At 33.2% G+C, this 53754-nt stretch carries 62 protein-coding genes and 1 tRNA gene (1 of these 63 running past the window's edge); 27 read left to right on the top strand and 36 right to left on the bottom strand.

Annotated elements, in window-relative coordinates; genetic code table 11:
* Positions 1–88: 88 nt before the first annotated feature.
* Complete coding sequence (locus ABD745_RS10010) at positions 89–325, bottom strand: hypothetical protein (RefSeq protein WP_344828818.1); 237 nt, start codon at positions 323–325, stop codon at positions 89–91.
* A 10-nt stretch (positions 326–335) separates the two neighbouring features.
* Positions 336–1880 (bottom strand): hypothetical protein, encoded by a 1545-nt coding sequence (locus ABD745_RS10005; RefSeq protein WP_344828816.1) that lies wholly within the window; start codon positions 1878–1880, stop codon positions 336–338.
* A 196-nt stretch (positions 1881–2076) separates the two neighbouring features.
* On the opposite strand from ABD745_RS10005, the gene ABD745_RS10000 reads away from it, so the two are divergent.
* A complete protein-coding gene (locus tag ABD745_RS10000; RefSeq protein ID WP_344828814.1) occupies positions 2077–2442 on the top strand; it encodes a helix-turn-helix domain-containing protein in 366 nt (121 codons plus the stop codon).
* A gap of 196 nt (positions 2443–2638) precedes the next feature.
* Here ABD745_RS10000 and ABD745_RS09995 read toward each other — a convergent pair whose 3' ends face one another.
* Complete coding sequence (locus ABD745_RS09995) at positions 2639–2902, bottom strand: hypothetical protein (RefSeq protein WP_344828812.1); 264 nt, start codon at positions 2900–2902, stop codon at positions 2639–2641.
* Between the two features lie 231 nt (positions 2903–3133).
* Here ABD745_RS09995 and ABD745_RS09990 point away from each other — a divergent pair, with 231 nt between their 5' ends.
* From ABD745_RS09990 to ABD745_RS09975, 4 genes are all read left to right on the top strand, one after another.
* Complete coding sequence (locus ABD745_RS09990) at positions 3134–3592, top strand: GtrA family protein (protein ID WP_344828810.1); 459 nt, start codon at positions 3134–3136, stop codon at positions 3590–3592.
* A 3-nt stretch (positions 3593–3595) separates the two neighbouring features.
* Complete coding sequence (locus tag ABD745_RS09985; protein WP_344828808.1) at positions 3596–4324, top strand: lysophospholipid acyltransferase family protein; 729 nt, start codon at positions 3596–3598, stop codon at positions 4322–4324.
* Positions 4325–4365: 41 nt separating this feature from the next.
* Positions 4366–5811: a sugar MFS transporter gene (locus tag ABD745_RS09980; protein WP_344828806.1), complete on the top strand. Its 1446-nt coding sequence runs from the start codon at positions 4366–4368 to the stop codon at positions 5809–5811.
* 88 nt (positions 5812–5899) lie between these two features.
* Entirely contained in the window at positions 5900–6862 is a 963-nt protein-coding gene (locus ABD745_RS09975; RefSeq protein WP_344828804.1) for a DUF3810 domain-containing protein, read from the top strand.
* A gap of 396 nt (positions 6863–7258) precedes the next feature.
* Here the strand turns inward: ABD745_RS09975 and ABD745_RS09970 are convergent, their stop codons facing one another.
* The 3 genes from ABD745_RS09970 to ABD745_RS09960 all read right to left on the bottom strand — a co-directional run bounded on the left by ABD745_RS09970 (position 7259) and on the right by ABD745_RS09960 (position 11534).
* Positions 7259–8977: a CocE/NonD family hydrolase gene (locus ABD745_RS09970; protein WP_344828802.1), complete on the bottom strand. Its 1719-nt coding sequence runs from the start codon at positions 8975–8977 to the stop codon at positions 7259–7261.
* A 98-nt stretch (positions 8978–9075) separates the two neighbouring features.
* The gene (locus tag ABD745_RS09965; protein WP_344828800.1) at positions 9076–9687 is read right to left on the bottom strand and encodes a response regulator transcription factor; all 612 of its coding nucleotides are present in this window, start codon (positions 9685–9687) and stop codon (positions 9076–9078) included.
* Positions 9684–11534: a tetratricopeptide repeat-containing sensor histidine kinase gene (locus ABD745_RS09960; RefSeq protein ID WP_344828796.1), complete on the bottom strand. Its 1851-nt coding sequence runs from the start codon at positions 11532–11534 to the stop codon at positions 9684–9686. Before ABD745_RS09960 ends, ABD745_RS09965 begins: the two co-directional genes overlap by 4 nt.
* 123 nt (positions 11535–11657) lie before the next feature.
* On the opposite strand from ABD745_RS09960, the gene ABD745_RS09955 reads away from it, so the two are divergent.
* The 4 genes from ABD745_RS09955 (at position 11658) to ABD745_RS09940 (ending at position 13112) form a co-directional block, all read left to right on the top strand.
* Positions 11658–12095: a T9SS type A sorting domain-containing protein gene (locus tag ABD745_RS09955; protein WP_344828794.1), complete on the top strand. Its 438-nt coding sequence runs from the start codon at positions 11658–11660 to the stop codon at positions 12093–12095.
* Positions 12096–12208: 113 nt separating this feature from the next.
* The gene (locus ABD745_RS09950) at positions 12209–12454 is read left to right on the top strand and encodes a bacteriocin-like protein (protein ID WP_344828792.1); all 246 of its coding nucleotides are present in this window, start codon (positions 12209–12211) and stop codon (positions 12452–12454) included.
* A gap of 176 nt (positions 12455–12630) precedes the next feature.
* Positions 12631–12939, top strand: coding sequence for a bacteriocin-like protein (locus ABD745_RS09945; RefSeq protein WP_344828790.1), 309 nt, complete (start codon positions 12631–12633; stop codon positions 12937–12939).
* A complete protein-coding gene (locus ABD745_RS09940; RefSeq protein WP_344828788.1) occupies positions 12927–13112 on the top strand; it encodes a bacteriocin-like protein in 186 nt (61 codons plus the stop codon). Before ABD745_RS09945 ends, ABD745_RS09940 begins: the two co-directional genes overlap by 13 nt.
* Positions 13113–13264: 152 nt before the next feature.
* Here the strand turns inward: ABD745_RS09940 and ABD745_RS09935 are convergent, their stop codons facing one another.
* Positions 13265–13654: a helix-turn-helix domain-containing protein gene (locus ABD745_RS09935; protein WP_344828786.1), complete on the bottom strand. Its 390-nt coding sequence runs from the start codon at positions 13652–13654 to the stop codon at positions 13265–13267.
* A 243-nt stretch (positions 13655–13897) separates the two neighbouring features.
* On the opposite strand from ABD745_RS09935, the gene ABD745_RS09930 reads away from it, so the two are divergent.
* The 8 genes from ABD745_RS09930 to ABD745_RS09900 all read left to right on the top strand — a co-directional run bounded on the left by ABD745_RS09930 (position 13898) and on the right by ABD745_RS09900 (position 22096).
* Positions 13898–14110, top strand: coding sequence for a bacteriocin-like protein (locus tag ABD745_RS09930; protein WP_344828784.1), 213 nt, complete (start codon positions 13898–13900; stop codon positions 14108–14110).
* Positions 14111–14180: 70 nt separating this feature from the next.
* Positions 14181–15260: a TlpA family protein disulfide reductase gene (locus tag ABD745_RS09925; protein WP_344828782.1), complete on the top strand. Its 1080-nt coding sequence runs from the start codon at positions 14181–14183 to the stop codon at positions 15258–15260.
* 2 nt (positions 15261–15262) lie between these two features.
* Positions 15263–16354, top strand: coding sequence for a thioredoxin-like domain-containing protein (locus ABD745_RS09920; protein WP_344828780.1), 1092 nt, complete (start codon positions 15263–15265; stop codon positions 16352–16354).
* A 125-nt stretch (positions 16355–16479) separates the two neighbouring features.
* Positions 16480–17985: a vitamin K epoxide reductase family protein gene (locus ABD745_RS09915; RefSeq protein WP_344828778.1), complete on the top strand. Its 1506-nt coding sequence runs from the start codon at positions 16480–16482 to the stop codon at positions 17983–17985.
* A gap of 105 nt (positions 17986–18090) precedes the next feature.
* Complete coding sequence (locus tag ABD745_RS09910; RefSeq protein ID WP_344828776.1) at positions 18091–18288, top strand: bacteriocin-like protein; 198 nt, start codon at positions 18091–18093, stop codon at positions 18286–18288.
* 28 nt (positions 18289–18316) lie between these two features.
* Positions 18317–18505, top strand: a complete 189-nt coding sequence (locus tag ABD745_RS21545; RefSeq protein WP_425549789.1) for a bacteriocin-like protein — start codon at positions 18317–18319, stop codon at positions 18503–18505.
* Between the two features lie 85 nt (positions 18506–18590).
* Positions 18591–20783 (top strand): peptidase domain-containing ABC transporter, encoded by a 2193-nt coding sequence (locus ABD745_RS09905; protein WP_344828774.1) that lies wholly within the window; start codon positions 18591–18593, stop codon positions 20781–20783.
* Between the two features lie 11 nt (positions 20784–20794).
* Positions 20795–22096 (top strand): HlyD family secretion protein, encoded by a 1302-nt coding sequence (locus ABD745_RS09900; protein ID WP_344828772.1) that lies wholly within the window; start codon positions 20795–20797, stop codon positions 22094–22096.
* Between the two features lie 335 nt (positions 22097–22431).
* Here ABD745_RS09900 and ABD745_RS09895 read toward each other — a convergent pair.
* The 7 genes from ABD745_RS09895 to greA all read right to left on the bottom strand — a co-directional run bounded on the left by ABD745_RS09895 (position 22432) and on the right by greA (position 28360).
* Positions 22432–22505: transfer RNA gene (locus ABD745_RS09895), tRNA-Met, on the bottom strand.
* Positions 22506–22549: 44 nt separating this feature from the next.
* Complete coding sequence (locus ABD745_RS09890; RefSeq protein WP_344828771.1) at positions 22550–23836, bottom strand: TlpA family protein disulfide reductase; 1287 nt, start codon at positions 23834–23836, stop codon at positions 22550–22552.
* A gap of 61 nt (positions 23837–23897) precedes the next feature.
* Positions 23898–24116: a signal peptidase gene (locus tag ABD745_RS09885; RefSeq protein ID WP_344828769.1), complete on the bottom strand. Its 219-nt coding sequence runs from the start codon at positions 24114–24116 to the stop codon at positions 23898–23900.
* A 6-nt stretch (positions 24117–24122) separates the two neighbouring features.
* A complete protein-coding gene (locus ABD745_RS09880) occupies positions 24123–26096 on the bottom strand; it encodes a T9SS type A sorting domain-containing protein (RefSeq protein WP_344828767.1) in 1974 nt (657 codons plus the stop codon).
* A gap of 77 nt (positions 26097–26173) precedes the next feature.
* Entirely contained in the window at positions 26174–27361 is a 1188-nt protein-coding gene (clpX, locus tag ABD745_RS09875) for an ATP-dependent Clp protease ATP-binding subunit ClpX (RefSeq protein WP_344828764.1), read from the bottom strand.
* Between the two features lie 74 nt (positions 27362–27435).
* Positions 27436–27825: an HIT family protein gene (locus tag ABD745_RS09870; protein WP_344828761.1), complete on the bottom strand. Its 390-nt coding sequence runs from the start codon at positions 27823–27825 to the stop codon at positions 27436–27438.
* 64 nt (positions 27826–27889) lie between these two features.
* Positions 27890–28360, bottom strand: coding sequence for a transcription elongation factor GreA (gene greA / locus ABD745_RS09865; RefSeq protein ID WP_047401418.1), 471 nt, complete (start codon positions 28358–28360; stop codon positions 27890–27892).
* Positions 28361–28470: 110 nt separating this feature from the next.
* Between greA and ABD745_RS09860 the strand changes: the two genes are divergently transcribed.
* Positions 28471–28923, top strand: coding sequence for a hypothetical protein (locus ABD745_RS09860; RefSeq protein WP_344828755.1), 453 nt, complete (start codon positions 28471–28473; stop codon positions 28921–28923).
* A gap of 29 nt (positions 28924–28952) precedes the next feature.
* Here ABD745_RS09860 and ABD745_RS09855 read toward each other — a convergent pair whose 3' ends face one another.
* Both ABD745_RS09855 and ABD745_RS09850 read right to left on the bottom strand, forming a co-directional pair.
* Positions 28953–29540 carry a hypothetical protein gene (locus ABD745_RS09855; RefSeq protein WP_344828752.1) on the bottom strand — a complete coding sequence of 196 codons (588 nt, stop codon included), beginning with the start codon at positions 29538–29540 and terminating at the stop codon, positions 28953–28955.
* Positions 29541–29703: 163 nt separating this feature from the next.
* Positions 29704–31014, bottom strand: coding sequence for a hypothetical protein (locus ABD745_RS09850; RefSeq protein WP_344828749.1), 1311 nt, complete (start codon positions 31012–31014; stop codon positions 29704–29706).
* Positions 31015–31170: 156 nt separating this feature from the next.
* Here ABD745_RS09850 and ABD745_RS09845 point away from each other — a divergent pair, with 156 nt between their 5' ends.
* From ABD745_RS09845 to bamJ, 3 genes are read left to right on the top strand one after another with little or no spacing between them, the layout of a single operon-like run.
* Positions 31171–31542 (top strand): helix-turn-helix domain-containing protein, encoded by a 372-nt coding sequence (locus ABD745_RS09845; protein WP_344828746.1) that lies wholly within the window; start codon positions 31171–31173, stop codon positions 31540–31542.
* Between the two features lie 10 nt (positions 31543–31552).
* Entirely contained in the window at positions 31553–32002 is a 450-nt protein-coding gene (gene dtd / locus ABD745_RS09840) for a D-aminoacyl-tRNA deacylase (RefSeq protein ID WP_344828743.1), read from the top strand.
* Positions 32003–32032: 30 nt separating this feature from the next.
* A complete protein-coding gene (bamJ, locus tag ABD745_RS09835) occupies positions 32033–32716 on the top strand; it encodes a BamJ family beta-barrel-assembly machinery protein (RefSeq protein WP_344828740.1) in 684 nt (227 codons plus the stop codon).
* 76 nt (positions 32717–32792) lie between these two features.
* On the opposite strand, the gene ABD745_RS09830 is transcribed toward bamJ, so the two are convergent.
* From ABD745_RS09830 to ABD745_RS09785, 10 genes are all read right to left on the bottom strand, one after another.
* Entirely contained in the window at positions 32793–33305 is a 513-nt protein-coding gene (locus ABD745_RS09830; RefSeq protein WP_344828737.1) for a hypothetical protein, read from the bottom strand.
* A 52-nt stretch (positions 33306–33357) separates the two neighbouring features.
* Positions 33358–33897, bottom strand: coding sequence for a hypothetical protein (locus tag ABD745_RS09825; protein ID WP_344828735.1), 540 nt, complete (start codon positions 33895–33897; stop codon positions 33358–33360).
* Between the two features lie 107 nt (positions 33898–34004).
* The gene (locus tag ABD745_RS09820; protein ID WP_344828732.1) at positions 34005–35381 is read right to left on the bottom strand and encodes a DUF4153 domain-containing protein; all 1377 of its coding nucleotides are present in this window, start codon (positions 35379–35381) and stop codon (positions 34005–34007) included.
* Between the two features lie 19 nt (positions 35382–35400).
* Entirely contained in the window at positions 35401–35706 is a 306-nt protein-coding gene (locus ABD745_RS09815) for a hypothetical protein (protein ID WP_344828730.1), read from the bottom strand.
* Positions 35707–35713: 7 nt separating this feature from the next.
* On the bottom strand, positions 35714–36199 hold the full coding sequence (locus tag ABD745_RS09810; protein WP_344828727.1) for a Coq4 family protein: 486 nt from the start codon (positions 36197–36199) through the stop codon (positions 35714–35716).
* Between the two features lie 10 nt (positions 36200–36209).
* Positions 36210–36509 (bottom strand): hypothetical protein, encoded by a 300-nt coding sequence (locus tag ABD745_RS09805; RefSeq protein ID WP_344828724.1) that lies wholly within the window; start codon positions 36507–36509, stop codon positions 36210–36212.
* A gap of 3 nt (positions 36510–36512) precedes the next feature.
* Positions 36513–37352: a metallophosphoesterase gene (locus ABD745_RS09800; protein WP_344828721.1), complete on the bottom strand. Its 840-nt coding sequence runs from the start codon at positions 37350–37352 to the stop codon at positions 36513–36515.
* A 28-nt stretch (positions 37353–37380) separates the two neighbouring features.
* The gene (locus ABD745_RS09795; RefSeq protein ID WP_344828719.1) at positions 37381–37671 is read right to left on the bottom strand and encodes a hypothetical protein; all 291 of its coding nucleotides are present in this window, start codon (positions 37669–37671) and stop codon (positions 37381–37383) included.
* Between the two features lie 65 nt (positions 37672–37736).
* The gene (locus ABD745_RS09790) at positions 37737–38027 is read right to left on the bottom strand and encodes a winged helix-turn-helix domain-containing protein (protein ID WP_344828716.1); all 291 of its coding nucleotides are present in this window, start codon (positions 38025–38027) and stop codon (positions 37737–37739) included.
* A gap of 62 nt (positions 38028–38089) precedes the next feature.
* A complete protein-coding gene (locus ABD745_RS09785) occupies positions 38090–38707 on the bottom strand; it encodes a hypothetical protein (RefSeq protein ID WP_344828713.1) in 618 nt (205 codons plus the stop codon).
* 126 nt (positions 38708–38833) lie between these two features.
* Between ABD745_RS09785 and ABD745_RS09780 the strand changes: the two genes are divergently transcribed.
* A complete protein-coding gene (locus tag ABD745_RS09780) occupies positions 38834–40435 on the top strand; it encodes a class I SAM-dependent methyltransferase (protein WP_344828710.1) in 1602 nt (533 codons plus the stop codon).
* 39 nt (positions 40436–40474) lie between these two features.
* On the opposite strand, the gene ABD745_RS09775 is transcribed toward ABD745_RS09780, so the two are convergent.
* Positions 40475–41239: an enoyl-CoA hydratase/isomerase family protein gene (locus ABD745_RS09775; protein WP_344828707.1), complete on the bottom strand. Its 765-nt coding sequence runs from the start codon at positions 41237–41239 to the stop codon at positions 40475–40477.
* A 184-nt stretch (positions 41240–41423) separates the two neighbouring features.
* Here ABD745_RS09775 and ABD745_RS09770 point away from each other — a divergent pair, with 184 nt between their 5' ends.
* From ABD745_RS09770 to ABD745_RS09750, 5 genes are all read left to right on the top strand, one after another.
* On the top strand, positions 41424–41849 hold the full coding sequence (locus ABD745_RS09770) for a hypothetical protein (RefSeq protein ID WP_344828704.1): 426 nt from the start codon (positions 41424–41426) through the stop codon (positions 41847–41849).
* A 277-nt stretch (positions 41850–42126) separates the two neighbouring features.
* Entirely contained in the window at positions 42127–42669 is a 543-nt protein-coding gene (locus ABD745_RS09765) for a phage tail protein (RefSeq protein ID WP_344828701.1), read from the top strand.
* Between the two features lie 55 nt (positions 42670–42724).
* Positions 42725–43264, top strand: coding sequence for a phage tail protein (locus ABD745_RS09760; protein WP_344828698.1), 540 nt, complete (start codon positions 42725–42727; stop codon positions 43262–43264).
* Positions 43265–43292: 28 nt separating this feature from the next.
* Positions 43293–44123 carry a T9SS type A sorting domain-containing protein gene (locus ABD745_RS09755; protein ID WP_344828695.1) on the top strand — a complete coding sequence of 277 codons (831 nt, stop codon included), beginning with the start codon at positions 43293–43295 and terminating at the stop codon, positions 44121–44123.
* 169 nt (positions 44124–44292) lie between these two features.
* Positions 44293–45222 carry a phosphatidylinositol-specific phospholipase C gene (locus tag ABD745_RS09750; RefSeq protein ID WP_344828692.1) on the top strand — a complete coding sequence of 310 codons (930 nt, stop codon included), beginning with the start codon at positions 44293–44295 and terminating at the stop codon, positions 45220–45222.
* Between the two features lie 50 nt (positions 45223–45272).
* Here the strand turns inward: ABD745_RS09750 and ABD745_RS09745 are convergent, their stop codons facing one another.
* The 9 genes from ABD745_RS09745 to ABD745_RS09705 all read right to left on the bottom strand — a co-directional run.
* Complete coding sequence (locus tag ABD745_RS09745; RefSeq protein ID WP_344828689.1) at positions 45273–45959, bottom strand: SMUG2 DNA glycosylase family protein; 687 nt, start codon at positions 45957–45959, stop codon at positions 45273–45275.
* A 2-nt stretch (positions 45960–45961) separates the two neighbouring features.
* Positions 45962–46738: a DUF4241 domain-containing protein gene (locus ABD745_RS09740; protein WP_344828686.1), complete on the bottom strand. Its 777-nt coding sequence runs from the start codon at positions 46736–46738 to the stop codon at positions 45962–45964.
* Positions 46739–46932: 194 nt separating this feature from the next.
* Positions 46933–47094 carry a bacteriocin-like protein gene (locus ABD745_RS09735; RefSeq protein ID WP_344828683.1) on the bottom strand — a complete coding sequence of 54 codons (162 nt, stop codon included), beginning with the start codon at positions 47092–47094 and terminating at the stop codon, positions 46933–46935.
* 219 nt (positions 47095–47313) lie between these two features.
* A complete protein-coding gene (gene paaZ, locus ABD745_RS09730) occupies positions 47314–49809 on the bottom strand; it encodes a phenylacetic acid degradation bifunctional protein PaaZ (protein WP_344828680.1) in 2496 nt (831 codons plus the stop codon).
* Between the two features lie 295 nt (positions 49810–50104).
* Positions 50105–50932, bottom strand: a complete 828-nt coding sequence (locus ABD745_RS09725) for an alpha/beta hydrolase (protein ID WP_344828677.1) — start codon at positions 50930–50932, stop codon at positions 50105–50107.
* Positions 50933–51008: 76 nt separating this feature from the next.
* Positions 51009–51587: a transposase gene (locus tag ABD745_RS09720; protein WP_344828674.1), complete on the bottom strand. Its 579-nt coding sequence runs from the start codon at positions 51585–51587 to the stop codon at positions 51009–51011.
* Positions 51588–51668: 81 nt separating this feature from the next.
* Positions 51669–52262: an acyltransferase gene (locus tag ABD745_RS09715; protein ID WP_344828671.1), complete on the bottom strand. Its 594-nt coding sequence runs from the start codon at positions 52260–52262 to the stop codon at positions 51669–51671.
* A 119-nt stretch (positions 52263–52381) separates the two neighbouring features.
* Entirely contained in the window at positions 52382–53590 is a 1209-nt protein-coding gene (gene pcaF, locus ABD745_RS09710; protein ID WP_344828668.1) for a 3-oxoadipyl-CoA thiolase, read from the bottom strand.
* A gap of 44 nt (positions 53591–53634) precedes the next feature.
* Positions 53635–53754, bottom strand: the 3' end of a protein-coding gene (locus tag ABD745_RS09705) for a four helix bundle protein (RefSeq protein ID WP_344828665.1). Its footprint extends 243 nt past the window's final position; only the last 120 of its 363 coding nucleotides appear in the window; the start codon falls outside the window, past its right edge; it ends in the stop codon at positions 53635–53637.

Below are 53754 nucleotides of genomic sequence, written 5' to 3'. Positions count from 1 at the left end.
AAACATTACCTCAAAAAAAGGCAATTTTTATCGTATTTTAGGGCTTTTTAGGGCTTTTTTGGTATCCTTTTCTTTTAGACAATTAGTTTTAAGCCCCATAATTTGCAACTAAATCTTTTTTCCATATATTAATAAAACTATTAACAGTTTTCGGCTGTATTTCGCTCATTTGGCTCAATAGATATGAAAAGGACTTATTTACATAATTTGCTTTATTTATTTCAAACTGCTTTATGTAATTTAAAGTGTCAATTGGTTGTTGTGCTTTCATTTGACTATTGAAAATCATAGTAATGAGCAAGATAAATAACTTTATGTTTTTCATGATAATATTTTTAAAGATTACAAGGATGAACAACCTCAAATTCATCTATTTCGGGATTAAGCTGATTTTTTTTCGATTTTATTCCTAATGGTCTAAAGTTTCCGCTGCTGTCTTTTTGGCTGATGACCATTCCCATATTATATTTCTGTGTAATATACGCCATACCATAAGCATATGCGTTAGATTGGGTTTCATCTTTATTAACAAAATATTGGGCAACTTTCATGAAATCTTCATGGATATCTGAATTATCTTTCCAAAAGTTATTTCCATTCGGATTATTGGTAGGGTGATATAGATCTACACTTGTATCTTTAGGATGATCCTGTATAAATTGGTCCATATTACTCTCACTGTTAATGGTTAACGCATACATAGATCCGTCGCTTCCGTTTACAAATCTAATAAAATAGGAGGGAAGTGCAACATGTGCAGTAAACATATCATACATATCAGGAGGAGACGGGCAGGGCGGCGCCGTTGGTCCGTTATGGTTATGAAAATCTCCTTCTGCTACGAAACCAAGCCCTGTTAATGGAATACTTCCTCCATTAACTCCCAATTCTATAACGGAACTGACCTGATATACGCCGTTGCTGTCCTTGCCAAAAGAAAAACCTTTTTCATTATCATCATTAACGATAGTTGCCGTCATTGCATTATTTTGGGCTTTAATATTTGTCTTGTTAATAATTTGTTTAGCAAGCAGCAGATCATTTTTAAGAATATTACACGGATCTGTAACATCTATAAACGTACCATTCCATCCTCCACCTCCGCCATGCGTTGGTGTGGTTCCTATCGTTCCGGAGCCTGAAGAAGGTTCAAACCCTCCTACGCCACAGCCTCCGCCACTTTCCTGCATCGTTATACTATATATTACCTGATAACCTCCAGGCGTCGCTGCCAATGCAGTTCCCGCATGGGGACAGGGCTGCCCGTAAGCATGATGCTCAATACCTCCGCAAGGCTGTCCCGGAACATATACATAAGATCCTACAGGATAAAAAACCATGGGGCAGGAATCCAGCTTTCCAAAGATTTCCGAAGAAGTCTTTTTTCCTACTGCATATAAGGAAATATGATGGGTAAGCTCTTCCGTAGACAATGGTTTTTCGCGGCTGTTGCTAAGCGCGACAGCGTCATATTTAATAAAATAGGCGAAGAAATTACCATCTCCAAGGTCTTTCAGGATAAGGTTTTCCAAAGACCCTTCATCCTTTTCAGATTTTCTTTCGATTTTGAAGGTATAGGTTATGGTACCCTTTGTATCCTTTACAATATAGGTCTCATCGGTATTTATAGAAAATTCATTTTCTGTATCTGTATAGATTCTATTGTTTGAAGAAAGGCTTTTAGGACTTAATTTTTTGAGCCTATCGATCACTTTAGGATATTTTTGCTCCAACTCTTCACGACGCACACGCTCCACGGTCGCTTTTTGTAATTGCGAACCGTATTCCTGTTCGGTTTGCAGAAGTTCCTGTTGGCAGGACACAAGTAAGGTCAGAAAAACTGTCAGTATTGACAGCCACGAAATTAATTTTTTCGTCATAATCATTTGTTTGTTTTTATGGGTTAAATATAATTCTTTTAATACTATAGATGCATTATTTTGTCTTTGGGTTGGAAAAGATTAAAAAAATTTTCTTTTTGTGGTTTTTATTTTTTCAAAACTAAAATTAATACCTTGGTGCACAGCTTACTTTTACGGAAAAATTATTACTTTTACGAAAAATATTTTTACTATTATGGAAAAGATTATCAAAAAGATAGCGGAGATCCGCAGTAAAAAAGGTTTCTCTTATGAGAATATGGCTCATGATCTGGATCTGAGTACTTCGGCATACCGAAAAATAGAAACGGGAGAGACAAAACTGACGGTTGAAAGACTGGTTGATATTTCTAAAATCTTGGAAACTCCATTAAATGAATTATTGGAAACTGATTCTCCAAAAAATTTTAGTCAAGAAATAAAAGAACAATCTACAGGATATCAAGGAGTAGATAATAGAGTTTATCATGAAAATTCAGAATTGTCGCAAAAACTCATTGTAATTTACGAACAACAGATCAAAGATCTGAAAGCGGAGATTGAGGAATTGAAAAGTAAGTAGTTTTAATGCTTCGAGAGCCTCAGCATGACATTGCGAATACTAAATGTTTTTTTATTAGCGTGACATTGCGGTACTAAGTTTTTTTGGAAGTTTTTTAAGATGCTTCGACAGGCTCAGCATGACACTTAAAATAAAAAGAGAGTTAACCATAAAAACTGTTAACTCTCTTTTTAATTATCCGGTGCAAAATGTATAATCATTGTTTTATTTCTGCCTTTTTATCGTTGAACTGTACGAGCCAATCTTCGATCTCATCTTCCAGATAGGAAGTCTGAAGGATCATGGCATTGATAAAATCATCAGGCACGGGTTCACCATTGGAGTTTTCCAGATTCCAAAGTTCATTAGACATATTTTCGTACTCGGAATACACCCGTTTGAAGCGTGTATTTTCTCTTTCAAGAGCTTCAATATTTTGCTGTTGAAGCTGGAATTTTCTGTATTTGTTTTGACGTTTCATACAAATATTATTAAGTGTGGTCGTAAAATGTTTTGATAATATGCTTTCAATCACGCACTACAAGATAGAAAAAACCATCAACACAAACAGTTGAAAATGAATTTATTATCAGGTCAGGTTTACATCATTCTGAAAATTAAATTTAGAAATTATTTTGATTCAAAAAAAATATTTAACATCTTTTTTCACTGTTTAACATATAGTTATAAATTTGCATATCATAAAAATCGAATGAGAGATTTAATACTACGCCAGAAACAGGTTCTGTTCTTCATTATTGCAGGTGGACTGAGTGCTATTGTGGAAATCGGGAGCTTTAAGTTCTTCAGTACTTCCCTTCCCCACTTTTTCCCGCGCGAAACCAATTTCCACGGAATCCATTATCCGCTGAGTAATATTTTCTCTACAAGCTGCGGAATCATCAGCAATTACTTTCTGAGCATCTGGTTTGTTTTCGAAAGAGGAAAACATTCCAAGAGGAAAGAATTTGCTTATTTTATGGTAGTCTCTTTTATCTCAACTTTATTAAGTCTCGGTTTCTTCCAGATTTTTTACAGTTATATATTTAAGGATAATATTGATCTCATCATTTATACTTTAAGTCCGGAAATAACCAGTAAGATCGCAGCAATTCTATTAGTTTCCATTCTTAATTATTCTATCAAGAAAAAAGTAATCTTTAACGGATAAATTGTGACAAAAGTTTTAAATTACCTTTGGAGATTCTGGCTGTTGCTGTTAGCATTTGTCTTTACCATCCTTTTTGGAATCCCTGTTTATATTTTATCATTCAATAAAAAACATTACAAATATGCCTACAAATTCATAAGATGCTGGAGCTACTGTATATTTTTCGGAATGGGATTACGATATGAACTCACAAAACTTTCTACCCAGAAACTTGATAAGAATCAACAGTATGTTTTCATTTCCAATCACACGTCGATTATGGATATTATGCTGATGTGTATTTTGTGCGCAGATCATCCTATTTGTTTTGTCGGAAAAAAAGAACTGGTAAAAATTCCGATTTTCGGTACTATATATAAAAGGATATGTGTCATGGTGGATCGTAAAAGCGCAAGAAGCCGTGCCGATGTTTACAGGAGATGTGCCGAAAAAATGGAAGAAGGGAACAGCATTGTAATTTTTCCGGAAGGCGGAGTTCCTGATGATACTTCTATTATTTTGGACGAATTTAAAGACGGTGCATTTACACTTTCTTCGAAACATAATTCGCCCATCGTCATCTTTACTTTTATCGGATTAAAGGAAATTTTTCCGTTTGACAGCTCAAAAGGTTATCCCGGTAAAGCAAAAGTGTATTTTAACGGAATTTTAGCCCCTTCAGACTCACCGAAAGAGCTTAAATTGTCTGCTTTTGAGACAATAAAAAAAGCATTGTTAAAACACTATAATTAATAGAAATAATATATATTTGTTTTCAGAAATTTTCAACAAATATGTCAAATTATTCTAAACAAACTAATTGGGGGCAATTCATTCCGTTAGTTACTGTATTTTTTTTCTGGGGCTTTGTGGCGGCAAGCAACGACATCCTGATCCCTGTTTTCAAAAAGGCTTTTGATCTATCCCAAACCGAAAGTATGCTTGTTCAGATATGTTTCTATGTAGCATATACTGTGGGCTCTTTGATTTACATGGCGGTTTCAAAAGGTCTGAAACAGGATTTAATCAATAAAATCGGTTATAAAAACGGTTTAATTGTAGGACTTCTTATTTCGGCAGCAGGAACATTATTGTTTTATCCGGCAGCCAATATGGCTTCATTCCCATTAATGATTTCCGGTCTTTTTATTGTAGGATTAGGGTTTTCATTACAGCAGATTGTTGCCAATCCTTTAGCTATTGAAGTAGGACCTTCTGAAACAGGTTCTCAGAGATTAACAATGGCAGGAGGTATCAATAATCTCGGGACAACTATCGGTCCTCTTATTGTTTCTTTTGCAATCTTTGGCTCTGCAGCTGTAGCCAATAATGATGTAAGTGTTGAAAGTGTAAAAGTTCCTTATCTTATTTTAGGAGTAGCTTTTGTTTTAGTAGCCATTATGCTTAAGTTTTCATCACTTCCGGCTATCACTCCGACAGTTTTGGAAGATACGGACGATACAACTCCGGGAGAACACAGAAAAACAGCTTTCCAATATCCTCAGCTGATTTTAGGAATGATTGCTATTTTCGTTTATGTAGGTGTAGAAGTTTCTACGGCAAGTAATCTTCCCGCTTACATGGAAAAAAGTTTAGGTTTTGAAACTAAAGATGTAGCTCCTTACATCTCTTTATATTGGGCTTCTTTAATGATCGGTCGTTGGACTGGTGCTGTTGAAGCTTTTGACATAAGTGCGGGCTTCAAAAAAATCTTAAGATTTTTGGCTCCTTACTTAGCTTTTGGAGTATTCTTACTGGTAAATGCCATTGCAAAACATGACCTTTCCCACTTCTATATTTATGGATTTATTATTATTGCAATGATCATCTGTGATATTTTGAGTAAAGGTAACCCTGCAAGAATGTTATTAATCTTCTCTGTTGCAGGTATCGCGGCTTTATTAATCGGAATGGCAAGTTCAGGAATGGTCTCTGTTTATGCTTTTACAAGTGTCGGTCTATTCTGTTCTACACTTTGGCCATGTATTTTTGCTTTAGCGATCAACGGACTTGGAAAACATACTAACCAAGGTTCAGGATTGTTAATTATGATGATTATGGGAGGTGGAATCGTAAGTCTTCTTCAGGGATATGTGGCAGATCTTACCAATATTCACTTCAGCTATATTGTAGGAGTAATCTGTTTTGCTTATCTTGCTTTCTATGCAATAAGAGTAACCGGAATCTTAAAATCTCAGGGAATTGACCTTGATAAAATCACGAAAGGAAGTGGTCATTAATACTACGAAAATAATATATAAAAAAAGATTTTGGGCGGGTTTATTACTTGCCCAATTTCTTTTGTTTTATGTTTTCTCAAAATCAGGAATGATGATCTCATTTTTTGAGCACTTTTTTGAAATTCAGAAAACGGTTCACCAGATTATTTTCTTCTGGATTCCTTTTTCCATTGGAGATCTTCTTTATATTTTATTGGGGATTTTTCTTCCTTATTCTGTGATTAAATGTTTTAAAAAGAAAAGCAGAAGCACTTCTTTATTAAGAGTTTTTATCATCATTAATATTTTTTATTTTACTTACCAGATATTTTGGGGAATGCTGTATTTTCAGACTCCGATTATTAAGAAATTGCCGGGTCAGGAAGAACCTACTGTAGAAAAAGCAAAAATATTAGCCTTAAAATATCTGGAAAAATGCAAAGAAACGAGAGCGCTCGTAAAAGAAGATAAGAATGGAATTTTCATTATTACAGATCTGGAAAAGGTTCAAAAAGAGATTCTTTCTCAGCAGGCGCAGCTGCCGAAAAACATTTCCAATAAAAAAGCTCCGGAAATTAATTCCTTCAAGCCCAGTATTTTTAAAAATGTAATGAACTTTACAGGAATTCTTGGTTATTATAATCCATTTACGGCAGAAGCTCAATTTAACTCCCAATTACCCAATACCTACATTCCTTTCACTTCTGCTCATGAGAGCTCTCATCAGCTCGGATTCGCAAGAGAACAGGAAGCCAATTTCGTTGGTTATTTAATCGGGATTGATTCTAAAAATGCAGAATTGCGATACAGTACAGAATATTTTACATTAAAAAGTCTGTTGAATTTCATCATTGATGAAGATCAGGAATTTGTAAAATCTGTTTTGAAAAATTACTCACCTGGAATGAAAAAAGACAGAGCTTATGAAAAAGCTTTTATACTAAAGCATCAGGGATTGCTGGACGAGTTTTTCGGATTTACCAATAATCTTTTCCTGAAAAGCAATCAACAGGAAGGCGCTATAACATATTCTTATTTCATCTATCTTCTCCTTAATTACGAAAAGGTCTAAAAAACAAAAGAATCGTATCAGGCGATACGATTCTAAAAACACAAATGATGAAAAAAAATTTATTACCTTGACTTGTTCCCTCATTCAAGGCGTTGTAAAAGTACGACATATTTTAGAAATACAAAAACATTTCATCTTTTTTTTACAACTTTATGAAAACTTTAAGACTTTTTAAGTTGTCTTGAGTTTACTTAAAATTCTTTTATTTGTCAACAATCCCTTCAACAACTGATGAAAAGGCAAAATTAGCTCTAATTATATCGAGACATCACAATAAATCAAATGATTGTTTAAAAAAAATAAAAATAACTAAATAAATTATGTTTACAAAAATACAAGTTGAATTCTTGGATAAGTGCTTTTTTAAATTAAATTTCCGTTACTAATAATTAAATATTACTTCGATTTTTCAAAAAGAGGAAATTCCACATAACTCCTATTATAAAACTTGATTTCCAACGGTTCTTTTGCATCAGTTATTTTTTCAGTGCTCACTTCTTTTCCTGTTCCGTAATTCAATTGCCAATAAGGACTTTTTATCAATCCAACCATTAAAATCAATCTGCTTCCCTTTTCTATTTTTTTGCTGATAAAATCATTATTGGCAACAGGAATATTTTCAACTTTTCCAACTTCAAGAAGCATTCTTTTTTTGTTGTCTTTTGCATAACTGGCTCTTGTCACATAACTGGATAACAGAAAATACTGTCCGTTCGTTGTTTCTTCATATAAACTCAGATAAAGATCAACATCTTTTTTATTAACAGAAAAAACCAGGTTTCCTGAAAAATTACCTTTAAACTCAAAGGATTTTGTGAAAGGTTCTGTTTTAAAAAGCAAATTATTTTTTGTGTAAATAGTATTGTCTACGATATTATATTTTAAGCCTAATAATTCATCGGCGTCCGTTCTGTCTTTTAAGTCAATTTTTAAAGTCGAAAAATTATTACTTTTAGCTTTTGGATTTGACAGAGATAAATTGCCCTGTTCATTATTAAGATAGAATTTTACCTTATTGTTTTCAAAAACATCCATGGATTTTGCACTTCTCCATTCGTTCGTACCCATGACCTGATAATTGATTTTATTTTTCAAGAAAGATGGTTTCGGTTTATTTTTAAAAATATAATCAAACCATTCCAGCCAGATTTTATTTAAATCGATTGATGCAACCGGATCAATTTTGTATCCGTTCAATTCATTTTTTATAAAACCCTGTGCTCCCCAATGATCGTAAGGTCCGATAATCAGATAATGTTCATTCTCTTTTTTATACTTATTATGCTGTCGAAAATAATATAAAGCACCGGATTTATCTGCATCAAAATATCCTGTTGTCGAAAGAATAGGAATATTGATTTTTGCAAAATCATCTTTATAAGGAATCATTTTTTTCCAGTACTCATCATAATTCGGATGATCCAGCCAACGCTGAAAAATATCATTCGGCTTTCCACAGATGGAATCCAGCTTACGAAAAGGCAGTCCGCTTTGATACCAAGTCTTGAAAATTGTGTTCCATTTTTTTTGGTCGTAAAAACTTTTGGAATTTGTTGTTTTATTATCGGTTACATAATCCAGCCATTGCATAGAATAGCACGAAAAAATATTATTAATCATCGGAAAATTCATCGTCCCGACACCTGTTGCAGCTTCAGGAACAATAGTTTTCAAAGCCGGATGAAGATTTTTAGCGGCTGCCCATTGACTGAATCCCAAATAACTGCCGCCAATCATTCCCACTTTCCCGTTGCTCCAAGGTTGTTTTACAATCCAATCTATAACTTCATTGATATCATCTGCTTCATGTTCGAAAGGTTCGATCGGGTTTTCACTTACATATTTTCCTCTTGAATGTAAAATTACTGCGGCATAATCGTTATTCACAAAGTTTTTTACCAGATCGATATTTTTCGGATCGGGATAAATTGTATTAACTAAAACCGTATTTTGTGGAAGTTTATTCTTATTTAAAATCAAAATCAGGGAAAGCACTCCATGATCTTTTGTCTTAATGATAACACTGTCCTGAATGACGAAATTTTTCTGATCTCCTTTTTGAGAAGAGACAAAACCAAACGTGAAAAGAAAAAATAAGAGAAAGCTTTTATTCATCTTTAAATATAGCAACAAAAAAAGCACCTAAAATTCAGATGCTTAATTTTTTATGATGTAAAGATATTATTTTCACTTCTTTCACAACTGGATTTCTGTTAAACATCAATCAGTCCCAAAGTAATTGATTTCTTTATAAGAGCAGCAATATTATTTACCTGAAGTTTATTAAAAATATTTTTACGGTGTGTTTCTACCGTATGTTTGCTAATACAAAGTTTTTCTGCAATTTCGTCAGTTGTGTAGCCTTTACCAATAAAATCAATAATTTCTTTTTCTCTTTTGCTTACAATACTTTTATTAAAATCATATTTTTCTGTGGTTTGAAAGTCTTTGTAAAATACTTTCTCATTCTTCCCTACTATTCTTTTTATGCTTTCAATTAATATTTCAGAGTCTGTATCCTTGAGCAAATAACCATCAACATCGGCAGCAGAAACCATATTAGAATAAGAGCTCATTACCATAATTTTTATATCCGGATAGTATTTGCGCACCATTTTAGAAAGCTCGATTCCATTGATCTGCGGCATTGATATATCGGTGATTAATATATCGGGTTCTTGAAGTTTTATATTTTTCAGCAGATCAGAATAATTATTGTAAGCATGTATTATCTCGAAATTTTCATCTTGTTCCAAAAGCATGATGAGACCCTTCAAAAAAATGAGGTGATCATCTATGATGGCAATTTTTATTGTGTTTTTCATAATTTTAGTTCAATAAGTACAGATGTTCCTTTATTTGTGTTTGACTGTATGTTAATTTCCCCGGATATTATTTCTAACCTTTCCTGAATATTTTTCAGTCCCATTCCTTTTTTATCCATAGAAAATCCTACTCCATTATCCGTGATAATAATATTAAGATCATCAAGATGTCTGTTAATCGATAATTCTACTTCTGTCGCTTTCGCATGCTTTGAAATATTATTCAGTAATTCCTGCAAAACCCTGTAAATATTTATTTTTTGGGGTTCACTTATATCATCGACAGCATTTTCAGGATAAATATGAACATCAAAATTGAATTCATTTCTTTTCCGGTAGCTGGTTTCCAAATCCAATAAGAGATTCCTGAGATTCTTTTCTTTGAGGTTATTAATGCTCAGATTGTGAGAGATCTCTCTTATTTCCCGAAACACATCAGAAAGATTTTCCTGGATTTTTTCTAAATTTTTATTATTAAGATCTACATTTTCTTTCGCCAATAACAGTTTTATCCCTGCCAAATCTCCTGCAACTCCATCGTGCAGATCTTTGGCAATCCTGTTTCGCTCAAATTCCTGCCCTTTTATAAGTGCACTCATCTCTTTAAGTTCCTGCTCCTGTAATAATTTATCTTTTTCCTGCTGATGATTAATATTTTCCTGATTTCTCAGTCTTTTCTGAAACTGTGATCTTTTGTATCCAAAATATAAAAATCCGATGAGTATAAAAATAAATAATAGAGAAGTAACTATTACCAATTTACTTTTTTTCTCCTGCAGCTCTTTTTGTTGATTTAATAACTGAATCTGATTATTCTTTTTATCAACTTCATACTTAGTAATAATTTCATTGATATTTTTAGCTTTTTCTACACTAAAGATACTGTCATTTAGCTTATTGTAGATTTTCTGATACCGATAAGCTTTTTCATAGTCCCCATTTTTTTCAAGCACAGTATTGAGATCACCCATTAAGGAAATTTTATCATCAAGAGAAATAATAGGATTCTGGGCAATTTTCTCAGCTTTGAGGTAATAATCTATCGCTTCAGGATATTGACCTTTTTTGTAATAATATCCACCGAAATTATAATAGTATAAAAAATATAAGCTGGAATCGCCAATATCTTCAATCAGTTTTTTAGCGGCATTGAGGTGTGATATAGTTTTATCAAAGTCTTTATATTTATTATTACTCATAAAAAGAATTGATAAATTAATATGACTGTCATACTGCCATTTTTTGTGATCCAGCTGTTTGGCTATTGAAAGAGCGGTATTGAAATATTGTAACGCCAAATCAGGGTTTTTCTTTCGGAGAATTATACCTAAATTACTACAGCTTCCAAATTGCTCTGCGATTAATTCCTTCTCCTTTGTAAATTGATAATCTTCATTATAATATTTAAGCGCCTGAACAGAATCGTTTTGAGATAAAAACAGGTTTCCCAAATTTTTTAAAACAATACTTTTTTCATTAAGTCCGTTTTTCTCTGATATTTTTAATGATTTCAGAAACAGTTGTATGGCAACTTCATAATTACTCTCGTTATTCTTAATGAATCCCAATTGATTATAAGCTAATGCCAGAGTTTGAAAATTATTTGATTTAACGGCAATTGGTATAGATGTATTGATATAACGCTGAGCTTTTTTTATCTCTCCTTTTAGATAAAAGCAATATCCCAATCCATAATATCCTTTTGACAGGTAAAAGTTATCGCCTTTTTTTTCACTGATAATTTTTACCTTATTAATATAATAGATAGAAGAATCCAAATCTTTAATCAGGTTACTCCTGTATTTTGTAAGCATTCCTTCAATCTCGGGATCTTTCTTCTGGCCCATAAAAAATGTGCCGGTAAATAAGCAGAATAATATAAAATGTTTCATCATACAAGTAAATATACCATATTTATGGTATAGCATATAAAATGTAATAAGAATATTTTTGTTACATAAAATCATTGAATGATGGTAAAAACTACACTATTTTTTTTATTTGGATGCTCATTATATTTTGGGCAAAGCATAGCAACTACAGGATTACCTAATCAAGCTGACCAAGCATGTACCAACTGCCCTATGAATATGAATACTGCGGAAGGTGACGGAACCAGAGCCTCCAATAATGGCGGCGGCGGAAGCGGAACTCTTTCTGATGCTGTAAGCTTGGCTACGGAACAGACAGGAAATAATTTAAATATCTATTTGATGCCATTACAGAGAAAATTTACTACATATATCATATATGATTTATCGGGTAATGTGAAAAAAGAGCAACAAATTCATCCGACAAATTCTTATTCTATTGATGTATCTAATCTTAGCCCGGGAAATTACTTGATTGAAGTGGAGGTAGTATCACCAAGTACAACTATAACTGAATCATTACTTATTAGACAATAACAAAAAATACAGTAATTAACAAAAGGCAAGTATCACAAAATCCCGAATATTAGTTATCGATCAGCAAATACAAAAATATCTATACATACTATTTCATTGATTTAGTCAAGGAAATGCTTATCCGGAATTATCAAAAAAGCGGAATCCGAAAAGTTTTTAAGAGAGTAGGAAAACTTAAAATAATACTTATGAAAAATTTAAAGAAACTTACAAGAGACGAGAAGAAAAAAATTGGTGGAGGATTTACGGAGTTTCAGGTAGAGACTTGTGGCAGTGCAACCAATGTTTGTTATCAAAAAGATAGACAATGGGGCTGCAGAAATGGACTTGGAGGTACTTGTTATCCACCTATGATTTAAATGATAAACTGATAAAAGTACTTGTAAGAAAGTACCTTTTGTTCATTATTGATTATAGAGAATTTTATAAACATCAAAAAGCAGAATCCGAAAAGCTTAAATAGAGTAGGAAAAATTAAAACAACTATTTATGAAAAATCTAAAGAAATTATCCAGACCAGAATTAAAGTCAGTAAATGGAGGTTGGGTTGACTGCAGTGGTCCTTTTCCTCCAGCACTTTGTAAATGCAAAAGAGGAGAGCAATTATGTAATGGTATTTGCAAACCGAACAACGAAATTTGCATATAAATTAAATAACAGAATTACTATGAAAAATCTAAAGAAATTTTCAAGACAGGAACTGAAATCTGTGAATGGTGGTGCTGCAACTTGTACAGATAATGTTGTAGGTGCGCCAATACCACAAAACTGCCCTTGCCCAAAAGGATATTCTAAATGTCCTAATAATGTCTGTGTTCCAATTGGCCAAGCATGCCCACCTTAAGAATTAGTATGAAAAATTTAAAAAAAATTCCCAGAAAAGATTTAAAAACTGTTCAAGGAGGTCGTGCTCCGGCAGGTTGCATTGGTTGGGATCCCAGACTTATGTGCTGCAAAGCGTGGCAAGCAGGTTACGAAGATGATTCAACTCATGAATTTGGTACAACCTGTATATAGAAATCAGTTAAGAAGGCAAATATTTATAAAAAATAAGAGAAGTTCAGGTATCTCTTTTTAATACAGAATTGTTATTATTAAAAAAGTTGAGAAGCATATATTGTTTCTCAACTTTCTTGAAGGATGCTTTTTAAATTAAGCACTTATTAAAATTATTTCTGAGATTTTAGAGCGGTATTTTCCTGCTTTAAATCTTCAACTTCTTTTTTTAGTGACTGATTTTCTTCTTTCAAAAGATTTATATAATCCTGTAGATTTTCTATGATAGAATTGGGAATAGTGTAATACTGATTATAATTTCCAGAGTTATCATTAAAAGTAGAATTATTATTATGTACAATTCCTTCAGCAACTTTCCCTTTTAAATCTTCCACAGGAACATTTAATGCTTTTGCCATTTTTTCCCATTCATCATCATGAATTTTTGTCTTACCATTCTCTTTACGAGAATAACTGGAAATATCCGTTGATAATATTTTTGCCATTTTTTCCTGAGACATGCCTTTTTCTGTTCGAATTTTTTTTAATTTTTCGTGTATCATTTATAATGTGTTTACAACAAATGTATGCAAATTTTGCGCAAAATTTGCAAGAAAATCGCAAGAAAATTGCAAAACATATCTTACTTATATGAATTTTTTTTTTTTAGTTTTGAAAATCAATATTGATAAAGCGCTTTTAAAATTTATCTATATATGTACAGATATAGATAAACTGATCAGTAAAAACCCATGTCAGGGATTGTATGACAAAAAGCAAATTATTAATTTAAAAAATTTAAATAGATGAAAAATCTAAAAAAAATTTCGAGAACAGATTTAAAAAATGTATTTGGTGGATTATTAGCACCAAATGTTGGAATGTATGCTGGAGGAGATGATAATGGTGCTATAGGTGCATGTGCTGTTGATTGTGATCCTGCTGTTTGCTATTATCCAAAAAGATGTGTAAACTGCTATTTAGGGAATAATAAATGGACATTTGCATGTAGCGCATAGCTATATAAGCTTTTTAACAAAGGCTGAAGATAATTTTATTTTCAGCCTTATTAATAATTAAATAGTTAAGATGAAATATTTAATATTTTTTTGTTCGTTTTTATTATTTTCTAATCTTTTTTCTTCTCAACAAAAAGATTATAAGTTAAATATTACGAATAAAGACGAATGCAATAAGATAATTTTCGAAAGAATTATTTGGGATTCTTTATACTACAATATGAAAATTCCAAAACTTATTTATAAAAACCACAAATATATCTCTCAAGGTAAAATTGATTTTCCACAAGCTTTCAAAATATATTCTGAAGACTGTAACGAAAATTATGGAATCTATATATTACATCAAAGAGAAAATACCATTAATCTTAAAAGTACTAAAAGTCTTTTTCCACAAGCTGATGAAGATTTAAAAAATATATTAAATAATTTTGAAATTGAAAAAGACAAAATATATAAAAATATTTCTAATGATGTAAAATCCAACAACAATATTTTCCCTTCTGAAAAAAAGATATATTACGATCAGGCAATTAGAAATAATGAGGATAAAAGAGACAGTTTAATTTATGAGTATACTAAAAAAAATAAAGACCCTTATTTGATTATCTGGTATTTAATCTATAAAATTGAAAATGATTGGTACTACTCTAGTTGGTATAAAAAAATATTCGACTCTTTACCTAATGATACAAAAAGATCTTTTACTGGTAAAAGGTTATCAAACAAAATTCAGACTCTCGAAAAAATACAAACTGGAGAAAAGTTTCCTTTTGAAACTATTATAAAAAATTATAATTTCAAAAACAGTAATAAAAAATATACTCTCATAGATTTTTGGTTTTCACATTGTGGACCTTGCTTAGGTGATTTTCCAAAGTATAAAGAAGTTTATACACAGTATAAGGATAAAGGGTTAGAAATTATAGGAATATCAACAGATCAAACCAAAAATGTTGATGACTGGAAAAAAGTTATAAAAGAAAAAAATCTTTCATGGTTACATTTTTTAGATGAGAATGGAACTGAAACAAAAAAATATAATATTAATGCATTCCCAACAACATTTCTTTTAAACTCAGAAGGAATTATTATTAAAAAAAATATATCACCTGAAGAGCTTGAGAGTTTTCTGGAGAAAAATTTATAAAAATGAAAAATATTTTTTTTGTTGTTATATCTATTCTCACCATTTCGTGTAAGAATGATGAAAAGCAGACCGTTATAAATGGAAATATTCCAAATTTACCTGATGGGATTATGTATCTTTCTAATCCTGAGGGCGACAGGATTGATAGTGCTAAAACTATAAAGGGTATTTTTACTATAACCCATAAATGGAATGAAAAAGAACCCAAATATATTAAGGTAAATCACATCGATAAAAAAGGAATATTGAGATTTTTTTCCTTTACCACAAATGCAAAGTATAAAGGTACTCCAGGATGGAGTACAGACGTTTTTTATTCTGATACAATTATTTCTCTCCATGGAAAATTTAAAGAAAATCCTCCAATAAAAGGTTATAAGTTACCATATAATATAAAAGATGTTTCTGGTGTTGCTATAAAGGCAGGTAGACAAACAGAAGCATATTACAATATAGATGGTGATTTATTTGATAAGATAGATGGCAAAATGATTCAAACTGTAAAAGAAAAGATTAATAAATATCCATATTCTTATCATTTATTATATCAAATTAATGATAATAAAAATAGTTTTTCTCCAATGCAAATTGATGAATATCTAAAACTCTTCAAAGGTGATATTACAGAAAGTGAAACATATAAAAAACTATCTGCTTATAATAAGAAAAGATATGACGAGAAAAACACTTTGCTTCCATTACTAGAAAACGTAAATGGAAAAAAATATGAAATTCTGGATCCAAAATATAAAAAACATTTGGTAGTTTTCTGGGCAAGCTGGTGCGGACCATGCAGAGGGGAAATTCCTCTTTTGAAAGAAATGTATAATACAAAGAACGAATCATTAGAGTTTGTTTCCGTTTCAATTGATGAAGATAAAAATGCATGGAAAAAAGCTCTCAATCAAGAACAAATGGGATGGAATCAATTTATTGTTAACGATAAAGATCCTAATTATGAAAAAATACAGATGCATTTCAGACTTAACGGAGCAATTCCATACACTGTATTGGTTGATAATAATTTAAAAATTATAAAATCTACTGTCGGCCTGTCTTCTGAGAAAAATTTGGAGGATTTTATTAAAAATTAATGGATAATGTAAACCCATTCCTCTTTAAAAATTCTTAATAAAAGAGACAAAAAACATAAATCACATAAAATTGAAAAAATATTTGTTTTTTTCAAACATCTCCGTATTTTAGATAAAAAATTAATATGCTATTGGACAAACTCATAAACTACCTTAAACTGGACAAACAAGAGTTTCTTTTCCAGTTCAACTCACATCCTAATTACCCTTCAGCATTAGCTTTTAGTGACACTCTCAACTTTATGGGAGTAAGAAATGATGCCTATGAATTAGACAAAGAATACTGGGATGAACTTCCTGAAGAATTCATCGCTATTGTCGATAATTCTTTCTCTTTGGTTAAGAAAACAGGAGCTCAATATTCAATATATTCAGATAAATCAAAAACTTTAAACAAGGAAGATCTTCATAAAAAATCTACCGATTTTGTTTTGCTTTTCGAAAAAGACAAAGTAGAGCAAAAATCTGTTACAAGTTACAAACCTTTTATCTACGCTATTTTTGCTGTAATTGCTATATACTCGCTCCTGAGTCAGGCTTGGTATGAGGCAGTGTTTAATATTCTTTCATTGGCGGGAGTTTATATTTCTCTGGAAATTTTTAATCAGAAATTCGGAAACACATCCACCGTTATCGGAAGTATTTGCGGTGATACGGCAGGGAAACAGGCTGTGAATTCATGCAACAAAATTATCAACCAGGATAAAACGAGCATTCTTGGACTGAAATTTTCAGATTTCTCGTTAATTTATTTCGTTGGAATTACCGTTTTAGGATTGTTTTTACCGGCAACCTCTTTCGTAGTTAAAGGATTTACATTTGCTTCGGTTATTGCAATTGGCTATTCATTATACATTCAGGGCTTTGTAGAAAAAACATTCTGCCGTGTTTGTCTTTTGATTATTTCGGTTTTAGTGGCTCAATTAATCATCGGGTTATTCCTTTTTGAAAATATTCATTTTGATATAAAAACTTCTTTGTTGAGCCTTATTTTATGGATCGCTTCTTTTTCATTAGTTTTATATTTAAACAATACCCTTGGAGAAAAAGAAAATCTACAAAAATCAAATGCCAAAAATCTGAGGTTTAAGAGAAATTATGATCTTTTCAAAAGAGAACTTTTAGAAAACGAAAAAATAACTTTTACCGACACTGAAACATTCTCAGTTGGAAACCAAGATGCAAGACTTCGCCTTTCAGTTGTTTCAAATCCATACTGCGGATTCTGTAAAGATGCTCATAAAATTATGGAAAACCTGTTGAATAAGTATCCTAATGATATTTCTGTTCAGATGAGATTCAACTATTCTCCGGATCAGCAGAATGAGAAATTCACAAACCTGATTTCCGACTTTATGTACACTTACAAAAACAAACCTATGCAGGAGTTTTTACATCTTGTAGAATATTGGTTTGAAACAAGGGATGAAAATAAAATCAGACAAAAATCCGGTACAACTTCAAACAATGAAGATTTAACACCTTTAGTGGAAATGTCTGTAGAAAATAGAAATGCAGGTCTTAACTTCACTCCTATCATTCTAATCAATGGATATCAGTTCCCTGATAAATATGATCGTGACGATATTTATTATTTTATTGATGAATTAACAGAAGATGAAGAAATTTAATATGAAAATAATTTTCGTTATACAAAATTCACTAAATTAGGAAAAATTTTTAGCGGAATCCGAAAAGCTATAAAAGAGTAGGAAAATCAAAACAAATTATCAACTATGAAAAATCTAAAGAAAATTTCCAGAGAAGGTTTACGAACAATCCAGGGTGGATATGGTCCACCGGTAAGTGATGGTATGGGTGGATGGTACTGCACTAATTCTACAGAAGTGATCTGTCTAAACGGATGTACAGCAATGTGTATGAGCGGTACACAATGTAAAAGAACATTATGTATCGATCCAATTTTCGGTTAATTAAAAACTAAATATTATTTACATTACTATGAAAAATCTAAAAAAACTTTCAAGAGCAAACTTAAAATCAGTAAAAGGAGGGTTTACACAAGAACACACTCAATTATGTCATAATAACTTTAACGCTCCTCCTTGTCTAATGTCTAGCCCCGATGCGGATGGAAACAGATTGGGTTGTAGAGTTGGAGGAGAATGTGTTTCTGCTTATGGACTATAATTAATTTCAATAAAACACATAATTATCAGTGAATAATTCACTGATAATTTTCTTTAAATTTGACTTCCAATTTTTAATATATATTTTGAAATCCTTTCCTTTCTACCGCCAGCCAGACTCCAAAGACTGTGGTCCTACATGCCTTCGTATCGTAAGCAAACATTACGGCAAAAGCATTTCCTTACAACAAATTCGTAACCTTTCAGAAACTACCAGAGAAGGAAGCAGCTTACTCGGTTTGAGTGATGCGGCCGAAGACTTGGGTTTTCGCTCTTTAGGAGTTCAGATCAATTTTGAATCTCTTGCTGAAGAAGTTCCTTTGCCCTGTGTTGTTCACTGGAACAAAAATCACTTTGTAGTTGTTTATAAAATTGATAAAACCAATAAAGTATATATTTCAGATCCCGCATATGGTTTGATTACTTACACAAGAGAAGAATTTATCAAACTCTGGATCGGTGAAAATGCCACAGAAAAAACAGAAGAAGGAATAGTTTTGATTTTAGAGACAACTCCTGCTTTTTTTCAAACCGAATTTGATGATAGTGAAAGTAAAGCCAGTTTCACGTTTTTATCAAAATATTTATTAAAATACAAATCACTTGTTATTCAGCTTGCGATGGGACTTTTGGCAGGAAGTTTACTTTCGCTTATTTTCCCTTTCCTTACACAAAGTATTGTGGATGTTGGTATTCAGAATCAGGATCTTAATTTTATTTATCTTGTTCTTTTAGCCCAGGTCATGCTTTTCTTTGGAAGAATGGGGATCGAAATAATCCGAAGCTGGATTTTATTACATCTTTCTGCGAGAATTAATATTTCCATTATCTCAGATTTCTTTATCAAACTCATGAAACTTCCTATAAGTTTCTTTGATACAAGAATGACCGGAGATATTATGCAGAGAATCAACGACCATCACAGAATTGAGCAGCTTTTAACAAGCTCATCTCTGAACACTCTGTTTTCATTGGTCAATCTGGTTATTTTCAGTATTGTCCTTTTATTCTATGACTACAGGCTGTTTATAGTTTATCTTATCGGAGCTGCAGCTTACATCGCATGGATCAGTTTTTTCCTTGGAAGAAGAAAAGAACTTGATTATAAAAGATTCTCACAAGTTTCTCAGGAGCAAAGTAAAGTGATCGAATTGATCAACGGAATGCAGGAAATCAAAATGCACAATGCCGAAAAACAAAAGCGTTGGGACTGGGAGTTTTTACAGGTGAAATTATTTAAATTAAGAATAAAATCACTCTCATTAGAGCAATGGCAATCTGTCGGAGGTAATTTCATCAACCAGATGAAGGATATACTGGTAAGTTTTCTTTCTGCAAAACTTGTTCTTGAAGGGAATCTGACATTAGGAATGATGTTATCCGTTCAATATATTATCGGTCAGCTTAACAGCCCATTATTACAGCTTATTGATTTTATTAAACAGTTTCAGGATGCTAAAATTTCTCTTGAAAGACTTGGTGAAATTCATGACAAAGACGACGAGGAAAGTAAAGATGAACAATACGCCCATGAACTTCCTGAAAAAGATATCGAAATAGAAAATCTTTCTTTCCGATATATCGGTTCAGATGCTGCTGTTTTCGAAAATTTAAATCTAAGTCTCCCCTATCAAAAAACTACAGCTATTGTCGGAGCCAGCGGAAGTGGGAAAACTACCCTATTAAAATTGTTAATGAAGTTTTATGAACCTACCGAAGGAGAAATAAGACTTGGAAATACAAAACTTAAAAATATTTCTCCAAGATTCTGGAGAGATCATTGTGGAGTTGTGATGCAGGAAGGTTATGTTTTCAATGATACAATTGCCAATAATATTGCTGTCGGCGAAGATTATGTTGATAAACAAAAATTAAGAAGAGCCGTAGAAATCGCAAATATTAAAGATTTTATTGAAGAATTACCTTTAAGCTACAATACAAAAATCGGAAATGAAGGTCTTGGAGTGAGTGGCGGGCAAAAGCAAAGACTATTCATTGCAAGAGCTGTTTACAAATCTCCGGATTATATTTTATTTGATGAAGCTACTTCTGCATTGGATGCCAATAACGAAAAAGTAATTATGGAAAATCTTGAACAGTTTTTCAAAGGGAAAACTGCTGTCGTTATTGCACACAGACTTTCTACAGTAAAGCATGCCGACAAAATTATTGTTTTGGACAAAGGAAAAGTCGTAGAAGAAGGTAATCATGCCGAATTGGTATCTTTAAAAGGAGAATACTACAGATTGGTAAAAAATCAATTGGAATTAGGTAATTAATTAAACACAAAATGGCAGAAAAAGACATTTTAGATAATATTGAACTACGCTCGGAAAGCGTTCAGGATATTCTTACACAACCACCTCACTGGATGATCCGCTGGGGAAACACTATTATTCTTTTAATACTGGTACTTATCTTAGTGATGAGTTACCTTATAAGATATCCGGAATTTATTCCTGCTCCGATTGTTGTAACCTCTCAAAACCCACCTGAAAAATTAGAAGCGAGAATTAATTCAAAAATCGAAAAAATACTTATTAAAGATCATCAGCAGGTTAAAAAGAATGAAGTTCTGATGGTCATGCAGTCTTCTGCAAATTATCTGGATGTTTTACAACTTAAAAAATTGGTCGATTCTATTGAATATGATCAGTTATCATCATTCCCTCTCAGTCAGGCTTCCCATTTCAAACTTGGAGAATTGCAGGGCGATTACAATAATTTTGCAAAAGCATTTCAGGATGAAGCTTTATTTACGAGGCTTCAACCTTATGCACCTGAAAATTTAGCTGCCAACCAAAGTCTTTCTGAATACAGAATCCGAATTGCTACTACAAAACAGCAAAAGAGTCTGGAGCAGGCAAAATATGAGCTTACAAAGAAGAATTATCAACGTTCACAGGAATTATTCAAGCAAGGTGTCATTGCATCAATGGAACTTGAAAATGAAAAGATAAAGTTTTTACAGGCTCAGCAAAATTTAGAAAATATCAATATTTCTCTTTCACAAATGGAGGAAGGCATCTCTAATTTAAACAAAACAAAAAGCGGAACGGCAATCAACACAGAAAAAGATAAAATCACCTACTCTTCCCAAACTTTACAGTTGTTTGAACAGCTCAGAAAATCTTTAAAACAATGGGAACAAAGCTACCTGATAATCTCAAATACGGAAGGTCTTGCAAGTTTTCAGCAATTTTTGGGTGAAAATCAGTTTGTAAAAGCTGGTGATGCTATTTTGTCCATTCTTCCTAAAAACAAGGAAAAATTGGTCGGAAGAATGTCTGTACCGGCAACCAATTCCGGGAAGATCACTCCGGGAGAAAAAGTTTTAATTAAACTGGATAATTACCGTTATCAGGAATATGGAATTGTACAGGGAAAAGTTCAAAATATCTCACTTTCTCCTGATAAAGACGGAAACTATTATGTAGACGTCGTTCTTCCGAAAGGATTAAAAACAAGTTATAATAAAAATCTTATTTTTGATAAAGAGCTTAAAGGCAGCGCTGAAATCGTTACCGAGGATCTAAGGTTAATTGAAAGATTTTTCTATCAGATCAGAAAATTATTGGGTTACCAAAGTTAATATCGAAATTAAATAATAAAAGCCGAAACGATGTTTCGGCTTTTTTGCGCTTCTTATCTTAATTATTTTGAGGGGATGTGTTATTTACAGATAACTGTGGTTTTCATTGATTAGAATTTAAATTGAAAAAGAATGACAATAAATCAAATCAATATTTTATTGTTAAACTTCACTCGAATTTAAATAAAATGGTAAAAGACCTATGTACAAAACTATGAGTAAGCACTCTCTTTTTATTGGATAATATTTTTTAATAAATCGTCTCAACCGAGTTTTTGGGTACAGTTTAATAAAAATAAAAAAGCTGTAAGAAAAATCTTACAGCCTTCTATTTGTAGCGAAGACGGGAATTGAACCCGTGACCTCAGGGTTATGAATCCTGCGCTCTAACCAACTGAGCTACCTCGCCGTTTTGGTGGTGCAAATATAGAAAATATTTACACAATACCAAAATTATTTTAGCTTAAAATATTCCAAAACATCACCAACATGCTCTGGTTTATTGATAATCTTATTGTTAGCATCTAAAATAAAATACGTTGGAGTTGCATGAACATTATATGTATCTACATAACTACTATTCCATCCTCTCAATTCTGAATCATTTACCCATGGGAACGCAGAAATCTTCTTAGAATAAGAATCTTTATCAACATCCAGAGACAAACCCACAACCTGGATATTTTTTGCTTTCAGATCATTGTATTTTGCCAATAATTTTGGAAGTTCTTCTTCACAATGCGAGCAAGTAGACGACCAGAATATAATAACCTTCTTATCTGCTTTAATATCATAAAGAGACTTCGCCGTACTGTTTACCGGAGATTGGAATTTATTATTAGGAAAAGCCGCCCCGATTTCTACATTCGCATTAGACTTCAATGTAGAAGCCAGCCTGTCTGTAATTGTACATTTAAGATTCTTAGCAAGACCTAGATATTTATCTTTAAATTCCTGCATTTCGTACACATCAAAAATATCAATCAATTCAGAAAGAACAGTCTGTCCACGCGGAGTTTCGACCTTTAATCTGTCCAAAAGTTTATCCACAGAAGCTGTAACATTTGTATTTCCTCCTGAATTCAAATAGCTCACTAAAATTGGTCTTAGCAAAGATGATGTTTCCAGCATGTCATTAGACTTATCAAGAAAATTAATGACTTCATCCTGGTTTACTTTTTTAGAAGCATCATTAGAAAGGTATTTACTATAGTTTGTATTATAGTAATAAATAAATGGGTGCTGATTCTGATCAATCCCTTCAGAGCCTCCTGAAAGCCTGTTTATTTCAGTTTTTAAAGCCTTTCCAAAGTCTGTGTTTTCTTTGTAATATTCTTTTATCTGCGACAAAGCAGGAAGTATTAATTCTTTCTTTTGAGATCCTTCCTGAAGCTTACTCATAATATTATTAGCTTCATCTAAATAAATGATGTCTTTAACCTTGTTTGTCTGTGTTTCAAGTTTAACATTTACATTTTTATTTTCAGAAATAAAATTGAAAGTATTATTTGAATTCGGGAAATAGACTTTCATCATTCCCATATAATTTTTCGGATACTTGAAAGTCCAAACATTATTTTTACTCTGTTCTTTTGAGAAAATAATATCCTTAGAACCATTTAAAGTATATAAAATCGCGTCTTGATCTTTAAAATCAGCAGGAGCCTGAATGGTGACTGTAAACTGAGCCTGTAATGAAAATGCAGCTAATAAAGCTGATATTGTGTATATCTTTTTCATATCGTAAAAATAAAAAAACTCTCTGACTAATCAGAGAGTTTAATATTATTTTAATAAAATTTTATGCTTTTTTGCTTGTATACTTTTTTGTAAAGAAAGCAATGAACATTACTGCAACAATGCCTAGCGCGTATACATACATGTCAACTGGCGATGCTAATGTCTGTGATCCCGTACCTGAACCTCCAGTACCTCCATTTGGTGGTTGAGGCGGCTGAGCATTTACAAAAAACACAGCTAAAAGAAAAAGAGAATATACTAGTTTATTAATAGTTTTCATATTTGTCTATTTTAAGATTTTAGTGTTAACAATATCTCCTTTGTCCGAAACAACTTTTACCACGTAAGAATTTTTGATTTTTTTATCTAATTCAATTACAAAGTCTTTAGAAGTTTCTACCGATTTTTTAGAGATAACCAATTTACCACTCATATCATAAACCTCGATATCTGCTTTTTTCCAATTTGGATCAAATCTAACGATGTAGTTATCAATTCCAGGATTATAAACCACTAATGTTCTTGAAGGAGCTTTATTTTCATTAGCTGCTAAAACAATATTACTTGGTTCTCCATAGTATAGATCATATTCAGTGCCGGTCACAGGAATTACTGCTCCTTGCACTGCTTGCTGTGCCGTTCCGTTTGGTGCTTTATAGTAGAAACCAATTCCTGCAGACAAAGCATGTGCTCCGTTAGCAATTGGTACCGTATTTTCTTTAATTTCGAATTTGTATGATTTTACAATTGCAGGATTGTAAGTTACTAACTTAACATTTTTTCCTTTAAAGTTACTCTCATTAGCTTCGTTAATGTACAACCAATAGTTTACGTTATTGTTATCATAACCTCCAGTTGGCAATTCTTCGAAAGTACCGATAGCATCACCTCCTGTTGCAGCCGCCTGAATACTTGTAGCACCAGTTGTCTGGTGACCAGTAGTAGCGTTAGGAGTTACCACATAATATGTTCTTCCTACCTCTTTTCCTGTTGCATCTAATGCAATGACACCAAGCTGTTTTAAAGTTCCAACAATGCCTTTAGCGGCAGTAACATTATAATCAGTTGCAGCGGCTCTTACCGTACTTGAGAATCTTCTAAGAGTACTGAAATTTAACGTTTGTGCTGTGTTATCTCTCAACTTAAGAACAAATGTCTGCATTGGTTTGATAATAAGTCCCGTATCTCCAGCAGGAACTCCTGTAAACTGATCAAATGTCTGAACTTGAGCACCTGTAGTGAAAGTCGTACCATTAGGATATGTTTCAACTGTACCTGTAGAATATTTTACACCCCATATGTTTGCAATATTGTTACCATCAGTTACCCCTCCATTTTCTATATAACCGATTCTTGATAAATCTAAGTTAGTAAAATATGGGTTACCAAATTGGTAGATATTTTTACCATACGTTCCTAGAAAAACTCCTGTGGTATAATCAAACTGATCCTGAAGATAAGAATTATACTTCTCGTTATATTGGTTGGTATTGTTACCGTTAACACCAAAAGCAACACTAGCTCCTGCATTTTGCAAACTTACAGCAGCCAAATCCTCAGAACGCACTGGTGCTCCGTTCAGTGTAAACACAGAACCTGTAGCAGTAGGTGCAATTGTAGGCAAACTTGCCGGTGGAGTACTTAAGTCTAGATTGTTGTTGTTAGATCCTAACATATAATACATAGGAGCTGCAGGTGTAGTATTAGCCAAGTTTGTAACATGGTTTGATACTACATTTGCGTTATTCCAACTTAAGATTTCATTTTGGGTCCATCTGGTTGTACCAAATGTTTTAGCCAGTTCTGTGGATAAAGAACTGTACGCTTTTCCTGCAAATGGAAGAGCTATTTGTTGGAAATAATTTCCATTACCATTTTTGGCTGTTCTATACTCTTTGCTTACAATACCTGTAAGATTAGCAGTAGAAATACCATTAATGTAAAGCTGACCATAAGTGGAAGTATCGTAACTTCCAGCACCAGGCGTATTAAGTCTTAAGACGATGTTTCCACCATCTGTTTTGTCAGCTCCCCCTGTAGTAATTGTTTTGAAAGCGTCAGCAGCAGAAGCTTCTACCATAATGTTACCATGAACATCCATGATACCAGCTCCCCTTGTTTGAACGCCTCCTCCGCTATAAACCAGAGTGCCTTCACTTACATACGTAGTAGCAGCATCATCTACGTGTACTAGAACATTCTGCGCCTGAACAGAATAAACTGCTGCTAATAAACCAATAGCAAATAAACTTTTTCTCATTGTATATAATTATTTGTGTGTTAATACAATATCTCAACTGCAAATGTATGTTTTTTTTATGAAAAAACAAAAACATTTTATTTATTAACAAAAATATTATCCTCAGTTAATATTATTTCTTTCTCCTCTCCTATTGAGAACATGTAGTCTTCAAGCACTTTTTCAGTGGTTCCTCTCAATCCTCTTGCTCCTAAACCTTTCTCGATTGTCTCTTCTACAATCTTCTCAATTGCCCCATCTGTGAACTCTAATTTGGTTCCGTCCATTTTAAAAAGCTCCACAAATTGGTTTACAATAGAATTTTTAGGTTCTTTCATGATCCTTACCATTACCTCTTTCGTGAGTTTATCAAGGTAAGTGATGATTGGAAATCTCCCCAAAAGTTCGGGAATTAATCCGAAAGTACGAAGATCAATTGCATTAATATTTGTTAATACATAATCATCTTCATCCATTTTATTGATTTTTTCAGAGCTGAAACCTATTGCCTGCTTGTTCATTCTTCTTTCGATAATTTCTTTAATACCGTCAAAAGCACCTCCGGCGATAAACAAAATATTTTGAGTATTTACCTGAATATATTTTTGGTCGGGGTGTTTTCTACCTCCCTGAGGCGGCACATTCACAATACTTCCTTCCAATAATTTTAATAAACCCTGCTGAACACCTTCTCCCGAAACATCTCTTGTGATACTCGGATTATCAGATTTTCTTGCAATTTTATCAATCTCATCGATAAAAACAATTCCTTTTTCAGCTTTTTCTACATCATAATCTGCAACCATTAAAAGTCTCGATAAGATACTTTCAACATCCTCTCCTACATAACCCGCTTCTGTCAAAATAGTTGCATCAACGATACAGAACGGAACATTTAATTCTCTTGCAATGGTCTTCGCCAATAAAGTTTTTCCCGTTCCTGTCTCACCGATCATGATGATGTTTGATTTCTCAAGCTCAACTTCTCTATTTTCGTTTTGAGCATAAAGCAATCTTTTGTAATGATTATAAACAGCAATCGACAATTGTTTCTTTGCCTGATCCTGCCCTATCACATACTGATCAAGAAATTCTTTAATCTCTTTTGGTTTTTTTAATTCATCTACATTTTCTGCAGGAGAATAACCGGATTTTGAACCGCTGTCTTTTACGATCACATGAGCCTGCTCGATGCAGTTTTCGCAAATAAATCCGCTTTGACCGGAAATCAGCATTTGAACTTCATTTCTCTTTCTTCCGCAGAAAGAACATTGGTTTGAATTCATTTTATATATATAATAATATAAGGTATAGATTAAACAAACTCGTAAAAGTTAGTTTTACGAGTTTCTGTTATTTTTTAAGAATTAATAATTGAGTTCTGAATATCTGTATATTCTTCGTTTGATAATTTCAGTCTCTCATTTTTAAAATTCATATCCTCCACTTTATTTAAAGGAATTAAATGAATATGTGCATGAGGAACTTCCAATCCTACCACTGCCACTCCTACTCTTATGCACGGAATTGCATTTTTCACTTTCCTGGCGACTTCCTGAGCAAAACTCCAAAGATTTTTGTATTCTTCGCTTTCCAGATCAAAAATTAAATCAACTTCTTTTTTCGGAACAACCAGCGTATGACCTTTTACCAAGGGCATCGCATCCAGAAATGCAATAAAATTATCATCTTCGGCAATTTTATATGCAGGGATTTCTCCGTTGATAATCTTTGTGAATATTGTACTCATTTTATAGAAATTAGATTTTAGAAGCGTTACTTAAAATATCAGTTTCAAAATTTTAATTATTAATTTATAGAGTAATGTCTAATACTTCAAAAGACAGTTTGTTTCCGTTTGGCAACGTAATGTCTGCAGTTTCACCAATAACTTTCCCTAATAAACCTTTTGCAATCGGAGTATTTACAGAAATTTTTCCTGTTTTAAGGTCGCTCTCATTATCAGGTACCAATTTAAATATCTGTTCCTGATTCGTTGCATTATTTTTAAGTCTCACCGTTGTAAGGATTGAAACTTTTGAAGTATCTAATTGGCTTTCGTCAATAATCTTAGAAGAAGAAATAACATCCTTTAGCTTAGAAATTCTCATTTCAAGCATACCCTGAGCTTCTTTAGCCGCATCATATTCTGCATTTTCAGACAAATCTCCTTTATCTCTTGCCTCTGCAATCTGCTGCGTAATTTTTGGTCTTTCCACAGTTTCCAACTGTTCCAGCTCAGCTTTCATTTTCTCTAATCCCTCCTTTGTAACATAGCTTGCCATAATTTTCAAAATTTAGTTTTAGTATAAAAAAATAATCCGACATTTGTCGGACAATGTTTTCGTGTTGTAATCGTTTTAACTTTTACAAATATATAAAAATTTAAATTGAAATGAAAAAAACTTTTTCAATCTTATCTATAATTACATTATTGATTTTCAATAATTTATGCATAAATTCTTGTGGAAGCAGAGAAGACACTGTAAGTTGTTTTCCAAGCAACCCCATCAATGTTACTTTAAATCTTAATCTGCCTGCTTACTATTCTTTGAATCAAGTTGGAGGCTGGGTTTACATCAATGAGCAACAATCCGGAACAAGAGGCTTAATCGTTGTGAGAGCTTCTGACACTACATTTAAAGCATATGACAGAAATGCACCACACACTTGCCCGGATAACAATACAACACTTGAAGTTCAGGATAACATCAGAATTATTTGCCCAAAAGATAATGCACAATGGATTTTATTGACAGGACAGCCAACTGCGGTTGCCAATGTTCCTCCAAAAACCTATCCTTATAATTATGATCCTGCAGGGAAAATTTTAAATATTTATTACTAAAAAATGCAACCGCAGAGATTTTCTGCGGTTTATTTATCAAATTCAAATTCGTTAACTTTATTGTTAGTGCAGTCATTTATAACTACATTGTAGTTTTTATATTTGTTTGCATCCAGCATTATTATTTCGTACGAAAGTTGTTTGTTAGTAGTAATAAATTTATAAATTCCATTATTTTTATCAACAGGTGAAATTTTTAAAGAAAAATTTTCTTTAGAATTTGGTTCTGTATAATTAATAAATACATTCTTTTGTTCTTTTTTAATTGAATTTATAACATAACTTGTTACTTCTGATGATTGTATCTGGATATTATTATCAGTAATTAAATATTTCCTGTCATTTATTACATCACAAGGAATATATAAATAATAATTACCACTATATTTATATACAGGAAGCCATTTTGAATTCATGCCCAAACTTTCAAGTTCACTTGTTTTCACATTTGTATTAAAATTTGAAAAGTCAATTAATGAATTATATTCATTCGAATTTCTATCTTGTAAAATATAAACTCTTTGAGATTTGTTTTTTTTGATAAATACAGTATCGTTTGATTGTGCATTAACAGTAAATAAAAAGCTTAGTAAAAAGAGTAACAATATTTTTTTCATCATTGTTATGTTTATAAACCGCAGAAAATTTCTGCGGTTTAAAATCTTACTTTAGCTTTTTGTAAATTTTGTATACGAAATAGCAAACTATTACAAGAAAAATTAATGCTATAATCTGTAAGAAAAATAAACTAAAGCTGAACTCACTTATTGTTTCCATATTTTATAAATCTATAAATTCAATACTAAAAATATTTCCTGTATTAATATTGATTTTAACTCTTATCATAACCCTATCTTTATATACAGTTCCTAAACCTTCTAAAAATACATTATAGTTTTCAAGACCAGTTACTTCAACAGTTAAAGTATTTGAGTTTGTATTTTGGCTATAATCAAGCTGAGTGAAACTCCAAACACCTAAAGTTAAGCCATATTCAGTAGATATCACACTGTCAAAAGTCCAAACATTATTAACTTTTTTTAATTTAATTCTAACTTCTTCTCCACTTCCCCAAACTCCTGTTCGTTTTACTCTTGCTGAAACTATTTTTTCAGAACCATTATCTTGTAAAATCAAACTTTCAGTTATTAAATTACTATTTTTTGATAATAAACTTGATTTAAAATCTTGTAAATTATTAAAGATAATAGAATTACTTCCGCTAACAGTGCTAACTAAGGATAAACTATTTTGATTCAAAAACCAATTTTGAAACTGCTCCCAAGATGTAGTCGGATTATTATAAAAGAAGCTTATAGAAAAATTTACATAACTAGTATCACTTGACAACATTAAAGCCTGATAACACTTAAATTTATTTTCAACAGATAATCCGTTATACAATCCCCAATGATAAGGATCTGCATAAGCATTTATAACTCCGTCTATATTGGGGATCACACCACCACCATAATTATCTCCTGCACCATTAAAATCATCGGGAGCTTCTTCATCGCAGGTATTGGTAATACCATAAGTTCCCAATCTCCAGCATCCGTTGCAGTCTCCGTCATTTGGATCCGTATGTCCTGCCCAACATTGGAAATATTCAGTCATATAGAAAGAAGATCCACACTTTGAAGCTTGAGCTTTTTTAGAAATGAATTCGCATCTGTAACCTACTTTAGCATTTGTTTCCGGAATAATTGAAGGAGTAAATTTCACCAAATACTTTTTCCAATGGTTTATTTTTTTGGTAAAAACCAAATTGTAGAATACACCGACTTCCGTTTCGTTTTTCTTTTTAAGATATATTGCATATTCGGTAATTTCGCCATTCTTTACTGTTTTCTTAATTTTTGTGGTGTCGATAAGAAAATCAGAAGGCTCATAACCTTCAGCAAAGTCCGGCACTTTTGCCATTAAAGAATTTTCATCGGGAGATTTTGTAGCTTTTAATACTTCCTTAAAACTTGCGTCGAAGTTCGATTTGTGAGTTTGATTAGATAGAGTCTCAGAAACATCTTCTGGACGACAACTTAATAAGGATAGGACCAATGCCGTAAGCATCAGGAAATAAGTTTTTTTCATTTTGTATTATTTTAATATTGCGAATATAAAATTTATTCCAATACCTTACTGTTCTATTTTCGGGAATTCATTCCCTTTTTTCGGGAGAAAGAATTTTTATGAATTGGAAAGAGAGTTTTTGTTACTTTTGTCATAATTAATATATCAGATTTAGTTATGAATGTTCAGATAGGAAGCAAAATAAGAAGATTAAGAGAAAATAAAGGCTTTTCTCAGGAAGAAATGGCTGAAAGACTACAAATTTCCCGCTCAGCATATAGTAGAATAGAAAGTGGCGAAACGAATTCTTGGGTTAATCACATCGAAAAACTATGTGAAAATTTAGACATTAAACCTGAAGACTTTTTTATTAATTCTGATAATAATATAAATACAAATCAGGATAATGCTTCTGCGGTTCAGACAAATACACATCATGATACTCATATCACCATTAATCAATTATCTGAAAAAGTAATTGAATTATATGAAGATCGTATTAAAGAGCTAAAAGAACAGGTAGAATTCTGGAAAACAAAAACCCGCTAAAATATTTTTAATGAAAGTCGTTATACAAAGAGTTTCCGAATCCCATGTAAAAGTCGACGGAAAAATCGTTGGTGAAATTGGGAAAGGATTAATGCTTTTGGTAGGAATTGATGAAAATGATGAGAAAACCGATGCAGAATGGCTTGTTCAGAAAATTTTAAACTTAAGAATTTTCGGGGATGAAGATGATAAACTGAACCTTTCTGTGCAGGACATTAAAGGAGAAATACTTTGTATCAGTCAGTTTACGTTGATTGCAGATTACAAAAAAGGAAACCGACCGTCTTTCATTAAAGCCGCAAAACCCGATAAAGCGATACCTCTTTTTGATTATTTTAAAGAAGAAATTTCAAAATCAGGATTAAAAACCGAAAGCGGAATTTTCGGTGCAGACATGAAAGTTTCCTTAATCAACGACGGTCCGGTGACAATCGTGATGGATTCCATTACAAAAGCTTAAATTTGCAACAGATTATATTTTAATTCAAAAATGAAAAAAACCTTAGTTACCTTAGTTCTTCTTACAGGAGTAAACTTTGCATTTGCCCAAAAATCTTACACTGAAGATCAGAAAGCATCTTATTATATCGGTCTTGACATTGCTCAAAACATGAAAAAACAAGCATTTCCGGTAGATCCGGATCTTTTGGCTCAGGCAATAAAAGACGAATTTTCTGATAAGCCAAAATTATTCCCGAAAGAGGAATTGGGCACGTTCTTACAGGGTTTCATGCAGAAACAAAACGAGAAAAAACAGGCACAGTCAAAATTACAGGCAGAAGAAAATAAGAAGAAAAGCGCAGAATTCTTTGCTAAAAACAAGCTGAACAAGAAAATAACAACCACAGCAAGCGGTTTACAATATGAAGTACTGAAAGAAGGCGACGGAAAAGCTAAACCTACCGCTTCAAGTACTGCTAATGTAACCTACACAGGAAAGCTGATGGACGGAACTGTTTTTGATTCTACAGATAAAAATGGCGGAAAACCAATTGAGCTAAACCTTTCAGGCGTTATTCCTGGATGGACAGAAGGTATTCAGCTGATGAGCAAAGGTGCAAAATACAGATTTTACATTCCATCCAATCTTGCTTATGGAGACAATGGAGCAGGAAATGTAATTCCTCCGGGAGCAGCTCTCATTTTCGATGTTGAACTGGTAGATTTTAAATAATTACTTTCTAAATAAAATCAAAAACGTCTTTCAAAATTCTTGAAAGACGTTTTTTAAAATAAACTTTTATAAAAAATTAATTTGCAGGAATACTGCTAAAATTAAGCGCAACTTTAAGGTTCATATCTGAACTCGTCTGATTTTTTAATTCATAAACCGTTCTTACGGTAACTCCGGTACTCTTTACTACTTCATCAAGAAAACCTGAATTTCCCAGATCAAGATTTAAACTTGAAGCATCTGTCGAAATATCCGATCTTGAAGCAACCAGTTTTTCGCTGGTTCCGCTTGAAGAAATATAAACTTTGATCGATTTTAAAGCACTGAGATTTCCGCCTGAAGGAGAAACTACAGAAACTTTTGCATCCGAAATTCTCACATCTTTAATTTTCGCATTATTATTGCCTCCAAACCAAGTCTGAACATTGGTAGCAGTGGCAGTAGAAGAGACCTCTTTATCAGCAGGAACTCCCGTGGAAACTAAAACATTGGCTGTATAAGGAAATGTATTCTGAACCAACGACTGCACCGTTCCACAATTTACGAGAGCAACCGAAGCTATTGCCGCTGTCAAAAATATATTTTTCATAATGATAAATTTTAAAGTTTAGTTTGCAGAAATTGTACCAAATCGTTTCAAATTACTCTACACTTACCGTAAAATTTCCTTTTGTATTTCCGGAAGCCATATTACTTTTACCGATAATCAGCCAAACTTCACCTTTTTCTTTCACATCATACGTAATTTCTCTCCCGAAAGGTCCATCATAATCACCATTCGGTAATTTGATCTGGTTGAAACGAATATTAAAATCTTTTTCTTTTGTTGAAATGTTAGCTTTTAAAGTTGGCTTTTCAAAATCTGTTATTTTTAAAATAAATTCCTGTCCGTCTTTAGTAAATTCTTCACCTAAAGTTAAAGGAAACTGTTCTGCATCTACCGTTCTGATGATCTGTCCGTCTTTCACGGTTCTCATCACTCCTTTTTTCAGCACTTCTTTCGTTTTCGGGGCATTATTAATAATGGAATCCTTCATCCTCAGAGCTGCAGAATCCGGTCTTTCGGTAGAAGCAGGCTGTTCGCTAACCGCCATGGAATCTTTATTCTGAGTTTCCAGAATACCCGGATCTTTTTTGCAGGAAATAATGATCAATGGGATTAGCAATAAGAATTTTTTCATAATAATTATTTTTAATAATATCTAAAGTCTTTTGACTTTTGGTAATATTGAAAAGCCAAAATTGTTCCATTAGTGTAATTTTCAACTTATAAAAAACCTAAGATTTATCATTTAATTGTTTGATAAAAGAGAACTTTGGAAAGGAATTTTTCATTTTTTTGAAATTTCACTCTGCCCAAATTCAAAATTTCAGCTTTCAGTTTCTCATCATGTTTTTCTTCCGCATATTTTAATAAAGCTTTTTCACTGAAATTGATCCCTGTTTTATGATAATTTAAAGCAAAATCTTTGCGTTTCATATTCTCAGAAGTGATAATTCCGCCCCAATTTACATAGCTGCAAATAAGAATTGTTCCGTAAACGTACCAAACCATTGTATTAAAAAGAAAAATATTTCTTTTCTTCGTCTGAATTTTAATAAAAGTCATGACCAAACCAATTAATGACAAAATCAGGAAAGCAAAAACACCTAATCTTTTATAGGTAAAACCATAATTGATAATATATTCTGAGTTTTTTACCATTGCGGAAATCACGAGAACAGCATTCAGAAAAATCCATATTTTAACTAAAATTTTCATTAAGCCCGCTTTCGGATCAAAATTGAAATTGGATTTAAAATAAAACATAATGACCAAAATTGCCATTACAATTGACATAATTACAGCATTTACCCTTTCATGTGTTTCTTCAGAAAGCTGAACCGGCGTTTTTATAGCTTCATAAAACTGCTCGTAATTATACGTAATAATGAAAAATATCAGCAAAACATTAAGAGCAAAGAAAGAAATGACACCGCTCATTCTTTCTGCATCCAAATCAAGAAAAGAATACGTCGATTTCTGTATTTTATCTTTCTCCTGAAAATCATTATTTAAAATATGATTGTTTTTGTAGATGAATTTTTCAACCGCGTAATTCCAATAATTAAAGGCAATAAAAAATCCTAAAACAATCATTGCCAATAGCTGCCAAAAATTAATATCAAATTCAAAATTCGTGAAAAGATTGGCAAAATGATCACTTCCCGCAGAATAAATCCCGAAGAAAACAGAGATTAGAATTAACGGAATCAATACAAAAGCCAGCGTTTTCTGCCACAATCCGGGAACATCTTTTTTCGGAAGCCATTCATCAAAGCTGAAAAACCGGCAAATTGATGTAAAACAATTAATAACAAAAACCGGAATCAACAAAAGAATTTTCATTCTTCGGTTTCGCGATCGATAGCCTAACAATAAAATTGAACTTGCAATCGCCAAAAATGAAGGAAAATCTCCGTACCAGGCAAACGCAATACTTGAAAGAATACTCGTAACAAAAAGAAAAAGAAATGTTCTGGTTCTGTTTTTTGCCGGAGTTCTGAAAAGTGTGAGTATGGAGTAAATAATCCCGATAATACCGAGGTTAAGACCTACATTCTGATTGTAAAATACGATAACAAACAAGATCGTTGTAAGAAATATATAGTGATGTGTTTTCATGTTTTTTTTAATTAAAATTTTAAGAATAGAAAGGAATCATATTGAAAACAAAGGAAATATAAAGCAGTACGACAGGGACATTGAGTAATAAAAGTATTGCAGAATTTCCATGAGCCTTATTATCCGAAACGTTTGACAGAAAGACAATTAATTCGTGAAAAAATACAAGCAAATTAATTACTGCAGCAATTAAAACATAATAAAATCCAATGACCATCAATCCGCTATTTCCAGAGAAGACAAAACCTAATAAAAGTAATGTACCTACAATGAAAGAAGAATAAAATGTTATTTTTCCTTCCTGACTGAATTTTATAATTTTCATAAGATTATTAATATAAAACCGTTGTATTTTTCTGCTGAACAAAATCTTTCAGGTTTTCAAAGTTCTGCCAAAGCAAGGCTTCAAAATCCCAGTGATAGAACGGCCGCATATTTTGTCCTTTTTTATAGGCTTTCATATAAATTTTGAGATATTCCGGTAAAATAAGCGTTCCCAGAATGATTGCTGCTAAAAGATGGGCATTCATTTTTCCATTTCCTAGAAGAAGAAACTGCATTGCGATTTCGTCCTCAAAATTGGTTCCGCAACCTGTAATCAGATGGTGAACGTCGTGATCTTCCATTTTCGGAATCATGGTAAAACCGTGTTTTTTATAAAATTCCCCAAGTTTTCGTCCCAAAGAATCTTCCTGAAATTCCAGCAATTGCTTTTCTGTGAATTGCCATTGTCTTTTCTTCTTTTTGAAATATTTTCTGTACAATTTTTGAGTTTTGTCGTAAACGAAAAGAAGAAATTGAACGCGTATTTTTTTCATAGTTTATATTTTAAACATTTATAATATTGATTCCAATCACAGCATAAATAATAGCAATAGGAATGTTTATCAACATAATTCCTACGGCTTTCAAACAAATGTTAAGTTTAGTTTTTACAATAATTCCATAAATCAATAATCCTAAAGCAATGAGAGAATTAATCATACAACCTGCTCCTAAAAGGGTAATTCCGCCTGCAGCGAATTCGTCATTTCTTGTAATTACATATCCAAAAAGACAAACATTTCCGAGGAAAAATGAAATCCAAAAAGCAAGTTTTCCAATCAATAAAATATTCTGATCTTCCATAATTTAAGCTTGAGTTAAAGTAAAAACTGTAATTTCCGGACGAACCATAAAGCGAACCTGAAAAGAATGTCCCAAAGCTCTGTTGATATAAAGCATTCTTCCATCTTGTAAATCAATCTCACCAGAAATGTATTTCCGGTTTTTCACGGGAAGAAGCGGAGTAATCACACCCGGAATTCTGCATTGCCCGCCGTGAGTATGACCACTCAGAATCCAGCCTTGATAGCCATTCCATATATCTTTATCACAAGCATCAGGATTGTGACAAAGAATAAGATTTGCTTTAGAGGCATCGTAATTTTTCATTACTTTTTTCGGAGCAAAATTGGGTGACCAAAGATCTTCTAAGCCGATAAAGTTTAATCCATGACTTTCTTTCTGGGCATTTTTCAACATTGTAATTCCAAAATTTTCAAGCGTTTGGGTAATGCTCTCAGCAACATCAAGTTCCTGCCAATCAATGCCGTAATCATGATTCCCTAAAATTCCAAAAGTATCCATGCTTCCTAAAACAGAATGTTGCATAACTTTTTTAAGATCTTCCCGCTCCTGAACTGTTCCATGATTCACAAAATCACCTGTATAAACCACAAAATCCGGATTGTACTTTTTTGCTTTTTGAAAAGAATCAATAATGAAATTCCAATCGAAGCGGGTTCCGACGTGTAGATCTGAAATCTGCATTAGAATTTTCCCTTCCAATTCTTTAGGCAAATTTTTAACGGGGAGTTTTCTTTCCACAAATTCCAGCCAAAATGGTTCGATCTGCCATGAATACAGTACCGGGAAAGATCCAATAACCGAGATCTGAAAGAATCTTTTTAAAAAGGTTTTTCGGTTCATTTATATTTTAATAATCTAAGTTTAAAATCTAACTTCCCGCAAACGGACTTCCGAAAATCCCGACAGCCAGTTCGATCCATACTAAAGCCAATACCAGCAAAATGGTAAAACAGACTATTAATTTTGAAACTAACGACTTTCTAGATCTAATAACAAGATTAATAAAGAAAGCGGTTCCGAAAAGTAAAACACCCGCAATAATAAAATCAAAGAGTGACCAATTCCAGCCTTCTACAAAAAGGTTTCCGAAAAATGCTGTAGCCATTAATAAAGCCGGTACAGCGAAAATGATTGTTGATTTTTGTTTTTCTAAAGTCATATTTTTAAGTTTTAAATTTATAAAGTACTTTGCAATTCAAAGTAAAATGATAAAAAAATTTAGAGCTACCTCCCTAATAATTTTTCCAAAGCATTCAAATGTTCCGTAAAAGCTTCTCTTCCGCTTTGGGTAACTCTGTAAGATGTTCTGGGCTTTTTACCTACAAATTCTTTTTTCACTTCTATATATCCTACTTTTTCCAAAGCATTGCTGTGACTTGCCAAATTTCCATCGGTAATCTCCAGCAAATTTTTCATTTCCGAAAAATCAACCCAGTCGTTGACCATAAGAACAGACATAATGCCCAATCTCACACGGCTTTCGAATTCTTTGTTGAGTTGATTTATTTTTATCATAATTAAGATAGTAAGTTGCAGGTTTAGATATTCATTTTCTAAAAGCCTGCAAATTTATAGTTTTATTTATACTTTTTATGCATAATCAAGCCGTAAACAATATGCAAAGCTCCAAATCCAAATGCCCAAAAAAGCAATCCCCATCCCAGAAAGAATAAAGAAATCAATCCTAAAACAATTTCAAAATATCCTAAGTATTTTACATCTGTCAATGTATATCGTTCTGCGCTTACCAAAGCCAAACCGTAAAAAATGAGTGTAGCCGGAGCAATGAACACAAAAAGATGGTGATAAAGAAGAGCCAGACAGAAGATTCCTCCTGCTATCAAAGGTACTGCAAACGTAACCAAAAGACGCTTAGTTGTTCCATCCCAAATTTTCAATCCTTTCTTTTTACTTTTATTTGCGGTGAGAATATATCCGCTAAGAATTGCCACGATCAGAATTACAATCCCGATGATTACAAGTTCTCTCACCAAAGGTGGACTAAGAATATTTCTTTCACCATCCAAATAACTGATTCCCTCTCTGTGAAAAACAAAATAAACATATACTGCACCAATAATTGCAGCCAATCCTGCAACAACTCCCGATAATCCGCTTAATGAGATAAACCTTGAAGAACGCTCCATCATGGAACGAATATGTGATAAGTCTTCGTGATAGTTTTTTGAATCCATAAAAAGAACTTTGAATTACAAAGTTATAATTAAATTTTAATCTGCAAAATAATTATTCAAATTTTCCTGATTATTTTTATTTCTCATGATAAGTAATCCTTAACTTTAGAAAACAAACACTACAATATGGATAAAGAATTTTCGCGCTCGTTAATTTTCAGACATTTGGATGGTATTGTAACGGCACCAACGGTTGCTTCATTAATAAAAAAGGATGTTATCTGCTATATTATCGATAAAGATAAAATGACTCTTGCAGAACTTACGGAAACTTTTAAAGCCAATGAAGGGTATCTTAACGTAGCTTTGCACGCAATGTCGTCTCAAGGTTTTATAGGATATTCGGTAAATAATGAAAACGACGAGATCATTATCTCAAAAAACAATTCTACTCAATACCTTCAAAAATATTCTCCTCTTTACCTTAAGGCAGTTTCTTTTCAAAAAAAATATACAGATATAAAAAACCGGATCGTTGAAAGTTCATTTATTGAAGAATTTACAACTCTTACCGATTCCTTAAAACACAATTTCGGAATTACACTTTCTGAAAATCCCGATGAAAAAAAGGTTCAGGAGCAGATTCTAAAACATATTGAAGGCTGCATAATCGGTCCTATCATTGTTTATCTGGGAATGACAGGGATGTTTCATAAATATTTCATGGAAACTTCATTTCAGGCAGCGGAATTTCATAAAAATGATGAGAATTTTGAAATTATTTTAGATTTTCTTGCTCATTTAGACTGGTTTAAAAAGTCTAAGAACAACTATAAATTTACAGAAACAGGACTTTATTTTGCCAAAAGAGCAGCATCTTATGGAGTTACTGTTTCTTATCTTCCTTTGTTGAACAAAATGGATGAGCTTTTATTCGGAAATGCCTCTACAATGAGAGAAATCACAGAAGGAGAAGACGAAATACATGTAGACCGGGCCATGAATGTTTGGGGAAGTGGCGGAGCGCATTCTAATTATTTTAAAGTAGCCAACGATTTTATTATTGAGATTTTTAACCGGCCGATCCACTTGCAGCCAAAGGGGGTTTTGGATATGGGTTGTGGAAACGGAGCTTTTATCCAGCATATTTTTGAAACTATTGAAAGACACACTCTCCGTGGAAAAATGCTTGAAGAATATCCCTTGTTTTTAGTAGGTGCAGATTATAATCCGGCCGCTTTGAAGGTAACCAGAGCCAACCTCATCAATAATGATATTTGGGCAAAAGTAATTTGGGGAGACATTGGAAATCCTCAAAAACTGGCAGAAGATCTGAAAGAAAGTTATGATATTAATCTTTCCGATCTCCTGAACATCCGGACTTTTCTCGATCACAACAGAATCTGGAAAACTCCTGAAAATAGAAATCCCAAGAGAATTAGTACCTCAACAGGCGCATTTGCTTTTAAAGGAAAAAGACTTTCTAATAATGTGGTTGAAGAAAGCTTAAAAGAACATATTGAGCTTTGGCTTCCTTACATTAAGAAAAACGGACTTTTAATTATCGAGCTGCATTCTCTTGATCCAAAACTGACAAGCGAAAATCTAGGAAAAACGGCTGCCACAGCCTATGAAGCAACGCATGGTTTTTCAGATCAATATATTTTGGAAATTGATGTATTCATAAAAATATGTCTGGAAGCGGGATTAAATATTGATAAAGAGCTCTTCCGGAAATTCCCCAATTCTGAATTGGCAACGGTTTCGATTAATTTATTGAAAGCATGACTCAAAAATAAAAGCGTTGAAATTTTCAACGCTTCATTATTATTTTGCTCTTAATCTTTCTTTAATTGCTCCGATATTTTTCTTTGCAGAATCTTCCAGGATCAAACTTGCGCTCATATGAATTCTTGCAGGCATCAATTCATTAAAATGATCTGTTCCTTCCCAGGAAACCTTTTTTATTAAAGCTAAAGCATCACTGCTTCTTGAAGCCAAAGTCTGAAGAAATATCTCCAATTTCGCATCCATTTCCGCAATATTTTCTGAAACCGAATGATAAACATTATGTTGTTCTGCCCATTCTGCCGATCTGAAATCTGCATCAATTGCCATTGCTGAAAACTGAGACTTTCCGATTTTTCTTTCTACATAAGGCCCGATCACGAAAGGCCCGATTCCTAAATTGATTTCCGTTAAAGCCAACGCAGAATCTTTTGTTGCAAAACAGTAATCTGCTCCACAGGCAATTCCTACTCCACCTCCTGTTGTTTTTCCCTGAACTCTTACCACAACGATCTTACCACAGTTTCTCATTGCGTTCAAAACTTTTGCAAAACCTCCGAAAAACTTTGTTGATTTTTCCAATTCTTCAATTTCCAAAAGCTCATCAAAACTTGCTCCGGCACAGAAAGCCTTTTCGCCTTCACTTTTTACAAGAATTGCTTTTACCTCATCTTTTGCTCCTTCGTCTAAAATTGTCTGTGCCAGTTTTTCAAGAATTGCTCCCGGAAGAGAGTTGCTTTTCGGAGTTCCGAATGTGATTTCGGCGATATTGTTTTTAAGTTCCGATACTACGAATTCGTTCATTATTTAGATTTATTTGAATTCTTACAAAAATACTAAATGTACGGCTTTCAGAGAAGGTTTAAGTAAGATAAATTGTTCTGTAAACTTCTGTCGTGCAAATCCGTATAAATACTGGAAATATAATTTGGTAATATGTACTCTATCATTTGATTATGCTCAGCTGTACATTTGTAATGTTCATTTAATGAAGCTTCAAAAAAAATATGAACTGGTGAATCCGAAAAACCATAAAAGAGTAGGAAAAAAAACTAAAAAACTAATTATCATGGCTTACCCATTAGTAGAAATTAAAAACTCAACAAACTATATCGCATCAGGTACAGTTTATTATGCAAGTATTTTTTGTTCAAATGACAATTATTCTGTTACTCCACTTACAACATGGAAAGCAACAAGCAGAGGAGTTTGTCTGTTAACAAAAATTACAGCTACCGTTAAAACTCCATCAGGAGATATTGTGGCAACTCCTTACGAATCATCTGGTACATCATACAGCCAGTTTGCTATTATCCAGACAGGACCAAACTCTTTTGCCGTTACAAGAATTGTAAATATGCTTGAAGATGCTACTCCTGAAGATTACGTTGAGCCAACTGAGCAACAGAAATAATCAATCATTGAATACAATCATTGAATTATTTTGAATAATATTTGTGTTTTCACAAACCGAAACCTTCAGATTAATCTGAAGGTTTTTTGAAGACCTTTAACTACTTGGTTACGTAGAAATACGGAATGGTTAATTTGGTATTTTCTACTCTACTTCAAAATTCATGATTGTCGTTACTTTGGATTGTCAATAAAGCATAAGTTTTTAAAAGATAATGGCGGTCTCTGAAAAGCCAAGAAGAGAGTAAGAAAATTTAAAACTGAAAAAAATATTAATCATGGAAGAATACATTGGAATAATCAAATTGTTTGCGGGAAACTTCGCACCAAGAGGATTTTTATTCTGTAACGGAGCTTTATTAAGTATTGCTCAAAATACAGCTCTTTTCTCAATTTTAGGAACAACTTACGGAGGTGACGGTATTAATACTTTTGCTTTACCAAATTTAAACGGACGTTACCCAATCGGTGCCGGAAATTCAAATACAGGTAGAAATTATGTATTAGGAGAAATGTCGGGAACCCCGCAAAATACTATTACTTCACAAAACTTACCTAGTTTTATCAGCCAGCTAAAAGTAGCAAATACCAATGCTAATTCTGCTTCACCTTCATTAAATTCATCAATTGCAATTACAGGAACTACCGTAGGTAGAGACTTTACAGCTGTTCCCAGCTTCTTAAACGGAGATCCTGATACTGTTATCAACGCAAAATCTGTTTCTTTCGTTGGTCAGAATGTTCCAGTCAATAATATGCCTCCATATTTAGGAATGAACTATATTATTTGTGTAGAAGGAATTTACCCTTCAAGACAATAATCTCATATAGCTTGATTTTATAAACAATAAATTAATAACTGAAAAATATATTATTATGGAAGAAATGATGGGCGTAATCAAATTGTTCGCGGGCAATTTCCCTCCTAGAAACTTTATGTATTGCAATGGAGCTTTATTAAGCATTGCTCAAAATTCAGCTCTTTTTTCAATTTTAGGAACCACTTACGGTGGTGATGGTGTCAGCACCTTTGCATTACCGAATTTAAACGGTCGTTACCCGATCGGAGCAGGAAACGCAAGTACAGGTTCGTATACGCTTGGTGAAATGGCAGGATCTCCACAGACGACAATCCTTCCTACGAATTTACCAAGCATCAACAGCCAGCTAAAAGTAGCAAATGCAAATGCAAATTCTGCTACACCTTCATCAAGTTCATCAATTGCAATTACAGGAACTACCGTAGGCAGAGATTTTACAGCTGTTCCTAGCTATGTAAATAGTGATCCTGATACGGTTATTAATCCAAAATCTGTATTCTTTCAAGGTCAGAATTTGCCGATTAACAATATGCCTCCTTACTTAGGATTAAATTATATTATTTGTGTTGCAGGAATATATCCTTCAAGACCATAAAAAAACAAAACAACCTAAACCTAAAATCATGAAAAGCACTACTTTTTTATTAATCTGTAGTCTGCTCATTTCTACTTTCACTTTTGCGCAGACGAGTACAGAACAATTTGAGACAGAATCTCAAAACAGTACAAGTTTTACTGACAACGGAGTCATTTTCAACATCCTAACTCACGTAGGCGGATTCGACATCCAAGCAAACTACCCGGGAACAGGATGGAACGGAACTGCCAATGACAACAGATATATTGACAATTCCGGAGCAGGAAACATTGCAGTAGGAGCATCATTCAGCATCAAAACAACTTCAAATTTATTTAAAGTAAACAGATTCTGGATCTTCTTATCTGATACTAACTTAAATCAAACTGTTTCAGGAACGCTTACTGTCACTGGTAAATTATCTGGAGTAACGAAATTTACACAAACCAAAACTTCAGGTTTTGCAACTTCTTTAGGCTCTACAAACGGTTATACATTAATTGATTTAACGAATCTTAATGGTCAAAACTACTCCAACATCATTATAGATCAGCTTCAGGTTACTCTTGGTGGTTTATATACGTATGGAGGTTTAGATGCCTTCACCTGGGTAAAAGACACGGGCATTGTTTTGGCAACTGATGATGTAAAAGCTTCAAGCAGTAAAAAAACTAATGTATATCCTAATCCTACAAGTGGTCCTCTTACTATTGAAGCTGTAGAGAATACAAAATTCGAAGTTTACAGCCAGTCCGGACAATTGGTGAAAACAATTGAAGCCAGAAAAGGTGTAAATGAAACAAATATTTCAGAACTTCCGGAAGGAGTTTACATTGTAAAATCATCTTCAGAATCCTATAAAATCATTAAAAGGTAATTTAATAGCTTATTATTAAAGTTAAGAAACTAATAACCATGAAAACTTTATTTATAATAATAAGCGATTGTACCGCGAAAGATTCTAATGCATAAGTGTGATGAAATCCCCTGAAGTAAATTTAGGGGATTTTTATATTAAAAACGAAACCCTCAAAATATTAATAATTATGGACACAACATTTACACAAAACTGGATGAGTAAAATCGACGGTACTAAAAGGCTTACAGAACTTACTATACCCGGAACTCACGACAGTGCAACTTATGACACTATTTTTATGCCTGCACAATGTCAGACAATGAATTTTACAGATCAGCTAAATTCAGGAATCCGTTTTCTTGATTTTCGTCTGAAAAGAGGATATGACGCAGATGACGATCATGTTTTATGGTTTTACCACGGGACTTTAGGCCTAAATCTTCATTTCGGTCAGGTCATCAATATGCTTGTAGATTTTCTGCAGCGACATAAGGATGAAACAATCATTATGTGTGTTAAAAATGAATCCGATCCAAGTAATGAAAGCAAACAGGAGAAATTTTATAATGATTTTAATATTACCATCTCCAACAATTATCCTTCATTTTTTTACAGAGAAAACAGAATTCCGGCTCTTGATGAAGTAAGAGGAAGAATTGTTTTCGTAAAAAGGTTCGCTACAGGAACCGTTGACAGCAGCAAAGACGGTCTTAATCTTTTTGATAAATGGCCAAATGATTCTACAACTCCTTTTGAAAATAATGGCATAAAATATTATGTACAAGACAATTATTACAGTTGGGGCAGCGAAAGAGCCGATAAATTTACAGAGCATGTAAAGCCTGCTTTAATTGCTGCTGCAAATGGAGAAAAAGACAGGTTATATTTCAATTTTTCAAGCGGGACAGGAGTTTCAGGAGGAATATTACCATCTTCGACGCGACCCATAGATCTTGCGAAAGTAGTAAACCCATTATTTTTAGATTATTTAAAATCTCATCAGAAAGGAAGATTCGGTATTATTCCGATAGATTATCCGGAAATACCTGATAATAAAAAACTGATCCAAAGTCTTATCAATAGTAATGAATTCAAATTACCTGTTCCCGCAGTGTAGATATGATTCTAACGACACAAAAACAAAATCCTCTGAAGTTTTCGGAGGATTTATTTTTTCAAAGCTAAAATATATTTGTCGATATACAATTGCTTCTCTTTCGATTTGTATTGTTGAATATATCTTGGATGCTCCAAAACCGTCATTTTTTCGAAAAGATTAGCCTCTTCATTTAATTTTGAAATAAAATCCGCATTTTTCTTTCCTAAAATAAAGACTTCGGAAGTATCAAGATTTAAGCTGATATGTTGGTTTAAAGAATCAATCATGAAATCTTTCACATCTTCAAACAACCTTTTATCATCGTAATAATTGGCATTGAGCCAACCTGTTTTTGATTTTCTGACAATCGCTAAAGGGAAAGGTGAATTAATATAAATATCACTGTAAAATTCTTCTGCACCGCCATATTCTGTGATCATATCGTACATGAAAACAGAAGAAATTTCATGCGTGTGAGCCGATTCCATTTTGATACCGCAGACGCTTTCCAGCCTTTTTGTATCCGTAAACGGAACACCAGTCACTCCGGCTCCATGACGACTCGGATTAATTCCGACAATGAATTTTCTTTGGTTGGAATCATTATAATATTTATGATAAAACTTCTGCATGACTTCTATCGTTTCAGGATTACCGAGATAAGGATTTAAAACCTGAAAATCATCGGGAAGATTTCCGTTATATTTTAGATTCCGGTTAAATTCAACAACTTGGTCGGCAAAAGTTTTCTTCATATTTAATCTTTAAGAAAAACAAAATTTTCAGGTTGATTATCGTCGTCATCATAATCTTCCTCATCACCTTCTTCGCTTAAAGCTAATTCAATATCAATAAATTGAATATATAAACCACAAATTTTTCCATCGCTATCATATCCAAAATACACAGGATACTCCCCATCACCAAAACCACTTGCAAACATCGGAATCTGATAATTTGTATTTGGAATTGTCCAGTTGATCCAGTCTCCTGCCTCTCTCTGATTGTTGGGATGATCTTTATAACTTTGTTCGAAAAGTTCAGCAAAATAATCATCATAAACATTGTCTACATCAGTCTCAGCTATAAATTTATCAACAAACGGAAGCACTTCTGCATCAGTAATACAACCTAAACCTGCATCCACTCCAAAACCAAAAAAATCGTCTTCTGTTACGCCTTCCAATTCTTCAATTCCTACTAAAGCTTCTCTATAAATAACAGGTTTTTCTTTGGTAAATTCAACTTTTACAACAGCATATCTGTCACCCCAGTCTTCAGATTTTACCACTGCAATTGTCACAGGAAAATTTCCTTTCGGAGACTGAATAAAATAAGGAGATTGATTTGCATTCAGAGAAACCAGCGGATCTCTTACAACCACTTTTCCTGAAGGAAGAGAAACATTTCCGATTTCCATGGTTTCTAATTGCTGCCCCGCAATTTCACCGGAAGTAAAATAGGTTTCCAAATCGGTCGGGCAAATCAAAATGTCTTTTACTTGCTCATACTTCTGCATCCAGTTTTCGTTCATTATTAAATATTTTTATGAATTGATTTTAAGTCTTGAAAGTAACGAATAAAAATTTCTGAATCAAACATCCTAAATTATTTAACAAAAGATTATAAAAAATCCCTTTTAGTTTAAAACCAAAAGGGAGTAGAAAATTATTCATTTGGATTAAATCAATCAAAAGATACATCAAATAGTTTTCTGTATCAATCTCATTAAGAATCTGCACAAATATAACATGCTGTCGGAATGTCGGGCCACCTTCCAGGCTTACAACAACTTCCTTTTGGACAAGGGTTCGGAGTACAAGACCAAACCGGACCGGCTCCTTTGAGAGATCTCAATTCATTTCTTGAAAGTCTTTTTAGATTTTTCATAATAATTAGTTTTAATGATTTTCCTACTCTCTATGCTTTTCGGATTCCGCTCAATAAATTTACTGATTTTCAATGATATGTTTTTTAATTTACTATTCAAATATCATTTTGATTTCTCTACAATTTTATAATCATCAATTTCTAAACCTTTACAAGCATTAAAAAAATCCCTTTCAGCCTAAAGCCAAAAGGGACAATAAATTTATATTTTATTTTGAATTAAATCAATCCGAACTGCTCAAAATGATGGGTAAAATGTTTTTTGAGCATCAGTTCCCACATTTCTTTATTTAATTTTCCAAACACAAAATTCATATGTTCTGCTTGCGGATTTTCTTTATAATAAATCGAGAATCTCTTCAAACTATCCATGAAAGACTGCTTTGCCACTTCAAGATTTTTATGTCTTAAGTCCAGCAATTTTTCATCTTCTTCTAAGAAAGGAGCTGGGAAATCTTTAGGCATTTTTCTATGATTATAAAGAGAATCCTGCCATTTTTCCAATTGTTCTTCCGGTGTGAAGCATTTTTCGGCTTCCGGTTCACCCAAGCTTACCAAAACTCCATGTTCCAAATGCTCAATCATTTGTTGAGGAGACATTTTGCCCCAATTCGACTGAGTATTTTCCGTTAAACCATTTAAAGCTTTCTGAATATTTTTTAAGTTTAAATCGATGAAAGGAGATTTTTTTGCAACCAATGTTAAAATTGTAGCTACACAAACAATCTCATCTCTCTGATTCACCACTTCAACCAACCATTTTACAACACCGGAAGGAATGTTTCTTCCTTTTACTCCACGGTTGATTTTTTCTTTTGCGGTTAAATAAACCGTGATCGTATCTCCTGCATAAACAGGCTTGAAGAACGAGCAGTTTTCTAATCCATAATTTGCGATAACCGGTCCTTTTTTCCCTGAAACGAACAATCCAGCCGCCGCAGAAAGGATGAAATATCCGTGAGCAACGGTTTTATCAAAGATAGTTCCTGTTAAACTTGTAGCATCTGTGTGTGCGTAAAAGTGATCCCAAGAAACATTGGAGAAATTCACGATATCTGCATCAGTAACCGTTCTTCCCGCAGTTTCCAAAGAATCTCCAACCTCAACATCTTCAAAATATTTCTGAAAAGGATGTTTGTCCGCAAATTTTTTCTCTGCCCCTTGCTGATATACTTTTGTAATCGCCGTCAAAACGTCCGGAGAACCTTGAATTGCCGTTTTCTGAAGGAAGAAATGAAGACCGTTCAAACCACCCATTTCTTCGCCACCTCCTGCTCTACCAGGACCTCCGTGCATTAACGTAGGAAGTGGCGAACCGTGACCTGTACTTTCTTTAGCGCTATCTCTGTTTAGCACGAAAATTCTACCGTGCTGAGAAGCCATTTTCCAAGAAGTTTCTGCCACAAAATTGTTATCATGAGAAACTATTGAACCTACCAGACTTCCTTTTCCTCTTTTTGCCAGTGCTGCAGCTTCTTCTGCATCTTTGTAGGGCATCAATGTAGAAACAGGACCGAAAGCTTCGACGTCGTGAGAGATGTTTTTAGTAAATGGAGAATCATTTAAGAATAGTTTCGGACTCATAAATGCCCCATTTTCATAGTTTGCATCTACCAATTCGTGTTTTCCGTCGTAAACAAGCTCTGTTTCTGTTTTTAAGATATTTATTTTTCTTACAACTTCATCATATTGTTGCTTTCCTACCAATGATCCCATTCTGGTTTCTCTGCTTAAAGGACTCCCGATTTTAGTCTGATCCAAAGCTTTAGACAAAGCATTCTGAACGTCTCCAACCAAATTCTCAGGAACGATAATTCTTCTGATTGCCGTACATTTTTGCCCGGCTTTCGTGGTCATTTCGTTACGAACTTCCTTAATAAATAAATCAAATTCCGGAGTTCCCAGTTTTGCATCCAATCCAAGAATCGAGCAGTTCAAAGAATCGGCTTCCATATTGAAACGAACCGCATTTCCGGCAACAGAGGGCAAAGATTTTAATTTTCTACCCGTCGTTGCAGAACCCGTGAACAATACAGAATCGCCATCTTTAACATAATCCAGAATATTTCCCGGTTCACCACAAACCAATTGAAGCGCACCTTCCGGAAGAACTCCGCTTTCAATCATATCCTGAAAAACTGCATTGGTTAAATAAGAACCATAAGGAGACGGTTTTACGATAGAAGGAACACCTGCCAATAATGAAGTTGACAATTTTTCCAACATTCCCCAAACAGGAAAGTTATAAGCGTTGATTTGTACAGAAACTCCTTCACTCGGCGTTAAAATGTGAGTTCCTAAGAAAGTTCCGTTGGCAGAAATTTTCTGAGTTTCCCCATCTACCCAAAACGGAGTATTCGGAAGCATTCTCTTTGCTAAACCTGAGTAGGTGAAGAAAGTACCGAAACCTCCTTCAATGTCTACCCAAGAATCTGCGTGAGTTGCCCCTGTTTTATATGATAATTCGTAATATTTTTTCTTTCTTTCTAAAAGGTAAAGCGCTACTTTTTTCAACATTTCTCCACGATCGTAGAACGTCATTGATGAAAGGTTTTTATAACCAACCGTTCTACCGTAGTCAAGAGCCTGTTCAAAATTAAGCCCTTCCGTATCCGAAACAGCAACCTGCTCTCCTGTCACGGCATTGTATAAAGGAATTCCGTTTCCGGTACCTTCTACCCATTCACCGTGAATGTAATTTTTTAACTTTTCCATATAGTTTTTTACTTTTTACTTACATTAAATTTTTTAACAATGCTTTTAATAATCAGATAAAGAAAGCATAGTATTAAACATACATCAATTATCAAAATAAAATTGATTAACCATGTGTAGAAAAAATCTTTACGTTTAAGACTTTCAATTACTTCATCTGATTCAATATGTTCCAAAGCATCTGAAATTCCGATTGATTCTTTTATTAAATTAAATCCTAAAAAATTGATTGCTACAACTATAATCAGAATTAAAATCCAATACTTCTTCAATACATTTATCATTTGAAATTTATTTACTTCGGCTCCTGATACGGAAATAATTTCAACAAACCTTCATACAAACTTCTGTGAAGAATCGTTGCATGATTATCTGTTTCCATCATTTTGTATTCTACCTTCCAATTTTTTTTATTTGATTTTTTAAGAATATCATATAAATTTTCTGCATCTTTTACCATTACCGGATGCTCACCTTTTCCTACAGAAACATAAATAAATTTCTTGGTATCCGGAATTTTGGATAATAATTGAGGAGCCTGTTTTAAAAGACTTTCATCATCCCACCACAAACTCGGACTAATGATAAAATAATTATTAAACATTTCAGGTTTTTTCAGCAGAATTTCTGTTGCTAAAAGTCCACCAAGAGATTGACCGAAGATGTAGGTATCGGTAGTTTTAAACTGACTTTCGATATAAGGTTTTAATTCTTTTTCAAGGAAACTGATAAACTTATCAGAATGTCCTGTTGTAGGATAATCTTTCTGTAAATCTTTTAAATCTGTGTGAAAAGTGAAGTCTCTTTTTCGATCAATATTTGCAATTCCTACCACAATCGTTTCCGGCATGGAATACATTTGATTAAAGAATTGAACCAATCCTGTAACGTGAATAAAATCCTCATTCATACTTCCATCCAGAAGATAGATAACTGGGTAAGATTTTGTTTTGTCGAAATTTTGTGGAAGATAGATGTTTAATGTTCTTTCTTCATTTAAAATTTTAGACTTTATGGTTCTGATTTCTCCAATAGTCAAGGGTTTTACATTTGTAGTCTGAGCAAAAGCCACAGATTGAAATGTAAACAGAATACTGCAGAAAATGAGAAGTTGTTTTAACATTATTATTTATTTTTTAATCGTCCTTTCAAAACCTCATAAGTTTTAGAAACCTATGAGGTTTGAGTTAAACCTTACTTTATTCAATTGTTAGAAAATCATATTCAACATTTGATTTATGATATTCTACAAAATCTTTTATTGTATCAAAATATTGCATCATCTCTTTTCTTTCAATTTTACTTTCTTTAGCCAAACGAATGTAAGAATGATAAGATGAATATTTCCAATCATTAATATCCTCAACAAACCCATGATTGACAGGGTTATTGTGAATATAATGCAATAATTTAATCAAATACTTTTCATCGTGTACTCTTTTGCGTTTTAAAAAATCAAGAAAAAGTGATCCTTTTCTCTTGTATTTCTTATTATATGCTTTTGCATAACCATTTAATAAATTACTAAACTGCCTCATTAAATATTTATGCTCATCTTCATTTGATACTTGGTCTGAATCTTTAAACCTCATTAATAAATGAAAATGATTCGGCATTAAGCAATATGCATATATTTCAGCTATTGGAATAATATATTTTAAAAGCTTACTTAAAAAATATTTATAATTTTCATCTTCCCGAAAAATTAAATCTTTGCCGTTTGCATGAGTATAAATATGATATACATAACCATATTCAAAACTTTCTGTATTTGACATATTTTTTCTTCATTTGTGTTTATGTGTTTTAATATTCAAACCTCATAGGTTTTTAAAACCTATGAGGTTTAGCCGGAAAAACTATTTCACATCATCCCAAATGCTGTAATCAACAACTTTCGTAGGAATTTGCTGAACATATTCTGTAAAAGGTTCACAAGGCAAAATTGCGTCTTTTCCTTCTCTCGCCAGTTCCTGATACAGTTTTGTTCCTTCCGTTTTCCATTTGATCATCTCATCAGAAACATCACGGATGATTCTTGCAGGGCTTCCTACAATTAATTTTCTCGCTTCACATCTGAAATTTGCAGGAACAAAAGCCAAAGCTCCGATGATACATTCGTCACCGATTACAGCTTTGTCCATCACTACAGCATTCATCCCAACCAGACAGTTTTTTCCAATATGTCCGGAATGGATGATCGCGCCGTGACCTATGTGTGCAGATTCTTCTAAAATGGTTTCAATTCCCGGAAAAACGTGAAGTGTACAGTTTTCCTGAACATTTGCACCGTCTTTGATGACAATTTTACCCCAGTCTCCGCGGATTACAGCATTCGGACCGATATAAACTTCTTCGCCGATTTCCACATTTCCGATAATTACCGCTTGTGGGTGAACGTAAGCGGATGGTTTAATGATAGGACGAATTCCGTGATATGAGTAAATATTCATAGTTTTTAAATTTAACAATGTATCAATCTAACAGTTTACCAATAGGTGCTTCGACAAGCTCAGCATGACAATGGAATTGTTACATTGATACATCTTTATATTGTTACATTGAAAAAAAGTTATACTTTTTCAATCACCATTGCATAACCTTGTCCTACACCGATACAAAGGGTACACAATGCATATTTCTTATCCTGTTTTTGAAGTTCCATTGCGGCAGAACCAACGATTCTTGCTCCGGAAACTCCAAGTGGATGCCCGATCGCGATGGCTCCTCCGTTTGGATTTACTCTTGAATCATCATCTTTCAACCCTAGACTTCTTGTTACTGCTAAAGATTGAGCGGCAAACGCTTCGTTCAGTTCAATAACATCCATATCTTCTAATGAAAGATTTAATCTTTTCAATAATTTCTGAGTTGCTTCAACAGGTCCGATTCCCATGATTCTTGGTTCAACACCAGCAACTGAAGATCCTAAAATTTTAGCTTTTGGTTGTAAACCGTATTTTTTTACGGCTTCTTCACTTGCTAAAATTAAAGCTGCAGCTCCGTCGTTCATTCCTGAAGCGTTTCCTGCGGTTACTGTTCCGCCTTCTTTTCTGAAAGCCGGGCGAAGTTTTCCAAGACCTTCCATTGAAGAAGTTGGCTTGATAAATTCGTCTTTATCGAAAATTTTCGATTCACTCTTCTTCTGTGGAATTTCAACTTTTACAATTTCTTCCGCCAATCTTCCGCTTTCCTGAGCTTTAGTTGCTTTTTGTTGTGACCAAAGGGCAAATTTATCCTGATCTTCTCTGCTGATATTATGCATTTCAGCTAAGTTTTCAGCGGTATCTCCCATTGTGTCAACGCCGTACATTTCTTTCATTTTTGGATTTACAAATCTCCATCCGAAAGTTGTATCAAACATCTGGCTGTCTCTACCGAAAGCTGTACTTGGCTTTGACATTACATAAGGAGAGCGTGTCATGTGTTCAACTCCACCCGCAATATAAATTTCACCTTCACCAGAAGCGATCGAACGGAAAGCATTTGCTACCGCCGACATTCCGGAAGCGCACAATCTGTTTACGGTTTCACCTCCGATTTTATATGGAAGTCCTGCCAATAAAAGTCCCATTCTTGCTACGTTTCTGTTATCTTCACCCGCTTGGTTAGCACATCCGAAAATAACATCCTCAATTTCCTCAACAGGAACTTCAGGGTTTCTTGCAACAATTTCTTTTAAAACAATTGCCGCCAAATCATCGGCTCTGACTTCTGATAAACCTCCACTTAGTTTTGAAATGGGAGTTCTGATATAATCTATGATGTATACGTTGTTCATATTCAATTAATTTAACAATTTAGCAATGTAACAGTTTACCAATGCTAAACGCTTTGCTTTTTATTTAAACTTGTACTTAATATTTTATAAATAATTTTTCCTAATTCTACAATTTGATGTTCTAATTTTTCATCAAATGGATAATTTTTGGAATGCTTACACAG

It is taken from the genome of Chryseobacterium ginsenosidimutans (assembly GCF_039536845.1).
In the GTDB taxonomy this organism is placed as follows: Bacteria; Bacteroidota; Bacteroidia; order Flavobacteriales; family Weeksellaceae; genus Chryseobacterium; species Chryseobacterium ginsenosidimutans_B.
The sequence above is the reverse complement of the archived record's forward strand: the minus strand, read 5'-3'. Positions and strand labels throughout refer to the sequence as shown.

What these genes read in the sequence shown, in the direction of transcription:
- ABD745_RS10010 (WP_344828818.1), bottom strand. Translation starts at nt 325, where the DNA reads ATGAAAAACATAAAGTTATTTATCTTGCTCATTACTATGATTTTCAAT.
- ABD745_RS10005 (WP_344828816.1), bottom strand. Translation starts at nt 1,880, where the DNA reads ATGACGAAAAAATTAATTTCGTGGCTGTCAATACTGACAGTTTTTCTG.
- ABD745_RS10000 (WP_344828814.1), top strand. Translation starts at nt 2,077, where the DNA reads ATGGAAAAGATTATCAAAAAGATAGCGGAGATCCGCAGTAAAAAAGGT.
- ABD745_RS09995 (WP_344828812.1), bottom strand. Translation starts at nt 2,902, where the DNA reads ATGAAACGTCAAAACAAATACAGAAAATTCCAGCTTCAACAGCAAAAT.
- ABD745_RS09990 (WP_344828810.1), top strand. Translation starts at nt 3,134, where the DNA reads ATGAGAGATTTAATACTACGCCAGAAACAGGTTCTGTTCTTCATTATT.
- ABD745_RS09980 (WP_344828806.1), top strand. Translation starts at nt 4,366, where the DNA reads ATGTCAAATTATTCTAAACAAACTAATTGGGGGCAATTCATTCCGTTA.
- ABD745_RS09975 (WP_344828804.1), top strand. Translation starts at nt 5,900, where the DNA reads ATGATGATCTCATTTTTTGAGCACTTTTTTGAAATTCAGAAAACGGTT.
- ABD745_RS09970 (WP_344828802.1), bottom strand. Translation starts at nt 8,977, where the DNA reads ATGAATAAAAGCTTTCTCTTATTTTTTCTTTTCACGTTTGGTTTTGTC.
- ABD745_RS09965 (WP_344828800.1), bottom strand. Translation starts at nt 9,687, where the DNA reads ATGAAAAACACAATAAAAATTGCCATCATAGATGATCACCTCATTTTT.
- ABD745_RS09960 (WP_344828796.1), bottom strand. Translation starts at nt 11,534, where the DNA reads ATGGGCCAGAAGAAAGATCCCGAGATTGAAGGAATGCTTACAAAATAC.
- ABD745_RS09955 (WP_344828794.1), top strand. Translation starts at nt 11,658, where the DNA reads ATGATGGTAAAAACTACACTATTTTTTTTATTTGGATGCTCATTATAT.
- ABD745_RS09950 (WP_344828792.1), top strand. Translation starts at nt 12,209, where the DNA reads ATGCTTATCCGGAATTATCAAAAAAGCGGAATCCGAAAAGTTTTTAAG.
- ABD745_RS09945 (WP_344828790.1), top strand. Translation starts at nt 12,631, where the DNA reads ATGGAGGTTGGGTTGACTGCAGTGGTCCTTTTCCTCCAGCACTTTGTA.
- ABD745_RS09940 (WP_344828788.1), top strand. Translation starts at nt 12,927, where the DNA reads ATGCCCACCTTAAGAATTAGTATGAAAAATTTAAAAAAAATTCCCAGA.
- ABD745_RS09935 (WP_344828786.1), bottom strand. Translation starts at nt 13,654, where the DNA reads ATGATACACGAAAAATTAAAAAAAATTCGAACAGAAAAAGGCATGTCT.
- ABD745_RS09930 (WP_344828784.1), top strand. Translation starts at nt 13,898, where the DNA reads ATGAAAAATCTAAAAAAAATTTCGAGAACAGATTTAAAAAATGTATTT.
- ABD745_RS09925 (WP_344828782.1), top strand. Translation starts at nt 14,181, where the DNA reads ATGAAATATTTAATATTTTTTTGTTCGTTTTTATTATTTTCTAATCTT.
- ABD745_RS09920 (WP_344828780.1), top strand. Translation starts at nt 15,263, where the DNA reads ATGAAAAATATTTTTTTTGTTGTTATATCTATTCTCACCATTTCGTGT.
- ABD745_RS09915 (WP_344828778.1), top strand. Translation starts at nt 16,480, where the DNA reads ATGCTATTGGACAAACTCATAAACTACCTTAAACTGGACAAACAAGAG.
- ABD745_RS09910 (WP_344828776.1), top strand. Translation starts at nt 18,091, where the DNA reads ATGAAAAATCTAAAGAAAATTTCCAGAGAAGGTTTACGAACAATCCAG.
- ABD745_RS21545 (WP_425549789.1), top strand. Translation starts at nt 18,317, where the DNA reads ATGAAAAATCTAAAAAAACTTTCAAGAGCAAACTTAAAATCAGTAAAA.
- ABD745_RS09900 (WP_344828772.1), top strand. Translation starts at nt 20,795, where the DNA reads ATGGCAGAAAAAGACATTTTAGATAATATTGAACTACGCTCGGAAAGC.
- ABD745_RS09890 (WP_344828771.1), bottom strand. Translation starts at nt 23,836, where the DNA reads ATGAAAAAGATATACACAATATCAGCTTTATTAGCTGCATTTTCATTA.
- ABD745_RS09885 (WP_344828769.1), bottom strand. Translation starts at nt 24,116, where the DNA reads ATGAAAACTATTAATAAACTAGTATATTCTCTTTTTCTTTTAGCTGTG.
- ABD745_RS09880 (WP_344828767.1), bottom strand. Translation starts at nt 26,096, where the DNA reads ATGAGAAAAAGTTTATTTGCTATTGGTTTATTAGCAGCAGTTTATTCT.
- clpX (WP_344828764.1), bottom strand. Translation starts at nt 27,361, where the DNA reads ATGAATTCAAACCAATGTTCTTTCTGCGGAAGAAAGAGAAATGAAGTT.
- ABD745_RS09870 (WP_344828761.1), bottom strand. Translation starts at nt 27,825, where the DNA reads ATGAGTACAATATTCACAAAGATTATCAACGGAGAAATCCCTGCATAT.
- greA (WP_047401418.1), bottom strand. Translation starts at nt 28,360, where the DNA reads ATGGCAAGCTATGTTACAAAGGAGGGATTAGAGAAAATGAAAGCTGAG.
- ABD745_RS09860 (WP_344828755.1), top strand. Translation starts at nt 28,471, where the DNA reads ATGAAAAAAACTTTTTCAATCTTATCTATAATTACATTATTGATTTTC.
- ABD745_RS09855 (WP_344828752.1), bottom strand. Translation starts at nt 29,540, where the DNA reads ATGAAAAAAATATTGTTACTCTTTTTACTAAGCTTTTTATTTACTGTT.
- ABD745_RS09850 (WP_344828749.1), bottom strand. Translation starts at nt 31,014, where the DNA reads ATGAAAAAAACTTATTTCCTGATGCTTACGGCATTGGTCCTATCCTTA.
- ABD745_RS09845 (WP_344828746.1), top strand. Translation starts at nt 31,171, where the DNA reads ATGAATGTTCAGATAGGAAGCAAAATAAGAAGATTAAGAGAAAATAAA.
- dtd (WP_344828743.1), top strand. Translation starts at nt 31,553, where the DNA reads ATGAAAGTCGTTATACAAAGAGTTTCCGAATCCCATGTAAAAGTCGAC.
- bamJ (WP_344828740.1), top strand. Translation starts at nt 32,033, where the DNA reads ATGAAAAAAACCTTAGTTACCTTAGTTCTTCTTACAGGAGTAAACTTT.
- ABD745_RS09830 (WP_344828737.1), bottom strand. Translation starts at nt 33,305, where the DNA reads ATGAAAAATATATTTTTGACAGCGGCAATAGCTTCGGTTGCTCTCGTA.
- ABD745_RS09825 (WP_344828735.1), bottom strand. Translation starts at nt 33,897, where the DNA reads ATGAAAAAATTCTTATTGCTAATCCCATTGATCATTATTTCCTGCAAA.
- ABD745_RS09820 (WP_344828732.1), bottom strand. Translation starts at nt 35,381, where the DNA reads ATGAAAACACATCACTATATATTTCTTACAACGATCTTGTTTGTTATC.
- ABD745_RS09815 (WP_344828730.1), bottom strand. Translation starts at nt 35,706, where the DNA reads ATGAAAATTATAAAATTCAGTCAGGAAGGAAAAATAACATTTTATTCT.
- ABD745_RS09810 (WP_344828727.1), bottom strand. Translation starts at nt 36,199, where the DNA reads ATGAAAAAAATACGCGTTCAATTTCTTCTTTTCGTTTACGACAAAACT.
- ABD745_RS09805 (WP_344828724.1), bottom strand. Translation starts at nt 36,509, where the DNA reads ATGGAAGATCAGAATATTTTATTGATTGGAAAACTTGCTTTTTGGATT.
- ABD745_RS09800 (WP_344828721.1), bottom strand. Translation starts at nt 37,352, where the DNA reads ATGAACCGAAAAACCTTTTTAAAAAGATTCTTTCAGATCTCGGTTATT.
- ABD745_RS09795 (WP_344828719.1), bottom strand. Translation starts at nt 37,671, where the DNA reads ATGACTTTAGAAAAACAAAAATCAACAATCATTTTCGCTGTACCGGCT.
- ABD745_RS09790 (WP_344828716.1), bottom strand. Translation starts at nt 38,027, where the DNA reads ATGATAAAAATAAATCAACTCAACAAAGAATTCGAAAGCCGTGTGAGA.
- ABD745_RS09785 (WP_344828713.1), bottom strand. Translation starts at nt 38,707, where the DNA reads ATGGATTCAAAAAACTATCACGAAGACTTATCACATATTCGTTCCATG.
- ABD745_RS09780 (WP_344828710.1), top strand. Translation starts at nt 38,834, where the DNA reads ATGGATAAAGAATTTTCGCGCTCGTTAATTTTCAGACATTTGGATGGT.
- ABD745_RS09775 (WP_344828707.1), bottom strand. Translation starts at nt 41,239, where the DNA reads ATGAACGAATTCGTAGTATCGGAACTTAAAAACAATATCGCCGAAATC.
- ABD745_RS09770 (WP_344828704.1), top strand. Translation starts at nt 41,424, where the DNA reads ATGAAGCTTCAAAAAAAATATGAACTGGTGAATCCGAAAAACCATAAA.
- ABD745_RS09765 (WP_344828701.1), top strand. Translation starts at nt 42,127, where the DNA reads ATGGAAGAATACATTGGAATAATCAAATTGTTTGCGGGAAACTTCGCA.
- ABD745_RS09760 (WP_344828698.1), top strand. Translation starts at nt 42,725, where the DNA reads ATGGAAGAAATGATGGGCGTAATCAAATTGTTCGCGGGCAATTTCCCT.
- ABD745_RS09755 (WP_344828695.1), top strand. Translation starts at nt 43,293, where the DNA reads ATGAAAAGCACTACTTTTTTATTAATCTGTAGTCTGCTCATTTCTACT.
- ABD745_RS09750 (WP_344828692.1), top strand. Translation starts at nt 44,293, where the DNA reads ATGGACACAACATTTACACAAAACTGGATGAGTAAAATCGACGGTACT.
- ABD745_RS09745 (WP_344828689.1), bottom strand. Translation starts at nt 45,959, where the DNA reads ATGAAGAAAACTTTTGCCGACCAAGTTGTTGAATTTAACCGGAATCTA.
- ABD745_RS09740 (WP_344828686.1), bottom strand. Translation starts at nt 46,738, where the DNA reads ATGAACGAAAACTGGATGCAGAAGTATGAGCAAGTAAAAGACATTTTG.
- ABD745_RS09735 (WP_344828683.1), bottom strand. Translation starts at nt 47,094, where the DNA reads ATGAAAAATCTAAAAAGACTTTCAAGAAATGAATTGAGATCTCTCAAA.
- paaZ (WP_344828680.1), bottom strand. Translation starts at nt 49,809, where the DNA reads ATGGAAAAGTTAAAAAATTACATTCACGGTGAATGGGTAGAAGGTACC.
- ABD745_RS09725 (WP_344828677.1), bottom strand. Translation starts at nt 50,932, where the DNA reads ATGTTAAAACAACTTCTCATTTTCTGCAGTATTCTGTTTACATTTCAA.
- ABD745_RS09720 (WP_344828674.1), bottom strand. Translation starts at nt 51,587, where the DNA reads ATGTCAAATACAGAAAGTTTTGAATATGGTTATGTATATCATATTTAT.
- ABD745_RS09715 (WP_344828671.1), bottom strand. Translation starts at nt 52,262, where the DNA reads ATGAATATTTACTCATATCACGGAATTCGTCCTATCATTAAACCATCC.
- pcaF (WP_344828668.1), bottom strand. Translation starts at nt 53,590, where the DNA reads ATGAACAACGTATACATCATAGATTATATCAGAACTCCCATTTCAAAA.